The 54,060-nt window shown below is 35.5% G+C and carries 54 protein-coding genes and 2 riboswitches; of the genes, 32 read left to right on the forward strand and 22 right to left on the reverse strand.

Annotation, left to right across the window (positions count from 1 at the left end; translation table 11 throughout):
- On the reverse strand, window positions 1–823 hold an 823-nt coding region (locus K9V48_RS15985; protein ID WP_224140031.1), incomplete at its 3' end, for an MFS transporter.
- 300 nt (window positions 824–1,123) lie between these two features.
- Window positions 1,124–1,345: a hypothetical protein gene (locus K9V48_RS15990; RefSeq protein ID WP_224140032.1), complete on the reverse strand. Its 222-nt coding sequence runs from the start codon at window positions 1,343–1,345 to the stop codon at window positions 1,124–1,126.
- A gap of 225 nt (window positions 1,346–1,570) precedes the next feature.
- Here K9V48_RS15990 and K9V48_RS15995 point away from each other — a divergent pair, with 225 nt between their 5' ends.
- Window positions 1,571–2,617 carry a M42 family metallopeptidase gene (locus K9V48_RS15995; RefSeq protein ID WP_224140033.1) on the forward strand — a complete coding sequence of 349 codons (1,047 nt, stop codon included), beginning with the start codon at window positions 1,571–1,573 and terminating at the stop codon, window positions 2,615–2,617.
- Window positions 2,618–2,827: 210 nt separating this feature from the next.
- Here the strand turns inward: K9V48_RS15995 and K9V48_RS16000 are convergent, their stop codons facing one another.
- From K9V48_RS16000 to K9V48_RS16015, 4 genes are all read right to left on the reverse strand, one after another.
- Window positions 2,828–2,995: a hypothetical protein gene (locus K9V48_RS16000; RefSeq protein ID WP_224140034.1), complete on the reverse strand. Its 168-nt coding sequence runs from the start codon at window positions 2,993–2,995 to the stop codon at window positions 2,828–2,830.
- A gap of 59 nt (window positions 2,996–3,054) precedes the next feature.
- Window positions 3,055–3,345, reverse strand: coding sequence for a YxcD family protein (locus K9V48_RS16005; protein WP_224140035.1), 291 nt, complete (start codon window positions 3,343–3,345; stop codon window positions 3,055–3,057).
- On the reverse strand, window positions 3,333–3,782 hold the full coding sequence (locus tag K9V48_RS16010) for a hypothetical protein (RefSeq protein ID WP_224140036.1): 450 nt from the start codon (window positions 3,780–3,782) through the stop codon (window positions 3,333–3,335). The genes K9V48_RS16005 and K9V48_RS16010 overlap by 13 nt, the downstream gene beginning before the upstream one ends.
- A 391-nt stretch (window positions 3,783–4,173) precedes the next feature.
- A complete protein-coding gene (locus K9V48_RS16015; RefSeq protein WP_224140037.1) occupies window positions 4,174–5,655 on the reverse strand; it encodes a DHA2 family efflux MFS transporter permease subunit in 1,482 nt (493 codons plus the stop codon).
- Between the two features lie 169 nt (window positions 5,656–5,824).
- Here K9V48_RS16015 and K9V48_RS16020 point away from each other — a divergent pair, with 169 nt between their 5' ends.
- The 9 genes from K9V48_RS16020 to K9V48_RS16055 all read left to right on the forward strand — a co-directional run bounded on the left by K9V48_RS16020 (window position 5,825) and on the right by K9V48_RS16055 (window position 12,403).
- Window positions 5,825–6,745 carry a TetR/AcrR family transcriptional regulator gene (locus K9V48_RS16020; protein ID WP_224140038.1) on the forward strand — a complete coding sequence of 307 codons (921 nt, stop codon included), beginning with the start codon at window positions 5,825–5,827 and terminating at the stop codon, window positions 6,743–6,745.
- 139 nt (window positions 6,746–6,884) lie between these two features.
- Window positions 6,885–7,304 carry a YmaF family protein gene (locus K9V48_RS16025; protein ID WP_224140039.1) on the forward strand — a complete coding sequence of 140 codons (420 nt, stop codon included), beginning with the start codon at window positions 6,885–6,887 and terminating at the stop codon, window positions 7,302–7,304.
- 298 nt (window positions 7,305–7,602) lie between these two features.
- Window positions 7,603–9,249: a spore germination protein gene (locus K9V48_RS16030; protein WP_224140040.1), complete on the forward strand. Its 1,647-nt coding sequence runs from the start codon at window positions 7,603–7,605 to the stop codon at window positions 9,247–9,249.
- A complete protein-coding gene (locus K9V48_RS16035) occupies window positions 9,239–10,444 on the forward strand; it encodes a Ger(x)C family spore germination protein (RefSeq protein WP_224140041.1) in 1,206 nt (401 codons plus the stop codon). Before K9V48_RS16030 ends, K9V48_RS16035 begins: the two co-directional genes overlap by 11 nt.
- Before the next feature lie 38 nt (window positions 10,445–10,482).
- Window positions 10,483–10,608, forward strand: a complete 126-nt coding sequence (locus K9V48_RS29105; RefSeq protein ID WP_263432855.1) for a hypothetical protein — start codon at window positions 10,483–10,485, stop codon at window positions 10,606–10,608.
- A 20-nt stretch (window positions 10,609–10,628) separates the two neighbouring features.
- On the forward strand, window positions 10,629–11,585 hold the full coding sequence (locus tag K9V48_RS16040; RefSeq protein ID WP_263432856.1) for a GerAB/ArcD/ProY family transporter: 957 nt from the start codon (window positions 10,629–10,631) through the stop codon (window positions 11,583–11,585).
- 30 nt (window positions 11,586–11,615) lie between these two features.
- A complete protein-coding gene (locus K9V48_RS16045; RefSeq protein ID WP_224140042.1) occupies window positions 11,616–11,771 on the forward strand; it encodes a GerAB/ArcD/ProY family transporter in 156 nt (51 codons plus the stop codon).
- A 49-nt stretch (window positions 11,772–11,820) separates the two neighbouring features.
- The gene (locus tag K9V48_RS16050; RefSeq protein ID WP_224140082.1) at window positions 11,821–12,063 is read left to right on the forward strand and encodes a GerAB/ArcD/ProY family transporter; all 243 of its coding nucleotides are present in this window, start codon (window positions 11,821–11,823) and stop codon (window positions 12,061–12,063) included.
- Between the two features lie 16 nt (window positions 12,064–12,079).
- Entirely contained in the window at window positions 12,080–12,403 is a 324-nt protein-coding gene (locus K9V48_RS16055) for a GerAB/ArcD/ProY family transporter (protein WP_224140043.1), read from the forward strand.
- Between the two features lie 188 nt (window positions 12,404–12,591).
- On the opposite strand, the gene K9V48_RS16060 is transcribed toward K9V48_RS16055, so the two are convergent.
- Both K9V48_RS16060 and K9V48_RS16065 read right to left on the reverse strand, forming a co-directional pair.
- Window positions 12,592–12,825: a YczF family membrane protein gene (locus K9V48_RS16060; protein WP_224140044.1), complete on the reverse strand. Its 234-nt coding sequence runs from the start codon at window positions 12,823–12,825 to the stop codon at window positions 12,592–12,594.
- A gap of 801 nt (window positions 12,826–13,626) precedes the next feature.
- Window positions 13,627–13,965, reverse strand: a complete 339-nt coding sequence (locus K9V48_RS16065) for a MerR family transcriptional regulator (RefSeq protein WP_224140045.1) — start codon at window positions 13,963–13,965, stop codon at window positions 13,627–13,629.
- A 746-nt stretch (window positions 13,966–14,711) separates the two neighbouring features.
- Here K9V48_RS16065 and K9V48_RS16070 point away from each other — a divergent pair.
- Complete coding sequence (locus K9V48_RS16070) at window positions 14,712–14,897, forward strand: stress protein (protein ID WP_224140046.1); 186 nt, start codon at window positions 14,712–14,714, stop codon at window positions 14,895–14,897.
- Between the two features lie 158 nt (window positions 14,898–15,055).
- On the opposite strand, the gene K9V48_RS16075 is transcribed toward K9V48_RS16070, so the two are convergent.
- Window positions 15,056–15,820: a nucleotidyltransferase domain-containing protein gene (locus tag K9V48_RS16075; protein ID WP_224140047.1), complete on the reverse strand. Its 765-nt coding sequence runs from the start codon at window positions 15,818–15,820 to the stop codon at window positions 15,056–15,058.
- Window positions 15,821–16,000: 180 nt separating this feature from the next.
- On the opposite strand from K9V48_RS16075, the gene K9V48_RS16080 reads away from it, so the two are divergent.
- Window positions 16,001–16,459: a MarR family winged helix-turn-helix transcriptional regulator gene (locus tag K9V48_RS16080; RefSeq protein WP_224140048.1), complete on the forward strand. Its 459-nt coding sequence runs from the start codon at window positions 16,001–16,003 to the stop codon at window positions 16,457–16,459.
- A gap of 202 nt (window positions 16,460–16,661) precedes the next feature.
- Here the strand turns inward: K9V48_RS16080 and K9V48_RS16085 are convergent, their stop codons facing one another.
- Complete coding sequence (locus K9V48_RS16085; protein WP_224140049.1) at window positions 16,662–16,775, reverse strand: YjcZ family sporulation protein; 114 nt, start codon at window positions 16,773–16,775, stop codon at window positions 16,662–16,664.
- 236 nt (window positions 16,776–17,011) lie between these two features.
- On the opposite strand from K9V48_RS16085, the gene K9V48_RS16090 reads away from it, so the two are divergent.
- Window positions 17,012–17,332 (forward strand): hypothetical protein, encoded by a 321-nt coding sequence (locus tag K9V48_RS16090; RefSeq protein WP_224140050.1) that lies wholly within the window; start codon window positions 17,012–17,014, stop codon window positions 17,330–17,332.
- Between the two features lie 443 nt (window positions 17,333–17,775).
- Here the strand turns inward: K9V48_RS16090 and K9V48_RS16095 are convergent, their stop codons facing one another.
- Entirely contained in the window at window positions 17,776–18,555 is a 780-nt protein-coding gene (locus K9V48_RS16095; protein WP_224140051.1) for an undecaprenyl-diphosphate phosphatase, read from the reverse strand.
- Between the two features lie 444 nt (window positions 18,556–18,999).
- Between K9V48_RS16095 and K9V48_RS16100 the strand changes: the two genes are divergently transcribed.
- The 3 genes from K9V48_RS16100 to K9V48_RS16110 all read left to right on the forward strand — a co-directional run bounded on the left by K9V48_RS16100 (window position 19,000) and on the right by K9V48_RS16110 (window position 22,545).
- Complete coding sequence (locus tag K9V48_RS16100) at window positions 19,000–19,800, forward strand: TerC family protein (protein ID WP_224140052.1); 801 nt, start codon at window positions 19,000–19,002, stop codon at window positions 19,798–19,800.
- Window positions 19,801–20,473: 673 nt separating this feature from the next.
- On the forward strand, window positions 20,474–21,220 hold the full coding sequence (sigI, locus tag K9V48_RS16105) for an RNA polymerase sigma factor SigI (protein WP_224140053.1): 747 nt from the start codon (window positions 20,474–20,476) through the stop codon (window positions 21,218–21,220).
- Complete coding sequence (locus K9V48_RS16110; RefSeq protein WP_224140054.1) at window positions 21,217–22,545, forward strand: anti-sigma factor domain-containing protein; 1,329 nt, start codon at window positions 21,217–21,219, stop codon at window positions 22,543–22,545. Before sigI ends, K9V48_RS16110 begins: the two co-directional genes overlap by 4 nt.
- Window positions 22,546–22,616: 71 nt before the next feature.
- Here the strand turns inward: K9V48_RS16110 and K9V48_RS16115 are convergent, their stop codons facing one another.
- Complete coding sequence (locus K9V48_RS16115; RefSeq protein WP_224140055.1) at window positions 22,617–22,817, reverse strand: alpha/beta-type small acid-soluble spore protein; 201 nt, start codon at window positions 22,815–22,817, stop codon at window positions 22,617–22,619.
- Between the two features lie 526 nt (window positions 22,818–23,343).
- On the opposite strand from K9V48_RS16115, the gene htpX reads away from it, so the two are divergent.
- The 6 genes from htpX to ykzE all read left to right on the forward strand — a co-directional run bounded on the left by htpX (window position 23,344) and on the right by ykzE (window position 28,849).
- The gene (gene htpX / locus K9V48_RS16120) at window positions 23,344–24,222 is read left to right on the forward strand and encodes a protease HtpX (RefSeq protein WP_224140056.1); all 879 of its coding nucleotides are present in this window, start codon (window positions 23,344–23,346) and stop codon (window positions 24,220–24,222) included.
- A gap of 312 nt (window positions 24,223–24,534) precedes the next feature.
- On the forward strand, window positions 24,535–25,881 hold the full coding sequence (locus K9V48_RS16125) for a TrkH family potassium uptake protein (protein ID WP_224140057.1): 1,347 nt from the start codon (window positions 24,535–24,537) through the stop codon (window positions 25,879–25,881).
- Between the two features lie 130 nt (window positions 25,882–26,011).
- On the forward strand, window positions 26,012–28,027 hold the full coding sequence (locus tag K9V48_RS16130) for a penicillin-binding transpeptidase domain-containing protein (protein ID WP_224140058.1): 2,016 nt from the start codon (window positions 26,012–26,014) through the stop codon (window positions 28,025–28,027).
- Between the two features lie 263 nt (window positions 28,028–28,290).
- The gene (locus tag K9V48_RS16135) at window positions 28,291–28,428 is read left to right on the forward strand and encodes a hypothetical protein (RefSeq protein ID WP_224140059.1); all 138 of its coding nucleotides are present in this window, start codon (window positions 28,291–28,293) and stop codon (window positions 28,426–28,428) included.
- An 86-nt stretch (window positions 28,429–28,514) separates the two neighbouring features.
- Window positions 28,515–28,667, forward strand: coding sequence for a protein YkzP (gene ykzP / locus K9V48_RS16140; RefSeq protein WP_181455775.1), 153 nt, complete (start codon window positions 28,515–28,517; stop codon window positions 28,665–28,667).
- A 5-nt stretch (window positions 28,668–28,672) separates the two neighbouring features.
- The gene (ykzE, locus tag K9V48_RS16145) at window positions 28,673–28,849 is read left to right on the forward strand and encodes a protein YkzE (RefSeq protein WP_224140060.1); all 177 of its coding nucleotides are present in this window, start codon (window positions 28,673–28,675) and stop codon (window positions 28,847–28,849) included.
- A 122-nt stretch (window positions 28,850–28,971) separates the two neighbouring features.
- Here the strand turns inward: ykzE and K9V48_RS16150 are convergent, their stop codons facing one another.
- From K9V48_RS16150 to K9V48_RS16170, 5 genes are all read right to left on the reverse strand, one after another.
- The gene (locus tag K9V48_RS16150) at window positions 28,972–30,738 is read right to left on the reverse strand and encodes a B12-binding domain-containing radical SAM protein (protein WP_224140061.1); all 1,767 of its coding nucleotides are present in this window, start codon (window positions 30,736–30,738) and stop codon (window positions 28,972–28,974) included.
- A 177-nt stretch (window positions 30,739–30,915) separates the two neighbouring features.
- Window positions 30,916–31,932: an acyltransferase family protein gene (locus K9V48_RS16155; RefSeq protein WP_224140062.1), complete on the reverse strand. Its 1,017-nt coding sequence runs from the start codon at window positions 31,930–31,932 to the stop codon at window positions 30,916–30,918.
- A gap of 720 nt (window positions 31,933–32,652) precedes the next feature.
- Window positions 32,653–33,705, reverse strand: a complete 1,053-nt coding sequence (gene mtnA, locus K9V48_RS16160) for an S-methyl-5-thioribose-1-phosphate isomerase (protein WP_224140063.1) — start codon at window positions 33,703–33,705, stop codon at window positions 32,653–32,655.
- Between the two features lie 241 nt (window positions 33,706–33,946).
- Window positions 33,947–35,140, reverse strand: a complete 1,194-nt coding sequence (mtnK, locus tag K9V48_RS16165; protein ID WP_224140064.1) for an S-methyl-5-thioribose kinase — start codon at window positions 35,138–35,140, stop codon at window positions 33,947–33,949.
- A gap of 97 nt (window positions 35,141–35,237) precedes the next feature.
- Window positions 35,238–35,392: riboswitch (SAM riboswitch) on the reverse strand.
- Between the two features lie 183 nt (window positions 35,393–35,575).
- A complete protein-coding gene (locus K9V48_RS16170; protein WP_224140065.1) occupies window positions 35,576–36,364 on the reverse strand; it encodes a carbon-nitrogen family hydrolase in 789 nt (262 codons plus the stop codon).
- A gap of 105 nt (window positions 36,365–36,469) precedes the next feature.
- On the opposite strand from K9V48_RS16170, the gene K9V48_RS16175 reads away from it, so the two are divergent.
- The 5 genes from K9V48_RS16175 (at window position 36,470) to K9V48_RS16195 (ending at window position 41,440) form a co-directional block, all read left to right on the forward strand.
- A complete protein-coding gene (locus K9V48_RS16175) occupies window positions 36,470–37,645 on the forward strand; it encodes a pyridoxal phosphate-dependent aminotransferase (protein WP_224140066.1) in 1,176 nt (391 codons plus the stop codon).
- A 78-nt stretch (window positions 37,646–37,723) separates the two neighbouring features.
- Window positions 37,724–37,834, forward strand: a riboswitch (SAM riboswitch).
- Window positions 37,835–38,169: 335 nt separating this feature from the next.
- Window positions 38,170–39,411: a 2,3-diketo-5-methylthiopentyl-1-phosphate enolase gene (gene mtnW, locus K9V48_RS16180; RefSeq protein ID WP_224140067.1), complete on the forward strand. Its 1,242-nt coding sequence runs from the start codon at window positions 38,170–38,172 to the stop codon at window positions 39,409–39,411.
- Window positions 39,384–40,070: a 2-hydroxy-3-keto-5-methylthiopentenyl-1-phosphate phosphatase gene (locus K9V48_RS16185; protein ID WP_410429616.1), complete on the forward strand. Its 687-nt coding sequence runs from the start codon at window positions 39,384–39,386 to the stop codon at window positions 40,068–40,070. The genes mtnW and K9V48_RS16185 overlap by 28 nt, the downstream gene beginning before the upstream one ends.
- Window positions 40,067–40,714: a methylthioribulose 1-phosphate dehydratase gene (locus tag K9V48_RS16190; RefSeq protein ID WP_224140069.1), complete on the forward strand. Its 648-nt coding sequence runs from the start codon at window positions 40,067–40,069 to the stop codon at window positions 40,712–40,714. Before K9V48_RS16185 ends, K9V48_RS16190 begins: the two co-directional genes overlap by 4 nt.
- 183 nt (window positions 40,715–40,897) lie before the next feature.
- A complete protein-coding gene (locus K9V48_RS16195) occupies window positions 40,898–41,440 on the forward strand; it encodes a 1,2-dihydroxy-3-keto-5-methylthiopentene dioxygenase (protein ID WP_224140070.1) in 543 nt (180 codons plus the stop codon).
- A gap of 93 nt (window positions 41,441–41,533) precedes the next feature.
- Here the strand turns inward: K9V48_RS16195 and K9V48_RS16200 are convergent, their stop codons facing one another.
- Window positions 41,534–42,295: a divergent polysaccharide deacetylase family protein gene (locus K9V48_RS16200; protein WP_438803898.1), complete on the reverse strand. Its 762-nt coding sequence runs from the start codon at window positions 42,293–42,295 to the stop codon at window positions 41,534–41,536.
- A gap of 562 nt (window positions 42,296–42,857) precedes the next feature.
- Here K9V48_RS16200 and K9V48_RS16205 point away from each other — a divergent pair.
- On the forward strand, window positions 42,858–43,121 hold the full coding sequence (locus K9V48_RS16205; protein ID WP_224140072.1) for an aspartyl-phosphate phosphatase Spo0E family protein: 264 nt from the start codon (window positions 42,858–42,860) through the stop codon (window positions 43,119–43,121).
- A gap of 223 nt (window positions 43,122–43,344) precedes the next feature.
- On the opposite strand, the gene K9V48_RS16210 is transcribed toward K9V48_RS16205, so the two are convergent.
- Window positions 43,345–44,076 carry a ZIP family metal transporter gene (locus tag K9V48_RS16210; RefSeq protein ID WP_224140073.1) on the reverse strand — a complete coding sequence of 244 codons (732 nt, stop codon included), beginning with the start codon at window positions 44,074–44,076 and terminating at the stop codon, window positions 43,345–43,347.
- 468 nt (window positions 44,077–44,544) lie between these two features.
- Between K9V48_RS16210 and K9V48_RS16215 the strand changes: the two genes are divergently transcribed.
- The gene (locus tag K9V48_RS16215) at window positions 44,545–45,000 is read left to right on the forward strand and encodes a MarR family winged helix-turn-helix transcriptional regulator (RefSeq protein WP_224140074.1); all 456 of its coding nucleotides are present in this window, start codon (window positions 44,545–44,547) and stop codon (window positions 44,998–45,000) included.
- Window positions 45,001–45,072: 72 nt separating this feature from the next.
- On the opposite strand, the gene motB is transcribed toward K9V48_RS16215, so the two are convergent.
- The 3 genes from motB to K9V48_RS16230 form a co-directional block, all read right to left on the reverse strand.
- The gene (gene motB / locus K9V48_RS16220) at window positions 45,073–45,828 is read right to left on the reverse strand and encodes a flagellar motor protein MotB (protein ID WP_224140075.1); all 756 of its coding nucleotides are present in this window, start codon (window positions 45,826–45,828) and stop codon (window positions 45,073–45,075) included.
- Window positions 45,821–46,621: a flagellar motor stator protein MotA gene (gene motA / locus K9V48_RS16225; protein WP_224140076.1), complete on the reverse strand. Its 801-nt coding sequence runs from the start codon at window positions 46,619–46,621 to the stop codon at window positions 45,821–45,823. The genes motB and motA overlap by 8 nt, the downstream gene beginning before the upstream one ends.
- A 1,142-nt stretch (window positions 46,622–47,763) precedes the next feature.
- The gene (locus tag K9V48_RS16230) at window positions 47,764–49,872 is read right to left on the reverse strand and encodes an ATP-dependent Clp protease ATP-binding subunit (protein ID WP_224140077.1); all 2,109 of its coding nucleotides are present in this window, start codon (window positions 49,870–49,872) and stop codon (window positions 47,764–47,766) included.
- Between the two features lie 336 nt (window positions 49,873–50,208).
- Here K9V48_RS16230 and K9V48_RS16235 point away from each other — a divergent pair, with 336 nt between their 5' ends.
- The 3 genes from K9V48_RS16235 to K9V48_RS16245 all read left to right on the forward strand — a co-directional run bounded on the left by K9V48_RS16235 (window position 50,209) and on the right by K9V48_RS16245 (window position 53,913).
- Complete coding sequence (locus K9V48_RS16235; RefSeq protein WP_224140078.1) at window positions 50,209–51,240, forward strand: YkvI family membrane protein; 1,032 nt, start codon at window positions 50,209–50,211, stop codon at window positions 51,238–51,240.
- Between the two features lie 122 nt (window positions 51,241–51,362).
- Window positions 51,363–52,097, forward strand: coding sequence for a metallophosphoesterase family protein (locus tag K9V48_RS16240; RefSeq protein ID WP_224140079.1), 735 nt, complete (start codon window positions 51,363–51,365; stop codon window positions 52,095–52,097).
- A 466-nt stretch (window positions 52,098–52,563) separates the two neighbouring features.
- On the forward strand, window positions 52,564–53,913 hold the full coding sequence (locus K9V48_RS16245; protein WP_224140080.1) for a hemolysin family protein: 1,350 nt from the start codon (window positions 52,564–52,566) through the stop codon (window positions 53,911–53,913).
- The last annotated feature ends 147 nt before the right edge of the window (window positions 53,914–54,060 follow it).

Here is a 54,060-nt window from a genome sequence, read left to right on the forward strand (position 1 = left end):
CTAGCAAAATCCCAAACAACATAACCACTACGACTGGTTGGCGAAGCAGACTAGTCGCTAGCTTGTCCATAGATGCTGAAAGCGAAAGCATTTGCAATGGTCTATTTCCTTTGATTACTGGCCAATAATCTCGTAATTTTGTTTCAGTCGTTTCCTCTGCCAACCCATAAAATTCTTTTCGATCTTTCGCTGAAATACCAATGACAGCTAGAATTGCAAATACTCCAGAAAGAATAAGTCCAAAGCTATTTAATTCAGTAAATAAACCCATATTAAATTCACCGTGTTTTGCCATCAGATAAGATGAAATGAAAATTTGACCACCTGTAAACACACCTACATTATAAATTCCATCAAAAATTGCATAAAGCGGTCGTTGCTTTGGATTATTTGTCAAAGCACTTTGCGCTGCTTTTGTCACACTCGTTTGAAGTGAATAACCAATTTTGTTTATGATTAACATGGCAACAAAGAAAACTAATTGAAATGATTCTGGTAATAAATGGGTAATACTGTAAACAATTATGATCGTACCTGCTGAAATGATATTACCTAAAATAATCAACGGTCTGAATTTACCAAATTTAGACTCAGTTTTATCAATAATATACCCGATCGTTGGATCAATCAGTCCGTCAAATATGCGAGTCGCCATTAAAATTGTACTTATTAACATTACTGCGAGCCCAGCTATTCCTGTCGCATAATAAGTGACGAAGCCTAAAATAAACATATGAAGATTTGTTGATGTGTTATTTAATGTGAAAAAACCAACTTGCCATAACTTCGCTGAGTTATATTTAGGCTCAGTAGTACTTAACATAATATTTCCCCCTTTTTAGTACGTTTTTATTTATTACCCTTATCAAATACGAATCAGTCTTTTCTGTCCCCCTTTTAAGATTAATAGAAACTAATTATTTAGTTCGTTAAACTAATCAACTTCCTAAGTAAATAATAAATGTAAGCGCTTTAAAATGCAATCTATTTTTTAAAAAATTCTGAAAATAAATACAAACATAAAAATAGACTCCATATGCTAGTTGTAAGTGAAAGCATAGAGCCTATTCTACTTGAAAAATAAGAAGCCTTTTAGATTACTCGTTATAGTGATTTTCCCAATTCAAGATGTTTTTTTCTCATTCTCTATTTGGACTAACGAATTTCTTTTAATCCAATATTGAAAACTGTCTAACGGAAAGACACCTCTGCGCTTTGAATTATTCATTTGGATAACAACACTACCTCCTTCTGTAATTTCGATAATTTTTAATTTGTCCGAGTTGCTGATATTAGGGATAAAGCTTCCTTTCATGACAAATTCCATATTGTTAGATAATTTCATCCTATTAACCTCCTTGAAGAAAATAAATGATCTTTCACAGATTCATAAATAAGATCCCCTTTTTTGGATGAAATATCCATAAATGTTAATATCTTTATTTGTTCCTTGTGGTGAGGGATAAATTCACCATTACAGCACAATTTCAAAGAGGAGGATATTCGTAGTTGGATTCATTATTTGCTACAATAACGGTAGCGAATGGTTTATCAAGAGAGGAGTACATCGATGACAACAAAAGTAAGTGAAACAATCCAGCTAATTAAAGAACTTGTGGAAATACCAAGTCCATCAGGTAATACAAATCAAGTAATTACTTTTGTGGAAAAGTATTTAAGAGATGTTCAAGTTGAAATGAAACGAAATCATAAGGGTGGCTTACTTGTTACGATTCCAGGAGTTGATAATGAACACCATAGAATGCTAACAGCACATGTTGATACGTTAGGAGCAATCGTAAAAGAGATAAAATCAAGTGGAAGATTAACGATTGATTTAATTGGTGGTTTTACTTTTAACTCAATTGAAGGTGAGTATTGTCAAATTGAGACAATAAGCGGGAAGACCTACACTGGTACGATTCTTATGCATCAAACATCAGTTCATGTGTATAAAGAAGCGAGGAAACTGGAGCGTAATCAACAAAATATCGAAGTAAGAATTGATGAAAAGGTACATAATGCAGAGGATGTACGACAACTTGGAATTGAGGTGGGGGATTTTATTTCATTCAATCCGCGCGTTGAAATAACTCCAAGTGGATTTATAAAATCTCGTCATTTAGATGATAAAGCGAGTGTTGCGATCTTGCTGCAGCTTATTAAAAGAATTTCAAATGAAAAAATGGCACTACCATATACGACACATTTCCTTATTTCCAATAATGAAGAAATTGGTTATGGAGGTAACTCAAATATTCCTTCTCAAACAGTTGAGTATTTAGCTGTGGATATGGGAGCAATTGGAGATGGTCAATCAACAGACGAATTCACCGTTTCAATCTGTGCAAAAGATTCAAGTGGTCCTTATCATTATGGGTTAAGGAAAAAATTAGTAGAGATTGCCAGGCAAAATAATATTGACTATAAAGTGGATATATATCCATATTATGGATCTGACGCGTCAGCTGCCATTCGTGCGGGTCATGATATTGTTCACGGTTTAATAGGCCCTGGAATTGACGCTTCACATGCATTTGAAAGAACACATAGCTCGTCATTAGAGCATACAGCAAGCTTGCTGTATTATTATGTTCAATCGGAAATGACTTATTAAAAACAATACAATAATAAAAAGGCTAGCTCATTTTTTAAGATAAGCGTATAAATTTTTGACTAAGTTTTCGTGTCCAGCTCCAGCGCCTAGCCCCTCTTAGGTCATAAGCCACTCAGGAATTGAAGGCAAAGAACACCTTCTATTCCTGAGTGGCTTATTTGCCCAAGGCTGAACAAGGCGCTTGCGCTTTTCTTAGTTGGCCTTTTGTATTCAAACTCGATTCATTAACTTATAAGTCAGTAACGTACCTCCAAGAAGGAGAATTGATAATAATACTATCATACCATAACCAATTTCATCAGTTAATGTAAGTAGATAGATAATAAGGACAATATCCGTAAGAATCGATCCAATTAAGAGTACCTTAGGTGATCGCATCTTGTGCTCCTTTCTGATAACTATTTTCATATAAAAAAACGAGGGCAAAAGCCTCTCGTTTATTCTACGTATGCGATAATTCCTTCATCATCATCAAGGACCAATTCAAGTGCTGCTGAAAAGGGATCGATACTCATCTCGGTTTCAAGCCAATAACGTAAAGCTTCAATAATATTTGCAGTGATTAATACTTGCTTACGGTCATTGACATATGCCTCAGCGGAAAATCCATAATCATCATCATACATTAATTCAATTTCAACTTCCTGAGGTGTGATTTGACGTTTATGTGCGATGTGTAAACAAAGGGCGTTAATAATGTCTTGCTCGGAAACTTTTATTTTCCCCATAATGTATCTTCCTCATTTTTACGCTTCTTCTTGAAATAAGTAAATAGTTTACGAATGATAAAAATAATAGCGAAAATAGCAAGAACATTGACAAATAATCCAAGTATAGAGCCTAACATTCCTAGGTTACTAAGCAAACCACCAAATAATAATCCAGCTAGTCCACCTAATAATAGGCCCTTCATCAAGCCACCGCCCATACTTGGCTTGGCATTTGTGTTATTTTTTGTCGTTGTTGATGATTTTTGTTGTGTATCATCTTTTTTAATTAAGGAAGGGCTATTAGTGTTTGAATTGGTATTTGAATTAAAGGATTTTTTACCTGATTTATATCCTTTTGCACTAACCGTTGATACCTGATCACCGAGCATAAAGCCACCAACAGGTGTGGAGATTAGTGTAAGTACAAGCATTGCAGAAAATAGTTTTTTGAACATTGTGTGTTACCTCCTTATAATATGCATCATCAATTAGAGATGGCTCAATCTCCATCAATGACATTAGTAATACGGATTAAAATGAAAAAGGTTTCGTAAATATAAAAAATTTTATTATAAAAAATAGGTTATAGAGCACAAAAGTGGTAGAGCCAATAACAAGAGGCTTGAGATTTCTAAAACTCTACTAATTATAGAAGGTCTTCGATTTTATTGCAATCTAATTATCGTAGATGACACAGGTATGTTTTTTTAAAAGTATTGGCAAAAAGCTTAAAACGCTTGAGGGAATATTTTCCTCAAGCGTTTTGGTGAGTGTTACTATTATGCTATTTTCGATGTAATACTTGATGTCATTTAAATAAATCATCCTGAGAGAATTATCGTTATTTTAAGATGCTTTTGTTTGAGGTTTGTTAAAATCCTCTGCAGGTGTTGCACGCTTTGCAAAGAAAGTAAGGATGAGGGCAATGCAAATGATTCCGACTGAAACGAGGAATGCATCGTTTATACCTTCGATCATCGCTTTATTTTGCAATTCTGTTAACAGAGCTGTACTAGGCTGTTCGGTTAGTTTGCCCATTTCTGTTGCTGCCATTTCTTTTGCATATGTTGCTGTTCTTGTGGACATCACGGTAATGAGCAGAGCAGATCCAATCGCTCCAGAAACCTGTGACAATGTATTGTTCAATGCCGTTCCATGCGGATTGTATTTTGCTGGTAATTGGTTCAAGCCATTCGTCATAATCGGCATCATAACCATTGAAATTCCTAACGATCGAATCGCGTAGATGATAAGTAGCTCAGTGTATGACGTATCCATTGTTAAGTTGCTAAACAAATACGTTGTAAAAGCTGTCAGAGCAAAGCCGATAATCCCGAGGGATCGTGCACCATATTTATCGAATAACCGGCCAGTAACGGGAGACATAATCGCCATAATAATCGCACCAGGGAGTAAAAGAATTCCTGAATCTAATGGTGAGAAACCGCGAATGGTTTGAACATAAATTGGCATTAAAATCATTCCGGAAAACAAGGCGATGTTAAGCGCGATCGATATCACAGCAGATAACGTAAATAAAGGATATTTAAAAATCCTGAATTCAAGCATCGGTATTTCAAGTTTAAGTTGACGTAAAATAAATAAAACGAGACAAATTACTCCGAGCAAGATGGTACCGTACACCTGCAGACTTCCCCAACCTTGCTCTCCAGCGATACTAAAGCCATACAATAGTCCGCCAAAACCAATACTTGATAACAACACCGATAATGCATCAATTGCAATGGTTGATTTTTCTTTTTTATCTTTTAACAGAAAGAAACTAAGTACTAAAACAGTAAGAGCGATTGGTGTGACAATATGAAATAGCATTCTCCAGTCAAAATGTTCGACGATCCATCCCGATAAAGTCGGACCAATTGCTGGAGCAAAAGTCATGACTAATCCGAATATCCCCATGGCTCTACCGCGCTTTTCAACAGGAAAGCTTGTTAATAGTACATTCATTAGCAAAGGCATCATAATCGCTGATCCAATAGCCTGAATCATGCGAGCTACAAGTAAGATTGGAAAAATATGAGCGACGCCTCCAATAATCGTTCCAATTGTAAACAAAGAAATTGCCGTTAAAAACAGCTGGCGAACTGAATATTTTTGAATGAAAAATGCAGTAGTAGGGATGACGATTCCGTTGACTAACATATAGCCCGTCGTGAGCCACTGAACAGTAGTTGGGGTAACTTCAAGATCTACCATGATTGAGGGTAATGCAATAGTTAAAAAGGTTGAATTTAAAATCGCAACAAAGGCTCCTGCCATTAATACCGCCAATATTCCATAAGGCGGACGATTTATTGATGTTTCCATTTATTTCTCCTCCATAAACTTCCCGTTCAATTTTTATACCTTGATTATATTAAACCCAAAGTACAACTTTTGCAATAAAAAAGCATAAAGAGAATAAGGTTTGTAATAATGTAGTAAATAAGTTAGTATATTTTTAGACTATTTGTACAATATATATAAGGTGATGATTATGAATAAACGTAAGCAGCATGTAATCAAACATGCACACGAACTTTTTATCGAAAAAGGCTATCAATTGACCTCAATCCAGGATATTTTGGAATACAGTGGCATTTCTAAAGGTACATTTTATAATTATTTTTCTTCTAAAAGTGAACTTTTACTAGCTGTTTTTAAAATGATTCATGACAAGTTAAGGAAAGAACGCAACGAATTACTAATTGGGCAAAATCCATCAGATATAAGCATATTTATCAAACAGCTTGAGTTAGAAATGAGATTTAATAAACAAAATAAATTGTTTAGTTTATTTGAAGAGGTATTTGTATCCAATGATGCGGAATTAAAACAATATATCCAACGTTTCCGTTTAAACAACATACACTGGGTCTATCTTCGTTTTATTGACATTTTTGGTCAGGATAATAAACCTTATTTGCTCGATACCACTATTATTTTTTCAGGTATCCTTCATAGCATGATAAGAAGTAATTTTATGGAAGAAAATGCATCGGATAGAGTGAATGTATCTGAAATCATCCAGTACTGCGTGAATCGAATTATTACGATTGTTGAAACTGTATCAAAATCAGGAGAGCAAATTTTTCCACCTGAATGCTTAAATACATGGCTACCTGCTAGAGATGAAAATGAGCATGATTTGAAAAGTGAGTTGCTACATGCTGCTTTAGTATTAAAAAATATCATTAACAAAAAAATCAACGAAGAACATGAACAAACGATGTACTATGAATATCTGGAATTTATTGAAGATGAGTTGTTACAAACAAGAAAACCACGTAAATTTTTGATTCAAAGCACATTTGCTTCCTTTAAGGCAACAAGTCACCACGAAATCATTCAGGAAATTATCAACTTTGAAAAAATGGCAGAAGATTATTTACAACAGTTGGAAAATACATTGGATTAAAAGGAATTAAGATAAATGATATTTTAGCTGAATGATTGTGAATTTTGGTCCTTAGGGCCTTTTTTTATTTCTGCATGTGGACAACTTCCCGATTCTTTTACTCTTACATAAGAAGGAGTAGAAGCTAGGAGGGGATGTTATGAGTTTAATTATCGGTGCAATCAGACCACATCATGCCCATTTTTATTCTACAGAAACAACCGTTAGCAAGGATCATTTTCACAATCTTAAAGGTTTTACCAAGTCTGTAAACGGAAATAGCTTTGACCGACATTTTCATCTATTTCGCGGGATTACTTCCTTTGATAATAAACATTATCATCGCTATTACGGAAAAACAGGTCCAGCGATACCGTTATCAGATGGTGGACACTATCATGAGTTTGAGAACCGGACGTATTATAATTATAATGAACCACTTGAGGTGGAATTTGGCGGCATTTTATATGGAGAACAGAATCGTCCAAAGCACGAGCATTTTTTTATAGGGAGAACATATGAAACTGTAGGAACCGATCCTTTCTTCAGTAGTATACTTTATACAAATAAAAGCATTTAGGGAGATAAGCAAAAATTATTGCTATTGGGTTCTTTTTTGGAGTACCCGTATCTATTTATAAGACCTATATCCGTGGCCGAACTAACAGAGCAATTCACTCTGTTTTTTTTTTTTTTGCATTCTGAAAGTGAAAACTTTCATAGACCGGATAAAAGCCAATTTGAAGAATAAATGATGGAAGATTCTCTATAATCTAGATGGAATTGTTTAATGTATTAAAAATTGGAAAAAAGGCATGATAATAGAGGAAATCGTGAATGCTTCAATTTATAGCATCCAAAACATGGAGTGTTGAAAAATGAACAATTCGTGGAATCGGTTAGTAAAAAAACTGAAAAAAGGAAAGCAAACATTAATGTATGAAGATCTTGGGGACAAAACTAACAGTTACGATATCAGTAACCATTTAGATGAAAATCTTAAAAATATTAGAGAAGCCTTTGGCAACAGTAGTGATTTAGGTGTACGTGAGTTTAAAATGGGGAAACCTTCCTTGCATAACGTTGCGATTATTTTTATTAATGGGTTAGCAGATAAGGAGATCATTGGCGGTAATATCATAGAAAGACTAATGGGAAATGTGGACGATTCTGAAAAAGTTGATCCCTACTCACCTAGTCAATTATTTACATACATTAAAGAAAATATCTTAACAGTTGGAACAGCAGAGGTAGTAACAGAATTTAACAAGCTGTTAGGTACCCTTTTATCCGGTGAAACAATTCTTCTGATTGATGGCCAGAATCAAGCCATTGCCTGTTCTGCACAAGGTGGAGAGTTAAGATCCGTTACAGAACCTACGACAGAACCAGCTGTCCGGGGCCCAAAAGAGAGCTTCGTTGAATCTCTTGTTACGAATACAGCTATGGTTCGTCGTAAAATTAAAAGTCCGAATCTATGGGTTGAAACGAAAACACTAGGGAAGATCACTCAAACAGATGTGGCAATTATGTATGTAAAAGGACTTGTTAATGACAAGCTTCTTACTGAAGTAAAAGAGCGTTTAGGGAAAATTGAAGTAGATGAGATTATTGGTTCTAATACAATTGAAGAATGGATAAGTGATGATATTTGGACACCTTGGCCAACTATGCTCGCAACAGAGCGGCCAGATGTTGTGACAGGTGAATTATTAGAAGGGCGTGTCGTAATATTTATTGAAGGAACACCAAATCCTTTAATTTTACCTGCGACATGGATGCAATTTTTGCAAACGTCAGAAGATTACTACTTACGTTGGAGTATAGCAAGTTTTTTGAGATTACTAAGATTAGTTTCATTCATCATTACCCTTTTGGGTCCGTCTCTTTTTATTGCATTTCTATCGTTTCATCCAGAATTGATTCCAACCTCTTTATTGGTTAGCCTGGCTGCACAAAGGCAAGCAATACCTTTTCCAGTATTTATAGAGGCTTTGTTAATGGAACTGACATTTGAAGTGCTGAGGGAAGCTGGTGTTCGTATGCCTCGTCCAATTGGTCAGGCCGTTTCCATTGTTGGTGCACTTGTATTGGGACAGGCAGCTGTTGAGGCAGGTATTATTTCGAGTGCAATGGTAATTGTCGTGGCAGGAACGGCAATCGCCAGTTTTACCATCCCACATATTGCGATGACGGATGCAGTACGTTTACTTCGATTCGTAATGATGTTGCTTGCGGCTTCTTTCGGTCTTTATGGAATTGGACTTGGAGTTATTGTTTTAGTGGCACACACATGTAGCGTACGAACGTTTGGTATTCCGTATTTGGCTCCTTTTGCCCCACTCATTATCTCTGATTGGAAAGATACTTTTATACGGGTGCCAAAACCATATTTGTCAACACGTCCTCGGTTAATTAGCCAAAAGAAAACAAAGAGGGTAGGGAATAGTCAAACACGTGGACCGTCGCCAAGAGAAAATCAAACACAGGACAACGTATCAAAGAGGGATTCAAATGAAACATAGACCATTCATCATGTTATTAATGATTTTATCGATCGTATTGTTGTCGGGCTGTTGGGATCGCGCGGAGTTGCAAGATCTCGATATCGTAAGCGCTATCGGAATAGATGAAGGTAATGATGATGTAGAAAACAGATACCAGGTGACGGTTCAAATTGTAAATGAGGGGCAAATATCCGGTGCTACGCAAACGGGGCAAGCAGGGATGTCTCCTGTTACAACATATAGTGCTACAGGAAGCACCATTTCGGAGGCAATTCGGAAAATTGCACCAATGGCGCCTCAGGATCTTTTTTTTCCTCATGTTCAATTAATGGTCATTGGGGAGAAGATGGCAAGAAATGAAGGAATTCAAGATTTATTTGATTTGATTGAACGTGATTCCCAATTTCGGACGCTTTTTCCCATTTTAATTGTAAGAGATCATACTGCAAAGACTTTACTTCAAATCACAACCCCTTTAGAGAGCATTCCTTCAACCAAAATTGTTGGTGGCTTGGAATCCAGCAAGAAGGTTTGGGGAGAGTATGCAAGCACCCGTGCTGATCAAGTTATTCAACAATTAAACGGAGAGCAGGCCAATATAACAGGAGTTGTGATTAATGGAAACCCGGAAGAAGGTAATAATTTAACAAACATTCAACGAATCACTCCAGAGGCAGATGTAGAAATAAAAGGACTTGCTATTTTTAAGAAGGGTAAACTTAAAGAATGGTTAGAGGAAGATACTGCTCGAGGTGCTACCTGGATTAATAATGAGTTGACTGAAACCATTGTCAATCTAGATTGTGAAAAGGATAAAAAGGGGTTGGCGGTTGACATTATGCGCTCCAATGCAAAAATAAAATCGGAAATAAAAAACAAAAAGCCAGTTATTCATCTCACAATTCGAACAGAAGGTCACATCTCAGAGGTCCATTGTCCGGTAGATCTTAGTAAACATAAAACGATTGAAAAACTTGAAAAACAGTTGGAAAAGGAAATAAAAGAGGAAGTCATGCTTGCTATAGAAGCCGCTAAAGAACAAAAAGCTGATATTTTTCGTTTTGGCGAAACTATTAACCGTAAGGACCCAAAATTATGGAAGAAGATCGAGGGAAAATGGAGTGATGAAATATTTCCCGAGACTGAGGTAAACGTAAATATTAAAGCGTTCATCCGACGATCAGGCTTGCGAACAAAATCATATATAAAATAAGGGGAAAGTCTAATGTCAGAAAAGGGGGCTTATAGTCGATGGATAAAGCTAAATTGAGTGCCATTCAATTATTTGCCCTGATGTTTATATTTGAACTTGGTAGTGCGCTTGTTGTAAGTCTAGGTATTAGTGCAAAAAAGATGCTTGGCTTGCTATTCTTTTAGGGATGTGCGGTGGAATTGTCTTGTTTTCAATTTACTATTTATTATATCGCCAATATCCTACCCTTATGTTAACCGGATATACAAGGAAAATATTCGGTAAATATGTTGGGTGGGTTGTTGGTTTGTTATATGTCGTTTTATTTCTATATGGTGCATCCAGAAATGTACGTGACTTCGGTGATTTGTTACTTTCATCTACCATGAACGAAACACCGGTATTAGCGATAAATATCTTAATGGTTCTTGCGATTTGTTATGTGCTTTATTTAGGGATAGAAGTATTAGCAAGGACAGCTGAAGTATTGATTGTTAGTCTAGTCTTTTTTGGTTTAATAGGAAATCTTTTTATTTATTTTTCAGGGAATATCGATTTCCAAAATTTGCAACCTCTTCTTGAACATGGATGGGAACCAATAATAATGACAGCTTTTAAGCTAACGACTTTTTTTCCTTTCGGTGAATTAATAGCCTTTACGATGCTACTTCCATATTTAAATCAATCTAAACTAGTGAAAAGAGTTTGGTTAACAGCCTTAATTGCAAGTGGACTGATTTTAAGTTATACCTTAAGTTTAAATATCGCCGTTCTTGGTGTTGATCAAGTGGAGAGATCTACGTTTCCTTTGTTATCAACGATTGCCAAAGTCAACCTTTTGGATTTTATCCAAAGACTGGACGTCCTTGTCGTTTATACTTTTTTAATTACAATGTTTTTCAAGATATCTATCTTTTTATATTGTGCAGTGATTGGAATCGCTGATCTTTTTAAGGTGAAAAATCATCAACAAATTATTTTTCCTATTGGAGTTATTCTCACCATTTTATCTATGATGATTGCTTCAAATTTTGCCGAGCACGTTGAAGAAGGATTTAATATCGTACCCTACACTCTTTATATTCCTTTTTTTGTCATCGTACCTTTACTTATGCTAGTTGTTTCTTTAATTCGTAATCATATTAACAAGCAAGCGAGCTAGAATCCAAGTAACGAAGGGGAATGTTGGACGATGGAAAAAGCCAAAATTAGTGTCATTCAATTTTTCGCTCTGATGTTATTGTTTGAGCTTGGAAGTGCGCTTGTTATAAGTCATGGAATGGATGCGAAAAAAGACGATTGGCTAGTGATTCTATTAGAATGTGTGAGGGAATCGTTTTATTTTTAATTTACTCCCGTCAATATCCGAACCTGCCATTTACCGCTTATGCGAGGAAATACTCGGCAAATATTTAGGGTGGATGATTGGGGTGTTATACGTCATTTCCTTAATTTATATTGCTGCTCGGACTTTGCGTAGCTACGGTGACTTGTTACTTTCATCGACTATGCCGAAAACACCATTGTTGGCTCTCAATACTAAGAACGACAATTTTCAAACTTGCTGTATAGCGCTTAAAAGCAGTCCGCTTGTAATTAAGGCCGACAGCCAAACTTTTTTCGTTAATTCTGGTCGATAAAAAAAGAAGAATCATAGTGAAGACGAGTGCCTCTCCGAAAGGAAAAGAAATAACGACTGGAAAGGCCGACTTCACTATGATTCTTCCTTATTTAAATCGATCTGAATCTGTAAAAAAAGATTGGTTGTCAGCTTTAATATCAAGCGGGATTGCTTTAAGCTATACAACGGCTTTAAATATCGCTGTTCTTGGTGTCGAAGCAGTGGAGAGATCTACGTTTCCTTTATTAACAACCATTGGAATGGTAAATCTGTTGGAGTTCATTCAACGACTTGATGCGATTGTAGTTTTTCCTTTGTTAATTACGGTGTTTTTCAAAGTCGCGATTTATTTAAGTTGAAAAATTATCAAAGTATTCTTTTACCAACTGGGATGGCGCTCATTTTTTTTCAATGATGATTTCCTCTAATTTTGCGGAACAAACGGAAGAAGGTACCGCCGGAGACTACCTAGCTGTCCCTCTTCTTTTAATTCTTCCTTTAATCATGATATTTGTTGCCATTATTCGAAAACTCTTCAAGAAGAAAGCTAACTAGATCCATTTTTTTTTGCTTTATTTTTTTTGATGATCATAATTTGTTGTCCAATTGTTAGCAAAAAAACAAATATTATCATCACATACTCTCCGGCTTCAATTACCCAAAATGGGCTAAATAAATGGGTAATTGAGTGAGATAGGCTAAAGCCTAAAAGTACGTCCATTAACACACTAAGTGCAGAGCTTAATATCAAAATGAATACAAAGATGCCTAAGACTTTCATAGGTTGATTTCTCCTTATTTTTCATGAAGTAAAGATAGTATTTGTCATAAGGGGAAAAAATAATAAAAAATCATTATGGACAAAGGTGCTACAAAATGAAAAAAGGGAAAATCAAGAGAGTTGCCGAGATTTTTGAATAGGTATCCTTCCATTCGGTCACTAGCATTTATGTTTTATTGGTAATTTTTTGTTAATTAAGGTGATTCCAGTGCTCATTTTTCATTATTGCCGAGATAAATTGAAAAACGAATTTAATTTAGTGTACATAGTCATCTATGATTGAGGATTCAAAAAGTAAGAAGTTCGAAGTATGAAGATTAGAGGAACAGAGAAGTCAAGAATTTTTAATGAATTGTAAAGAGAAACCACAACTTTTGCTTTACAAGGTGAAAAAGCACTGGCAATTCTATTGTTGGATAATTTCACCTGTTATAAAGTATTTGGAGTTATTTTTATATATTGTAATAAGAAAAACCACAAAAATTTGAAAGGGTATTGTGGTGAATAATACAAATTTTTGTGGGGAAAATATCTAAAAAAGAATAGGAATCATATTAGTTTAGTCGTACAAGAAGCTTTGTTTGAAGAAACGCACTAGGAAAAGAATGAGGAGCTGTGCATGAGTCAGATTAACATGAGGGTACCCCCTAATTCAATACTTGGAGAAGACAAGGAAGGATAGGGGGGATAAACCGACCGTAGAAGTTAATGTAAGTAATACTAAAATTAGTAGAAAATGAATAAACCCACCCTTTGAGTTAGTCTCCTTTATTTAACGGTAAACTACAGTATTTTCCGATTCTAAATTTTTCCACGACCATATCTAAATTGTGCATTCAGTTGACCTTGAAGCATCTTTTTCTTAACTGCTGCTTCACTTTCACGCTTCTTTTCTTTTAATCTCATTTCTTTTAAAATTTCAGTTGTTTGAACACCGTCCTCTCTTTTATCTGCGATATCCATTAAAATCTCGATATCATTGAACGAGTATTTTCTTGTCCCTCGTTCGTTTCGATAAGGTGCGATTAATTTCCTTTCCTCATAATAGCGAATTTGTCTTAAGGTTAGTCCGGTTAATTCACTTACTGTGCCAATTGTGATAACCTTCTTATCCTTATAAGAGCGGTCTTGCTGTTCCATTCCCCCACCCCTTAAAAGAAACATTCTGTAAACAATTATAACATGACATGTGATGTAATTCCTTATAATTGTAATAAAATCTAACAACAAAAATCACATGTTATATTATATCACATTGTAAATGTAACGAATTGTTAAATAAATTACAATAAGGTAAAGGAATTATTTTTAAAATATTACGGATTTACTGGGGGTGAGCCTCTCGAAAAGGTCCTGTTATCAACTAAACTTAATCTTAATCTATTAAATTAATGGGCTACATGTTTTATGTTCTCATGATAATGGGGAACGTTTGTAGTGGGAAGGTATTGCAATAAATGTGAGGGTTAATAGTATAAAGCACTAGCTTGATCATTACTCAAAAGATGTTTAGAAAGCTGTAGTGAAAGATTGTCTCAGAAGGCTAGTTGAAATAGTGCAGTAATGTCTTCAAATTAATCTGTTTTGAATTGTAAACTGTCAAGGTATTCATCGAGATTCCGTCAAAAATTCCCTTAAATTATTGTTGTTGTTTGGCTTATAGTGATTTAGATGAAACGTTCGTTCGGTTATCAATAACCTCTTTGGCTAATACTTTAATCGTCATAGTTTCAACCCTTTCATTTGTTGAAACTATTCTTTACATTTTTACGACACTTTAAATAAATTTTACAACTAGAAAATAAATCTTAACACTTTATTAACCGTCAGATAACAATTCTAAGGTAAGTTAAAGATAGAAAAAATTTTTTAGGGAGTTGAGTGCCATGGGCAAGAGGATACAATTTGCACTTGAAGAACAGAGAACTTATTATTCCCAAAAACTGCTGGTGATTGGTGTGTATAATACACAAGTATTAAATAATATGACCCTTTCCGAGCTTAAAAATGAATATAATTACTTTTACCGTAATGACCCACAAGTTAAACGAAAAGGTTCAGCGTCAGTATAGTAATGAGAAATGACAATTGAGGCTCCGATCTTTTAGAGGACGGGGCTCTTTGGCTATTTGATGTAAAGATAAATAAAAAAGTGGAGTCATTTTAAGGTTTTAGATTTCGTTTTGGTAACTAGATCCATTGTCTAATCATTCGGTTGTTCAAAAGTCGGTTAAGATTCTTCTCCGTTTGTTACTATTTCAATGAAAAATTGATTGAACGTATTTGTTAGATATGTGTGTTTGTGTTGGACGTTTTTTACCTTTTCTTCAATTATAGGGATGATATCTTCAATATAAATATCCAGTTGCTGTGATTTGAAATATCGATACCCTCCTTTTTTTGCTTGAATTAATAACTCGAATTGATTTATCATAACAGGATCATTTAAGTAATGATGGAATAGTGATGTTATATTAGATATAGGCATCTTCCCATATTCTACTATCCATAAACAATTCACTATTGGTCGCAAAATATTTAGATATCTTTTAGTAGAATCCTTCTCTTCCTTTCGTAAAGATTGAAGATTTTTCTTAGCCATATTTACATAATGATAAATTGTTGAGGATGAAGAGAATGCTAAATCTGCAAATTCCTTAAGCTTTGTTGTGAATACTTCATCACACAGATAGACAATGGGTGAATGAATCCATTCAAGAATGGTAGTGTTTGATTTTTGTAAAAGCTTTAGAGATTTTTTTAAGTCCCATCCAATGATTTCAATCCTTGCATTCAGCGTTTCTTCAATCGTTTCTGACCCTTCATAAAGTTGTAAGTACCAATTTATCTTACGAATATAGATAAAACGAACATCGTAATCACTTTTGTCTGAATGGGTCCCCCAAGCACGGCTCCCTGATTCACATGCAAAGAGAATTTTAATATTTTCTCGTTCTTCCAGCTTTTTTAACGCTTTAATAATGGTAAGATTCATTGAAAACCTCCATACTCAACTACTTCATATTGCTTCAGGTTCTGACTATTTAATATAATTCTGTGAAAGCCCTTCAAATTTTATGTAAAGCATAGTAAAATAATAAATACATAAAAATTGAATTTTTAGAAAATAGTGAAGCTTATCTATGGTTAATTTTGAAAACAAGAGGGCGATGGGATGAAATCATACACAGAAGAAGAATTAAAGGGTGCATTAGACTTATTTCGAATTTTTGCAAGAGCGTTTAAAAGCGTTTCAGAACATTCAATCCGAGATAGCAAAGAACATGGGTTTAATCCTACTGAATTTGCCGTTTTGGAATTGCTTTTTACGAGAGGACCACAAAGACTTCAACAAATTGGATCAAGATTACTTTTGGTTAGTGGTAATGTTACATATGTCATTGATAAGCTTGAGAAAAACGAATTTATTTATCGACAACCAGATGCTAAAGATAAACGTTCTGTTTTTGCTATGTTAACGGATAAGGGGCAGAAATATATGGATGAAATTTATCCGATCCATGCAATTCGTATAGCTAGGGCATTTTCTGGTCTTTCTAGCGAAGAACAGCAGGAATTGAAAGCGCTGTTAAAAAAGGCTGGTGTTCATAGTCAGCATTTGTTATTTAGATAGGTATGAATGGTAAATGGACAACTAATCGTGTAAAGAGTTTTAAAATGTCGACGATGGTAAGATATTCAATCGTAGATAGGACTGTTAACCATCGATTCTGCATCATGTGAAAATGTGAAAAAAATCCCCATATACCTAGCGAAGTTAAGCTAGGTATATGGGGATTTTCAAATCCTCTTATTTTATCTAAATATCTGTTTAATTAATAGCCACCATAACCGCCAACGAAAGCAGTACCTACAATGATAAGTAGGATAAACAATACAACAATTAACGCAAAACTTGAACTATGTCTACGATCATATCCATCGGACATTCTAACACCTCCTTCAAATATGCTCATGATAAACTATTCAAAAATAGAGAATACGGAAGAGTTTTTGAAATAAATGGAAAATCTACCTAACAATATGGGATGATGTCTGATTATATGTATTTCGTTTTCTTTTTTAGATTGCTTTTTATCCATCAAAATTCCGCTTTCTTTAAACGATCTCATACGTTCCTTTACAAGATGGACGGAATACTATGGGAAAGAAAGGAGAGGGGAAAATGGAAAAGAAAAAAAACGTCAAAACTGATTTTCTTAGTAATGCGCATAAACTAATAGGTGAAGAAGTTGAAGTAATCACATCTGAAGGGACATATACAGGTACACTTTTATCTGTTGGTAGCGATGTAATTATTTTACGTACAAGAATTAGAGGGCGAATCGTACGATTATTAATCCGACTTGCATTAATCGTTGCTTTATTCCGTTTAATCGTCACAGAAAGAAGAAATCCATTTGGGTTTAGATCATCTCACCATGAAGAAGATACCTTCTCACACCATGAAAGAGATGAAGACGAAGATGAATTTGAACGACGATAAAATGCAAAATTGTTTAATATTATTTAGATAATAATCGAAAATATGTAAAATTAATGTAAATGAAGAAGTTATATAGGTTAATTTTCATTTTAGAAACAGTAAAGAGGTCAAGCGAATGAACATGAAATATTGACTCAAATTCTTCATAAAAAGTCTAAACTCATATAATTTTGAGGTTAGACTTTTTATGAATGTCTGCAGCCTTTATCTTGTGGTGAAGAAAAAATATTCTTTCATTAGTATTTATAGTTCTTACACGACCTAAAAGATGATCAATGAATCCAGTTATCAAGCTTTTTTTGGAGAGGTTGTCAATTGACTTATGTCGAGTTTTTCCAGCAATCAGGATATGTATTGTTGTTGAGTGAAGATGTGCAGTAAACCGTAGTTACAAAATAGGGTTGATTCCAAAACGATAAAAGGTTAAAGGAATATGATCTTCATTAAAAAAGTTTTAGTTGTTGCAGGACAATAATAACACCACCAAGAACCCACACATAAACTGCGAAGATTTTTAGGGACTGTCGTTTTACAAATGAAATCATGAATCTAACGGCAAGATAGCCAAAAAACGCTGACGCTAACGTTGCAACTAGCATAGAAAAAAGACTTAGTTGTGGCACATCACCTGTTAATACATCTTTCAACTGAAAAATAACTCCACCACAAATGGCTGGAATTGAAAGTAAAAATGAAAAATAGGCAGCAGCTTCTTTATCCATTTTTCGAATTAGTGCACCGACGATTGTCATACCTGATCTAGAAATTGCAGGGAAAATAGCGAAAGCTTGAAAGCTCCCAATAAAGAATGAATCAAAAAGGGAGAGGTCGTCTATCTTTTTTGCACCATTCTTTATTGAATCTGCAAACCATAAAAATAGTCCAGTAACAAGAAATTCCCAACCAATTGTCATACCTGTTTTTGAGATTTCATCAAAAAAATCACTAAATAATACACCAGCGAATACTGCCGGAATCGTTCCGACTACTAGTAAAGCTGTCATTCGACTAAGCGGTTTTTTGACTAAATTTATAATAATGTCTTTGTAAAAAACGAGTAATGCAATAAGAGTACCGATATGAAGCATTGTATCTAAAAAGAGGCCTGCTTCTTCTAATCCGAAAAGTTTTCTCCCAAGATAAAGATGTCCAGTACTACTTATTGGAATAAACTCCGTTAATCCTTGTATGATCCCTAGTATTAAAGCCTGGAGCCAATCCATTTATTCATTCCTCCCTTATAGATATAGCTATGGTTGTCTATATCTATGAATATGTGTCCTACATAGGATGGTAGAACTTGAGAGTGAAATTGATGAATAATTATCGAAGGGATTATGGATTTAGATTATTGTGCAGGAAAAAGTCCACCGATGCAAATGGAGTTAAATAATTCAAAAAGTGGTAAAAATCTATTGACAGATAACTTAGACTACACTTATGATAGTAGTAAGTTAATATTCTTCTTCAAAGGGGAGTAGCGTTCAGGGGAAATCCCTGAAAACAAGGTCGTCATTTCGTGGATTTTATCCTCCGGCTTTGTTAGCATGTTCGGTTCTATTACACATGTTCAGCAAGACCTTTGCCTTAGGTGGCAAAGGTCTTTTTGTGTTGTCCTATAGCTACTTAAGGTTTAAGGAGAAAAAAGAGCTATAGGGGGAGAAAAAATGGATGTATCTTTATTGTTAGAGTATGGTTGGGTTTTACTTATTCTTGTCGCTCTTGAAGGAATTTTAGCAGCTGACAATGCCCTTGTTATGGCAGTTATGGTCAAACATTTACCAGAAGAGCAGAGGAAAAAAGCTTTATTTTATGGGTTAGCGGGTGCGTTGATCTTACGATTAGGTTCATTATTTTTAATTTCATTCTTAGTTAATGTATGGCAGGTACAGGCAATCGGTGCTATTTACTTACTATACATTTCGATTAATCATATCATTAAGAAGCATGTGCTTAAAAAGAATGAACATGAGAAAAAGGTGAAAAAGCAATCTGGTTTCTGGGGGACTGTTTTGAAAGTAGAACTTGCAGACATTGCATTTGCTGTGGATTCAATCTTGGCTGCAGTTGCGTTAGCCGTTACGTTACCAGCAACTAATCTTCCTGCAATCGGTGGATTAGATGGCGGACAATTTCTTGTCATCTTGGCTGGTGGGCTAATCGGGGTTGTGATTATGCGATTTGCGGCTACTTATTTTGTTAAACTCCTTAAGAAAAGACCAAATCTTGAAACAGCTGCTTTTCTCATTGTTGGCTGGGTAGGTGTAAAACTTGCGCTATACACGTTATCACACCCACAAATTGACATCGTGTCAAAACACTTTATTGAATCGGCAACGTGGAAAGCTATTTTCTGGATTGTTCTTGCTGGAATTGCCGTTGGGGGTTGGTTCTTCTCAAAGAATAAAAACGATGATGAAGATTCAGATGAAAATCAGCAATCAATGAAAAAAGTAGAATACCGCTAATTTAGCGGATTGATTAGAAGACGTTTGGTAATCAATTTCCAAACGTCTTTTTGTCGATAAGAAAACATAAATCTTTGTGCTGTGAATTAGTTAGTGCATGACATCCAGTTCCAGTTCTTTTGTTCTTGTTTAGGATGATGGTTAAGAAGGCTTAGAAGTGTTACTAAATCATCTCGTTTCAAGATTGTTGGATATTCATGTAAACTAATCAAAAAATCAGTTAATTCCATTTCAAATGTGTAACATATTTAAGGTCTATATACCTATGTTTTGGTATTTGATAAAATTATTCATTCAACACCCCTAATATGGATAGAAGGTTCGTAACAATGTAGTGAATGAAGATAAAATACTTAAAAAGATAAAAAAGGGGGGAGTATGTGTAGTTATGATTTTTAAAGCGAGGATAAGGATTTAGTGCTGTGAAGGGAACTGTATAAAAATTCCTACCTTGTTAAATCATTGTTTTAATTGTCAAAACACTATTTCATTTATTTACTTGAATATGTAAATCGACTTTAATTTAAAGTAGGTATATAGTCTGTAATTTTGTAATATTTGTCTTAGTTTTGTTGAAAACAGGAAAGATAGTTTCATAATTCTTCCTTTGCGAACCCTATTTAATTTAGCTATGATAGACGAAGTAATATAGGGGAAACAGAGGTGAACACAGGTGCTTAGCCTTTTGTTTAAAGGAGATAAGAAAAAACGAACGCTAGAAGAAACGGTTCTCTTAATTCAAAAAGGTGATAAAGAATTACAAAACCAATTAATTGAACAATATAAACCGTTCGTTGCGAAAACAGTATCATCTGTTTGTAAACGATATATAACTGAAAATGATGATGAATTTAGTATTGGTCTAATTGCATTTAATGATGCAATCGAAAAATATTCAACTGATAAGGGAAGTTCATTATTTGCTTTTGCTGAATTAGTTATTAAGCGAAAAGTAATTGACTATATTCGCAAGGAAGCACGTCAACCTTATACAATAAATTTCGAACTTCAGGAGCATGAAGAAGGAGAATTCTCTCAAAGTAAAATTGAGTCGGATTTATCGATTGATGAATATACGAAAATGATTGAACAAGAACATCGCAAAGAGGAGATTACTTTTTTTCAACATTGTTTACAAGATTTCAAATTAACATTTGCTGAAATTGTTGAACAATCTCCAAAACATTATGATGCGAGACAAAATGCGATAAGAGTCGCAACAAAATTGGTTGAAGATGACGAATTAAGGGAGTTCCTTTTCAATAAGAAGCAGCTTCCTGTAAAACAGCTTGAAGCAAAAGTTGCAGTAAGTCGTAAGACAATTGAGAGAAATAGAAAATATATTATTGCAATGGCCATCATTCTGTCCGGGGATTTCGTCTATTTAAAAGATTATATAAAAGGGGTGCTACACTCATGAAAATAGGGGTCGTCGTAGAATATAATGATGACTTTGTAACACTACTTACCCCAGATGGGCAATTTTTAAAAGCTAATAATAAAGAGGGTAATTATGAATTAGGGGAAGAAATTTCTTTTTTTCCTTTAATGGATGAACGTGAAGACGCAGCAACAAGAACAACTAGAGCAAAGAACAGAAGCATTTCTGATTATTTCAAACTTCGCAAAGCTAGAGTAGGTGTTTTATCTGTACTTGCAATCATGGTTTTTATGATATCTTTCCTACCTTTTTTTAACAGTGATAAAGTGTACGCCTATATGTCTATCGATATTAATCCTAGCTTCGAAATTGGGATAGATGATCAATTAAAAGTCATTTCTCTTGAGCCTTTGAATGAAGAAGCAGAAAAGCTTTTAGAAATGCTTCCTGAATGGGAAAATAAACAGTTTGATGAAATCGTTACTGCGATTGTTGCTGCTTCTAAATCAGAGGGCTACGTTTATCCAGGTAAGGAAATTGTGATTACAACAGTAATTAACGAAAAAGATAAAAACGTACAAACAGAGCTAGAAGAAAATATTGATGAGATTCGTACCTCATATGAAAATGAGGAAATGCTCGTTAACACGATTGAATCTGATACAGAAACAAGAGAAAAGGCTCAAAAACTAGGAGTATCTACAGGTAAGTACTTAAGGCTTCAAGAGAAAGCAAAAGCTACTGATGATTCGAAAGAAGATGAAATAAAGCCTGTTGAAAAGGAAAATCAATCTGAAGATAACTCTACAACAAACAAAGCAAATAATAGTTCTTCCTCTCCTAATTCTGCAAATGATAATAGTCAACCTGTTAAGGAAACAATAAATTCTGACACAAAAGAAAAGCTTCAAGAAGCAACGAACAAGTTACAAGAGAACTCAAAAAATAATAACAATGAAAAAAATCAGGAAGAAAATAAGCAAAAACAACAAAATCAACAAAATCAACAAAATCAACAAAATCAACAAAATCAACAAAATCAACAAAATCAACAAAATCAACAAAATCAATATATAAAAGAAGAAAAGGAAAAGAAGAAAGAGGAAAAAAACAGCAAAGACTATAGAAACAATAAAGATGACCGAGACGATTGGGATGATCGAGACAATCGAAACAAACCGAGTGACCGAGATGATTGGGATAATCGAGACAAACGGAATGCTCGAGATGATCGAGAAGATTGGGATAATCGAGACAAACGGAATGACCGAGATGATCGAGAAGATTGGGATAATCGAGACAAATGGAATGACCGAGATGATCGAAACAAGCGAGATAACCGAGAAGACGAAGATGATGATTGATTTTCTATAAGGGAAAATCATTAGAATAAAATTTTGAAAAGGCTGATCAAGCGATCAGCCTTTTTGCCATTCTATTCAGTTTTCTGTCCGTTTAATTGCGATTGTGCTTGAGCGACTAATCGTTTTGTAATTTCTCCGCCAACAGATCCGTTTGACCGAGCTACAGTATCTGATCCTAAGTTAACACCAAATTCCGCCGCGATTTCATATTTAATTTGATCCAGAGCTTGTTCAATCCCTGGTACAAGTAACTTATTACTACTTCTAACCATGTAGACACCCCTTAAAATGAATTTGAAAAAACTGACAGCAAAGACGTAAGTCATAAAATCGTGAAAAGCTTGCCTCATGTCTTAAATGAATTGGTCAGCCTTACACATAAGATTTCATTCAAAAGGATTTTCTATACTGGTAATGTTTAGAATAAGGGGAATAATAATTTCGTCATCTGAGTGCGTGTTAATTGGATTGACAATATGACACCTCTGTTTGGTATACCTTAAATGAATAGAATGACCGACATATTATGAAACCTACGTCATATGCTTCTATTGGAAAGTAGACAAATTAAAGGTTTTTTCGTTGTAAATTGAAAGTTAATTTTATCTCATATTAACCGATCTCCCATACCTCAAGATTTAAGAAAAGCATGGGAGATCGGTACGGGATAACTGTAATGAACTGATAAGTCTCGCTCTATCTATAATAAGTACTCTCTCCTTGCAAATTCGCAAAAATAGTACTTATAATTTATTTATTACAATACAAGTTCAAATGAGATTAAATGTGGAGGTAAATATGGCCAAGCGTATTTTTCTTTTTCTTTTGTCAAATATACTTGTTATAACAACGATTGGAATTGTTCTATCTCTGTTAAATATCTCTCCATATCAATCGCTAAATGGTAATCTTGATTTAGTAAACTTACTTATTTTCAGTGCTGTTATTGGGTTTACAGGGTCGTTTATCTCACTTGCGATGTCTCGGTGGATGGCAAAAATGATGATGGGGGTACAAGTATTAAATCCTTCAGCGTCTCTTTCGCCAATTGAGCGGGAGTTAGTTGAAAGAGTGCATCGTTTATCTAGAGCAGCAGGATTAACGAAAATGCCTCAGGTTGGAATTTATCAGTCTTCTGAAGTAAATGCCTTTGCGACAGGCCCATCTAAACGTCGCTCACTTGTCGCTGTTTCTACAGGTCTATTACATGAAATGGATGACGATGCAATTGAAGGAGTAGTTGCACATGAGATTGCGCATATCTCAAATGGCGATATGGTAACAATGACCTTATTACAAGGAATCGTTAATACGTTCGTGGTGTTTTTGGCTCGGATTGCAGCGTGGCTAGTTTCTCGCTTCGTAAGGGAAGATTTAGCACCAATCGTTCATTTTGTTGCCGTGATTATTTTTCAGTTGGTCTTTTCCATTTTAGGAAGCCTTGTCGTCTTCGCCTTCTCTAGATATCGTGAATTTCATGCAGATAGAGGTGGTGCGGATTTAGCAGGTAAGGACAAAATGATTCACGCGCTTCGCTCATTAAAACATTATACTGGGCGCATAAGGGATGATCAAACATCATTAGCATCGTTGAAAATTACTAGTAAAAAAGGTATGTCTTTATTTTCAACGCATCCGGATTTAGATGATCGGATCAGTCGGTTAGAAGCAAAATAATAGAAAAGGGATGGCTCTTAGGTGTTAAAGACTTATGAGTCATCCCTTTTTTCTTTGAAGAAATTTATAGGTAAATACTACCTTCTACTCATTTGCGCCTTATGCCATGCCTGAGGCTGATCAAGGTCCTTGCGCTTTTCATATACATAAGTCTAAAACTTAAGAGTGAATGATCATATATTTCTAATTTCGATGATTTATGCAAATGCCCTTTAATTTTGCTTTGGTTTTCTTTATTATATAGGACATGGATTATTTATCCTGGCGTGAATACGCCACCATAGAGTTTTGTAAGATTGGAATGAAAATGAAATGAATAAATGGAAACTTCGTTTGCAATCATTAACACCGGTACAATTAATCGTTTCTTATTACTTTTTAGCTGTGACAGTCTCTGTTATATTGTTGAGCTTGCCTGTGGCCCATAAGCCGGGGGTTAAGTGGACGTTTATTGATGGCTTGTTTACAGCAGTGAGTGCAGTTAGTGTGACAGGTCTTACTTCTATTTCTATTGCAGATACATTCAGTGTGCCTGGAATCTTTATTTTAGCTTTTGTTCTTCAATTTGGAGGGATAGGAGTGATGACCCTTGCTACATTTGTATGGCTTTTAACTGGGAAGAAAATTGGTTTGAGAGAGCGGCAATTGATTATGAGAGATCAAAACCAGACAAGCTTATCTGGAGTCGTTCACATGATTAAACAAATAATCATATTGATTCTTCTGATTGAGTTATTAGGTGGAATAATATTAGGACTATACTTCCTAAATTATTATGATACATGGCAGGAAGCATTTTTGAATGGCTTTTTTACATCTATTAGTGCAACGACTAACGGCGGATTTGATCTTACTGGACAATCATTGATTCCTTTTGCTGACGATTATTTTATCCAATTTATCGTCATGATCTTAATTATTCTCGGAGCAATCGGATTTCCAGTACTAATCGAAGTGAAAAATTTCTTATTTACGAAAAATAAAAAATACCGATTTTCCCTCTTTACAAAAATTACGACAATCACCTTTTTTTCATTAGTTATCGGTGGTGCAATCCTAATTGCAAGTATTGAATATTCTTATTTTTATAAAGGAATGGCATGGCACGAAACATTCTTTTATTCGCTGTTTCAATCGACAGCAACGAGAAGTGGTGGATATGCAACGATGGACGTTAGTCTGTATACAGAAACGACGATCATCATTATGTGTGCATTAATGTTTATCGGAGCTTCACCGAGTTCGGTAGGTGGAGGGATTCGAACAACAACTTTTGCATTAAACCTTTTATTTCTTTTTCATTTTGCTAGGGGAAATAAATCAATTAAGATCTTTAAACGAGAGCTACATGAGGAAGATTTAATGAAGTCAGTGATGGTAACAATGATGGCAGTGATCATTTGTTTTTTTGCAGTCCTTATTTTATCGATTTCAGAACCATTTTCATTAATTGAAATCCTATTTGAAGTTTGTTCGGCATTCGGAACGACCGGCCTTTCTATGGGGATTACTCCCCACCTAAGTATACTAGGAAAAGTTGTTATCATGATCAATATGTTTATTGGTAGAATAGGTATCCTTACGTTTCTTTATTTATTAGGTACAAAGGAACGAAAGGATAATTTCCATTATCCAAAGGAAAGAGTCATAATCGGATAAATGTCGAGGGTTGTTGTTTTTCTACTATTACGTAGAAAGCGACAACCCTTTTATCTATATGCAAATATACGGTTAATTCAACTTCACTATGATATACTTTTTGGGACAATATGTAAGAGGAGGGATAGAAATGAAAAAGATTGTTATGCTCGTATTATTCATACTTTCGATGTTGGTTCTAAGCGCTTGTTCAGAAAAGCCGACAGCAAGTGACCGTTTTTCTCAATACATAGATTTATGGAATGATCAAAAGTTCTCAGAAATGTATGAAATGCTGACAACAAGTACGAAGGAAACTATATCAAAAGAGGATTTTATTAGTCGCTATACGGATATTTATGATGGGATTTCAGCAAAAGACGTTAACGTAACATTTGAGAAACCAACGGAGGAAGAGCAGAAGGGTGAAACAGAAGTAATTGTTTACCCATTTTCATTAACAATGGATACTCTCGCTGGGGAGATTTCATTCGAGCATGATGTTCGATTAACAAAAGAAGAAAGAGAGGATGGCGAAAACTGGTTTATTACCTGGTTACCGGCGATGATTTTTCCGCAACTTGAAGATGGGGAAGAAGTGAAAATTTCTAGTCAACCACCAGCTAGAGGACAGATCTTTGACCAAAATCAAAATGGACTTGCAGTAAATGGTGTAGCACATGAAATTGGGATTGTACCAGGAAACCTTCCTGAAAATCATGATGAGGTATTAACAGAACTTGCAGCATTACTCGAATTAGATCGTGCGGAAATTGATGCGAAAATAAATCAATCGTGGGTACGACCAGAAGACTTTGTCCCAATTAAAAAGATCGATTCAACTAATACAAAGCTTTTAGAGCAGCTTGTCGCGCTTCCATCTGTATTAAAAAGGGATTCAGCATCAAGAGTCTATCCATTAGGTGAATCAGCAGCACATTTAACTGGTTACATTGGCAGCATCACAGCTGAGGAGTTTGAAAAATTAAAGGATAAAGGCTACAGCAGTAGTTCAATCGTTGGTAAAGCTGGACTTGAAGAAGTTTATGAAGATCGTCTAAAAGGAGAAACCGGTTATAAAATCTATGTGGGTGGAACCGATAAGATAATTGCTGAGAAAGAGCCAGTTAACGGCGAGGATATTAGGATTACGATTAATAGTGAACTTCAGAAGTCACTATATGAGCAGTTAAACGGTGAACCTGGAACAGCGGTAGCATTACACCCAATCACAGGTGAGACACTAGCGATGGTAAGTAGTCCATCCTATAATCCAAATGAATTTATATATGGGATGTCAAAGGAGAAATATAGCTCATTAGCAGATAACCCATTAAAACCGTTAATGGCAAGATTCAATAAAACGTATGCACCAGGATCTTCAATAAAACCAATAACTGCTACGATTGGATTGGAATCAGGAAAACTCCAACCGAACGATGAGAAGGTTATTAAAGGGAAATCATGGCAGCAAGATAGTAGCTGGGGAAAATACTTTATTACCCGTGTTTCAACTAAAATTGAACATGTGAATTTGGAAAATGCGCTCATTTATTCTGATAATATTTATTTCGCCCAATTAGCATTAGAGATTGGAGCAGAGACATTTTCAAATGGACTTAAGAAATTTGGATTTGAGGAAGAAATTGATTTCCCATTCCCAATTAATAAGTCCACAATTGCGACTAATGGACTTACAAATGAGCAGCTGCTAGCGGATTCAGGCTATGGCCAAGGTCAGCTCCAAATGAGTCCGTTCCATTTTGCAGCCACATACACAACGTTCGTGAATAATGGAAATATGATAAAACCTTATTTAGAAAAACAAACTGAGGAGAAAGCAACTATTTGGAAGGAACAAATTGTCACCTCTGACCATGCTCAGCTCCTTTTACAGGATTTAGAACAGGTTGTTCAAAATCCGAATGGTACAGCCTATGAGCCGCAAGTTGAAGGACAGAAATTAGCAGGGAAAACAGGTACAGCAGAGCTGAAACAGTCACAAGAAGATAAAGAAGGCAAAGAAAATGGCTGGTTTGTAGCGGTGAATACTAATGATCCAAAGCTACTAATAGCAATGATGGTTGAGGATGTAAAAGGAAAAGGTGGAAGCCACCATGTAGTACCGAAAGTGAAGCAAGTATTTAAAGAGTTTACCTCGAATTAAAGAAGTAAAGGGCTGGCAAATGAGTTTTGTCAGCCTTTTATTTTTGTATCAGAATTTATAAGTTTAGGCTTCGAGAATTGTCCAGCGCAAGCGTCCGGCCCCCCTTGGGTCTAAGCCACTCAGGAATTGAAGGCAAAGAACACCTTCTATTCCTGAGCGTCTTATTTACCCGAGGCTGAACAAGGCGCTTGCGCTTTTCTTAGTATTCCCGCACATAAATTGATTATGAAAGTGAAAAAGTAAAGGAGAAGAGAGGTGAGATTGTGGAAAAACATCGGGATTTTCCAGTTGCAAATTTAACCGAAACACAAATAGATGCACTTCTTCAAATGGAGTCTAAGCTACGTCAAGAAACAGGAGAGGAAATCGTCCTTATCGCTTATGAACATCAAGCAGATTAACTTTTCCTTATACTACCTATGATAGGGAACTGAGAATTAGGTAAAAGTATTTATGTATCATCGAAAATAAATTCGAGGTGATTTTAATGAAAAGAAAAGCGACACGAAATCAAGCAATAAAAAATAATTTCACACCAACTGAAAGCCTTCCTGATGCTGAATTTGCTGAAATAAATGATGATCATGATCCGATGAAGGGCGCTAACCGTAATTCGAAAAAAGGGAAACAAGGGAAGTAATCACTATGACAAAAAAACATATAAAGAGCAAAAATCTAGAAAATCATAAAAAACCGACACATAAAAATCTTCTAAAAGAAGAATTTGGGCAAGAGCTCGGAGATATGAATGCTGCGCAAATTTATGGAGTACTCGAAGGGAATAAGAATAAAGGGAATAAAGAAGGGAAAAACCGAAAGTAATTCTAAGTTTGGCTTTGTCCATCGCCCGTTTTGGTTTGTAAGTTAACTGGCAGTAAACCATGGCCACTAAGAGTTTTGATTTCGCTATACAAAAAAAGTGAGAGTAGATGATCTCTCACTTTTTAACTTACTTTTGAGTCAAGCTCATTAGACACTGCTGAGTAAACAGATGTTGCTGATTGAATCGGATCATAGTGGACGAGAACAATTGAATCCTCTTCAATCATTTTTCCAGTTTGTAAATAATGGTTTACATTAAAAGGTATTGTTTCAAGAACGGTATGTTTAAATAAATCTTTTTCTGATAATTGTTTACTTGCAAATTCCTTGCCTAAGATGAGCGGGTTATCTAGGATCGAACGGTAAATTTTACTTCTTTCCTGTTTTGTTAATGCATCGTTCCACCAAGGTTTACGAGGTTTATATTTTTGATTACGTAAATAGTCGTATCTCATCAATCCACTTACAATGTCTAAATCATCATTTTTAGCATTCTCAAGGAAGTCATGAAGGTGTTTGTACAGGTCTTCTAATTGATGACCAATTCTTGTCCAACCTTTTTCGTCCCAAAACGTTCCAAACTCTTGGAAGAAATCGAATGGGGATGAAAAAACGTTTGAAACTAAATATTCAATTGTCTCATCCATCCGATGATCATTCCAATACTTTTCTAAAACATCCTCCACCTGCTTGATGCTAATGATATCTTCAAATGAGAGAACATTGTTCTTTAATATTTCATAAGGGGAATGATCCATATATACATAATCATGGTCAGCAGCACGAAGGCGAAGACCAGTACCTCGCAACATTTTTAGGAAACCTAGTTGTAGTTCCTCAGGTCGTAATTTAAACACATCATTAAAGGTTTTCTTGAAGGAATTGTAATCTTCCTCTGGTAGCCCAGCAATTAAATCCAAATGCTGATCTATTTTTTGCCCTTCTTTTACCATTGTCACAGTTCTTGTCAGCTTATTAAAGTTTTGCCTTCTCATCACTAGCTCATTTGTCTGATCATTTGTTGACTGTACACCGATTTCAAAACGGAATAAGCCCTTTGGCGCGTTGTCATTCAAAAATTGAATTACCTCAGGTCTCATAATATCCGCCGTTATTTCAAATTGGAAGACTGTTCCTGGCTTGTGTTCGTCAATTAGAAATTGGAACATTTCCATTGCATAGCTGCGACTAATATTAAACGTACGGTCAACGAATTTAATCGTTTTTGCACCATTGTTCATCAAATAGCGAATATCATCTTTTATTTTTTCACGATCAAAGTATCTAACACCCACTTCGATAGATGATAAACAAAACTGGCAACTAAACGGACAGCCACGACTTGTTTCGATATACGTAACACGCTTCGAGAGCTGTGATATATCTTCTTCAAAACGATAAGGAGATGGTAACTCCTTTAAATCGACTTTGTTTCGTTGAGGCTTAAATTGGACCGAGTTGTTTTCACGAAAAGCAATTCCACTTACGTTTGTGAAGTTTCGTTCACCATGTAACTCATCTAATAATTGCTTAAACGACTGTTCACCTTCACCCATAATGATACAATCAACTTCTGGAATCCTTTCCATCCACTCTTTTGTATCATAGGTTACTTCTGGTCCACCTAGTACAATAAACAACGATGGGTTAATTTTTTTCATCATTTTAATGACTTTAATCGTTTCTTCAATGTTCCAAATATAACAACTAAACCCGAGGATTTCAGGTTTTTTCCTATGCAGGTCTGTCACGATGTTCATCGACGGATCTTTAATTGTATATTCGGCAAGTTCAACTTCGTATTCGGGCTCTGCATATGCTTTTAAATAACGAATTGATAAGCTTGTATGAATGTATTTAGCATTTAATGTTGATAAAACAATTTTCATTTATAAAAACACCACTTTTAACAAAATTTTGTAAATGCCTATGCATGAATTGCATGCGATCAATTTCTAATTGTATCATAATTTTTCAGAAAAACGTACTTGTGTTACTGGTCTCTTACCCATAGTATGGAAAACTTTGAAGAGGTACATTCAACAGACATAAAAAAAGAAGAGTGATTATCTCACACTCTTCTCAGTAAAGTTCCTTATATAATATCTGAAAGTAGATGCTTGTAGTTCAATAAATGGTTGCGTAACTGCTTTTACGAAGTTCGTTGATAGGGTCGATGTTAAAAGGATAGATAATACGATCATGAATGTAAGGCTTTGATAATCCTTCATCCAATCTAATAGCTCACTATTCCTTATATATTGAATAATAAACCCGTGTAGTAAATAAACGTAAAAGGTTCGTGTGCCCCATTCCGTATAAAATGAATAGTTTCTCGGAATTAAGGATAAAAAACTAATCGATGTAATAATTGTTAAACTATAAAACCCGAGTCGAGTGATGGCACTCATGATGGAAGGTTCACCAAAATGGGAATAGGATTTAGAACCGAAAAGCCATTCATAGTCAAACTCGAGATAGAAGTACGAAATAAATGTGACGATTAATAAAAAGATTGAAATCCCTCTTACAGGCGCCTTTGTAAATATGACAAAATGCTCCTTTTTTAAATAATAGCCTATTAAAAACAACGGGAAAAAGACAAATGTTCTAGATAGGCTTAAATAATTACTGATGAAATCAATATAACCAACCGTTAAGCCGACTGAAAACGCCAGAAATAGTGCCCATCTAGTTGGAAGCTTTGTGACAACAAAAAGAAGTACGTTCCAGCAAAATAAGCTAACTAAAAACCATAGTGACCAATGTGGGTCCAGAGGATTAAGGACCATTGAACTTTGATTCTCAATGAAAAAATAATAAACAGAGTAAATTCCTTGGAAAATAAGATATGGTAGTATTAATTTTTTTGCTATTTTCAACACATACCCTTTTTTTCTAAAGCTTTTCGCAAAATATCCAGAGATTAGAATAAAAGCAGGCATATGAAATGTATAAAGGAATTTATATATATTCATAAAGATTTGACTGTCGTCGATAAATGATCGGATGATATGACCGAAGACAACTAACAAAATTAAAAAGACTTTAGCATTATCAAAATAACTATCACGGTTATTCATGTTCTCACCTTTTTTCTAGAAAAGTATTAACCTAGTAAAACCCATTATTAACTGGCAATAAAACCTCTACATTAAGATTATAGAGAAGCAATGAGGTTAGGTTGGAGTAAGAACCCCACTGTCGGAGGTCTCACTTTATCAGTTACTATAAACTATCTTACGCACAAATCAATCATTTTATAAGGTTTGTTACGGAAGTGTAATCCGATTGTAAGATTTGCTATGAATCATTCTCTATATTCCAACATCTATAATAGTTTTTTTATAGAGAAAATCAAACTAATTTTTTTCCCAATTTGTAAATGGAATAGGGGGGATAATTGAACTTGTAGAATGATTGAGTCGTTCGGACTGGTCAAAAGGGTGTAGAAAAACAAAATCATTTCAATGGAAGCAATTGTCGTAGAGCTCAAAAAATAGGTAGGAGCACTTGTCACAAACATAGCCATCCAACATATTATTTGAGTAAGGGAAAAAAGTTGTGCTAGGTAAAGAAAGGGGCAAGTTATATGTTAAAGCAAAGACGAACGAAAAAAGTGTATTTCTATGTTTCATTATTCTCAAAGCTCAATATCATCAGTGAAGAGGAAAAGAACAGCTTGTTAGGGAAATTGAACGAGTAGTGGGGACATTGATTGTTAGAATCGGAACCATTAATCTAAAAACCCCTTAGTTCAATTGAAAAATTGAACTAAGGGGTTTTTAAGTGGTAATGAATCGTCAGACAGGAAATAAAGTAGAAATTGCTTCCTTGTAATTACCAGATAAAATTCCTTTTTCCGTAATAATTCCAGCGATTAATTCGCTAGGTGTAATGTCAAATGCAGGATTAAATACCTTTACACCTTCAGGAGCAACGCGAACTCCGTTAAGCTCTGTTACTTCTTCTGGATTTCGTTCTTCAATTGGAATTTCATTTCCATTCGATACAGTAGGATCAAACGTTGACAATGGTGCTGCAACATAGAAAGGAATATGAAAAGCAGATGCTAATAAAGCTAAATTATAAGTTCCGATTTTGTTTGCTGTATCACCATTTGCAGCAATACGATCAGCGCCGACAATGATAGCTGAGATATTTTTTGATTTAATGGTGTGTGCTGCCATGTTATCAGTAATTAAGGTAACATCCACGCCAGCCTGCATAAGCTCCCAGGTTGTTAAGCGGGCACCTTGAAGAACTGGACGTGTTTCACATGCATAAACGCTGATATTAATGTCTTTTTCTTTCGCTAAATAAAATGGTGCTAATGCTGTTCCGTATTTTGCAGTTGCAATAGAACCGGCATTACAAATTGTCATAACGCGATCACCATTTTTAAAAACAGATAGCGCATGTTCTCCGATTAATCGACAAACTTCTTCGTCTTCAACTTGAATTTGGATAGCTTCATGTAAAATGGTTGTTTTCGCCTCATTAATTGATTGAACGTTTGAAATACTACGAATTAATCGGTCGAGTGCCCAAACTAAATTAATCGCTGTTGGCCTTGAGCTTGCTAAATAATCCCGCTTTTCCTTTATGCTTCTTTGAAATTCAGCTACGGTAGTAGATGAATCTTTGTGAGCAGCTATTACTAAACCGAATGCTGCTGCAATTCCAATCGCCGGAGCCCCCCTTACTTTCAAGGTTTGAATAGCCTCCCAAACGTCTTCTACTGATTTTAACTCAATGTATTCTGTTACATGTGGAAGTTTTTGTTGATTCAATAATGAAATAAAATCATCTTTCCAAATAACAGAACGAGGAATTGTAAAGTTTGTTGTCGTCATGATGTTATATCTCCTTTGCCTACTTTAGTCGATTAACTATTAGAAGTTAACTAGATTATGCTGAATGATTGTGTTGTAATATGGTGCCACGGATTAAGAATATCCGCTAAATAGTGACGTCAAGCTAAGTGAATTAAAATCCACATTTAGGCTAGCAAAATAGTGAATTTGCCAAAAAATAAGCTAAACCACATGTACTTAGATTTATCCTAGTAATACCTTTACTTATGGAAGTCTCGCTTTATAGAGTAACAGCTTGCTTGACGTATTCCTTAAATTGTTCGGGCTTCGTAATGTTTTTTTGATTTTTAATTAGTTCGCTACCTAATGACAGTGCTATCTGCTTCGTTACAATTCTTTTTTCATACGGTTGGATCGAATCGAGGTCAGCTACATGTGCGAGACCGATTGTGCGACGAATGATTTCACAGCCTGCAAAACCGATCGCTTCTTCAAATATTTCAGATAATACATGTTCTAAATAGCCGTCGACTTTTGTGAAAATCTCAAGAGCATCCTTTTTCCAAGCAGTTGTAAATTCTTTGGCAAATACATTCCATGTTGTTTCAATGTGGGTGTATAGCACTTCTTGGTTTTCAGTGTCACGAGAAATCGCATTTAAAAGGAGATTTGCGATAAATTGGCCTATATCGAAACCAATTGGTCCGAAGTATGCAAACTCTGGATCAATGACCTTCGTTTCCTTATCGTCTGCAAAGATACTGCCTGTATGCAAATCACCGTGTAAAAGTGCTTCTGCTTTCGTTAGGAATTTTTGTTTAAGCTTTGCAACTTCTAACTTTAATGCTTGATCCTGCCAAATCCGTTCAACATCCGGGCCAAGTTCTGGTTCGTAATCATTTGAATCGTGATTAAAGAATGGATCTGTGAAAACAAGATCTTCAGTAATTTTGCATAGATCAGGATTAATGAATTGTTTTACTAACGATTTTTTACTATGCTGATTTAAGCCATAATCTGATGTGTAAAACAATGTTTTTGCAAGGAATTCTCCGATATGTTTTGAAAGAAGAGGTAAATCTTTTCCTTCAATTAGTGCTGTACGTGCTATTTGAAGACGTGATAGATCTTCCATTATCGTAATGGCCAATTGGTCGTCAGTATATAAAATCTTTGGTACATACTGAGGAACAAATTCACCTTGTTTTAAAAGTGCAGTTGCTTCAATGCGTGAACGATCTAATGTTAATGGATAGCTTTCACCAATTACTTTTGCGTAAGGAAGTGCTTGTTTAATGATGATGCCTTCCCCAGTTTCTATGTCATTTAGTTTAAAAACTAAATTTAAGTTTCCATCGCCAATTTCATTACATGTTAAGTTACTATTTTCTTCAAAAAGTTGGAGACGCTTTGCAAGAGCAATCGCACCACTTTCAGTTAATGATTCATATAAAGATGATTTTTTTGCGGACATAATAATACCTCCAGTAATAGTTTTGGGGAGGCTTTTCTTTGAAAATAAGAAAAGCCTCTTTCGCGAATGAAAGAGGCTTGAAGACGAATCTTCGCACCTCTCATCTGTCAGAAAGAATGTCTTTCTGATGGAATTAGCACCGTGCCCTATTGAAACCTGAGGTGAATGTTTCATTCCCCATGTTTCAATGGTTATATGGTCGGTTGCTGCGGCGTCATTGGGCCAAGTCCCTCTGCCAACTCTTGATAAGAGATAAATATGATTATATTATGAAATTAATCGTTGATATATTAAGTATGTTCAGAAAAGTAGAACACTTGATTAGAATGGTATCAATTATTAATTGGATTTGTCAACAATTAATAAAAAAAACTTAGATTTTATTTTTGAAGTAGGTTTGTGTCTAATTCGAGCTTTGCGAGTCGCTTCAATGTTTTATTTATAAAATTCCGGAAGACGGTCATCGAAAACAGGGATTTGACTTCGAACTTGTTTTACAGTTTCAACGTCGATTGTGGCAGAAATCGAGCCTGCTTGTTCATCAGCTTCTGCGATAATTGTACCCCAAGGATCAATGATCATTGAATGACCTGCAAATACATTGTTAAGATCAGAGCCCGCACGATTACATGCTACGACATAGCATTGATTTTCAATTGCTCTACTTGTAAGTAATGTTCTCCAGTGGTTTAGGCGAGGTAATGGCCACTCGGCAACGACAAATAATACCTCTGCTCCTTGTGTAGTATGGGCACGAATCCATTCTGGAAAACGAATGTCGTAGCAAATAACTCCTGCACTTTTTATTCCTTCAATTTCAAAAAGTCCTTTTTCAGTTCCTGCTGTTAAGTAATGATGTTCATCCATCAATTTGAATAAATGGAGCTTGCTATACTCATGGACAAATTCGCCTTGTGTATTAAAGATGTACATTGTGTTTGTTACGTTATCCGCGGTTTTCTTAGCGATGGAACCACCGACGATATTAATCTGATATTTCTTTGCTAGACGACTTAGAAATTGCTTTGTTTCCTCACCTTTTTCATCGGCAATTTCATCTAGTCGAGTGAGGTCATACCCAGTTGTCCAAAGTTCTGGTAAAACGATTATGGTTGATTTTTTATTTTCAACAGTTTGTGCAATTTTTTCCTCTACTTGTTGATAATTGAATTGCGGATCACCAAATTTAATATCAAGTTGTATGCAAGTAATGACGGGTTGCATAGAAATTCACACCTTCATTTTATAATTTTTACTTTACAAGTTGATTCTAACAATATATGATTTGTGACTAGAATTTCAAGAATTTTTTGAGAAGGTGCTGAAAAAATGAAAATCTTTGAGCAATCACAATTATTAAATACATTACCGAAGCAGTTTTTTGCGAATTTAGTTACCAAGGTAAATAAAATTGTTGAACAAGGTCATGATGTAATCAACTTAGGACAAGGCAATCCAGATCAGCCTACTCCAAGTCATATCGTAGAGGCGATGCAAAAGGCAGTTGAAAACCCGAAGTTTCATAAATATTCACCATTCCGTGGCCAGCAGTTCCTAAAAGAAGCGATAGCAACTTTTTATGAAAGAGAATATGGCGTCAAAATTGATGCAAATACAGAAGTGGCGATTTTATTTGGTGGGAAGGCAGGACTGGTTGAAGTTCCTCAATGTATGTTAAACCCAGGTGATGTTGTCCTCGTTCCCGACCCTGGGTACCCAGATTACTGGTCAGGTGTTGAGCTCGCACGTGCAAAAATGGAAATGATGCCACTTTTAAGTGAAAATCAATTTTTACCTGACTATAAGAGCTTATCAAAGGACGCTGTCGAAAAAGCTAAGCTAATGTTTATAAACTATCCAAATAATCCAACTGGTGCGACGGCAACAAAGGAATTCTTCGAGGAGACAGTGGACTTTGCTCAAGAAAATGACATTTGTGTTGTTCATGATTTTGCTTATGGAGCAATTGGCTTTGATGGAAAACGCCCAATGAGCTTTTTACAAACAGAAGGTGCGAAAGAAATAGGAATCGAAATTTATACCTTCTCGAAAACGTATAACATGGCAGGCTGGAGAATTGGATTTGCAATTGGCAATCCATCTGTGATTGAATCTTTAAATCTTTTGCAAGATCATTTGTATGTAAGTGTATTTAGTGCCATTCAAGCAGCCGCTGCACATGCATTATTAAGTCCGCAAACATGTGTAGATGAGCTTGTTTCTCTTTACGAATCGCGTCGCAATGTGTTAATTGATGCATTCCGTGACATAGGTTGGGATGTAAAAGCACCATCCGGATCATTTTTTGCTTGGCTACCTGTACCGAGCCAGTTTAAATCATCTGAAGATTTTTCAGATTATTTATTAGAGAAAGCACATGTTGTTGTTGCACCTGGCAATGGATTTGGTGAATTTGGTGAGGGCTATGTCCGTGTTGGTTTATTAACTTCTGAAGAACGACTACAGGAAGCAGCAAAACGTATTAAAACATTAAAATTATTTTGAAATAATTTTAAAAGTTGACAGTGAAAAAGGTATCTGTCATAATTTCAACTAATTAAATCATTCATTATGAACGTTTCGTTCTTATCAAGAGCAGGTGGAGGGACTAGCCCTATGAAGCCCGGCAACCGACTTAACCTATTGCGTTTAAGCACGGTGCTAATTCTTGCAGCATTCGCTGATAGATAAGGAGTTATGCTTGTTTTTTTTTTGCATGGTATGCCCCTTCGATCTATTTGTGTCGGAGGGGCTTTTTGTTTACTTAGGAAATTATAAAATTCTTGTACTGTGGAGAAGCGCACGCCATCTAGTGCTTGCGCTTTTGTTCTTACTAAAAAGGATTTGTGGCAAGAAAGTGTAGTGAATTGGTATGTGAATTTGTCAATGGCGGATCACATTCTGATTTTTGGAAAATTCACGAAAAAGTAACAGAATATTAGGCATAATTCGACAATAATGATAGAATTAGATGATAAATAAAAAGATTCAGAAAATCTGAAATGTTTTAAGAGAAAGTAGGGTATTACGTGAGTGAGGTTATTGCAACATATCTTGTACATGATGCAAAAGGTGATCTTAATAAAAAGGCTGAAGGTATTGCCTTAGGGCTAACAGTTGGTTCATGGACGGATTTACCGCTGCTTGAGCAAGAACAGTTAAAGGCCCATAAAGGCAGAGTAGTTGAAGTCAGTCAACTAGAAGATAATGAAAAAACAAATCATTATTTAGGTAAATCGGTTAAAATTGGAAAAATAAAAATCGCTTATCCGAGCATAAATTTTAGTCAGGATCTTCCTGCTATTTTAACAACTGTCTTTGGAAAGCTATCACTAGATGGTGAAGTAAAACTAATTGATATAGAACTTTCAGAGGAAGTGCAGTCCTTTTTCTCAGGACCTTCATTTGGAGTTTTAGGAATTCGTGAATCAGTAGGAGTATTTGACAGACCTTTATTAATGAGCATTTTTAAAGGTGTGATCGGCAGGGATTTAGCCTACTTAAAAGACCAGTTAAAGCAACAGGTTTTAGGTGGTGTAGATTTAGTCAAGGACGATGAAATCCTGTTTGAGAATCCGTTAACACCTTTTGAAGACCGTATTTTAGCAGGTAAAGACGTATTGAAAAATGTGTATGAAGAAACTGGGCATAGAGCATTATATGCTGTCAACTTATCTGGAAAAACATTTGAATTAAAGGATAAGGCAAAACGAGCAACAGAGCTCGGAGCGAATGTTTTATTATTCAATGTATTTGCTTATGGCCTAGATGTACTTCAAAGTTTAGCTGAAGATTCGGAGATTTCTGTTCCAATTATGGCACATCCAGCAGTTAGTGGTGCATCTACGGCTTCAAGCTTATATGGTTTTTCTAGCTCACTTTTATTAGGCAAGCTCTTACGTTTATCTGGGGCGGATTTTTCATTATTTCCGTCACCATATGGAAGTGTAGCGTTAGATCGTAATGAAGCGATTGGAATTGCAAAAAATTGTCTTAAGAAAGATTCACTGAAGCAATCATTCCCAGTTCCTTCAGCAGGCATTCATCCAGGGCTTGTGCCATTGCTTATTCAAGACTTTGGCATTGATTCGGTTATTAATGCAGGGGGCGGAGTTCATGGCCACCCAAATGGAGCCATCGGTGGGGGCAGAGCATTCCGGGCTGCTATTGATGCCACATTGGCTGGAATCAGTTTAAAACAAGCGGCAGCTTCAGAAGAAAACTTAAAGCTTGCAATTGATTTATGGGGTGCAAAGGAGGTATACAAGTGAAAAACAAAGCAATCATCTGTGATTTTGATGGAACAATCACTGAGACGGATAATATCATCGCGATCATGAAGAGGTTTGCTCCACCAGAGTGGGATGCGCTAAAAAATGGCGTATTATCTCAGGGGATTTCGATACAAGAAGGTGTAGGTAAAATGTTTGAATTATTACCTTCGTCATCAAAAAACGAAATTGTCGATTATATACTTGATCATGCGCAAATTCGGGCTGGCTTCAAAGATTTTGTTCAATATACAAAAGATAAACAAATACCTCTGTACATAGTTAGTGGGGGCATCGATTTTTTTGTATACCCACTTCTTGAAGGATTAATTGATGAGGAGCAAATTTATTGTAACAAAGCAGACTTCTCAAATGAGATGATCAAAATTGAATGGCCTCATAGCTGTGATGAAAATTGTGATAATCATTGTGGCTGCTGTAAGCCATCTTTAATTAGACAATTGACAACAGAAGACCAGGCTAAAATTGTGATAGGTGATTCGATTACAGATTTACAAGCAGCAAAACTTGCAGACTTCGTCATTGCAAGAGACTTACTTTTAGAAAAAAGTAAAGAATTACATCTGCCACATAAACCATTTACAACTTTTTACGACGTAATTGAAGTGTTGGATCGTTTAGAGGAGGTGCGTGCATGAGCTTAAAGGATACGAGATGGGAAGAGCTTGCAGATATTAAACGAGTGTTAGCAAGAAGAGACTGGTTTCCAGGCACGAGTGGAAACTTGGCGATAAAAGTTGATGATCAGCCCCTGAGTTTTCTTGTAACCGCGAGTGGGAAGGATAAAACGAAGGAAACAAATGAGGATTTTTTACTCGTTGACGGTCAAGGTAAGCCAGTTGGAGACACTCACTTAAAGCCTTCGGATGAAACCCTTCTTCACAAAGAAATTTATAATAAAACAAATGCAGGATGCAGCTTACACGTTCATACCGTTGATAATAATGTGATTTCTGAATTATATGGGGACAAAGGTAGTATTACCTTCAAAGGTCAAGAAATCATTAAAGCGTGTGGATTATGGGAAGAAGATGCTGAATTAACCATTCCGATTATTTATAATCATGCACATATTCCTACATTAGCAACTGAATTCGGTGAGTTTGTGAAAGAAGATGCAGGTGCAGTTTTGATAAGAAACCACGGAATCACAGTGTGGGGAAGAACTGCATTAGAAGCAAAAAAATACTTAGAAGCATGTGAATTTTTATTTTCATATCATTTAAAGCTTTTATCTTTTAAGGCGATAAAAAACAATCTATCCCGCATTAACGGGCAGTAATCCCCCTACCTCTCACCTTGAGGTAATCAAAGAAGCGAGGGTGAGGGATAACTGCCCGTAAAAGCCCGATAAGTCTCGCTAACCAACAGTGCACTGTTGGAAGTCTTGCTTTATAATATCAGATGAACATACTTCAATCTGATTCATTTAAATAAAAATTATTTATATGGAGGAGAAGATAAAATGGCAGTAATTAAAGTTAGAAATACGAAAGAAGTCATTGAAGGTCATGATAATGTGCTAAGTTTTTTAGAAAAACAAGGTGTTCTTTATGAGCATTGGGATATGAGTAAACTTCCTGAAGGTTTGAGAGAAAAGTTTGACCTAAATGATCAAGAAAAAGAAGAAATTTTGTCTACTTTTAAAGAAGACATTGAGGAATTAGCGGGAAGAAGAGGCTATAAAACATGGGATGTCATCACGTTATCAGATGCTACGCCCAATCTTGATGAACTACTTAAGAAGTTCGAGAATGTTCACGTTCATACGGAAGATGAAGTACGTGCAATCGCTGCTGGTCATGGTATTTTTATCATCAAGGGCGATGAGCAAACAGGCTATTTTGATGTTGAACTTGAAGCTGGTGATGTGATTTCTGTACCAGAAGGCAACCCGCATTTCTTCACGTTGATGGAAGATCGTAAAGTTGTAGCTGTTCGTTTATTTATTGAAACAGAAGGATGGGTTGCACATCCTTATCAAGAAAAAGATGAAGTAAATCAATAAAGGGAAAAGCGTAGAAATTCTATTTGATTTCTACGCTGTTCTTTTGGAATCGAAGTAAGTAGAAAAGCACAATACTAACTTGCGTATGATGGACTATTGTAAATCGGTTACATCTTTTGAAATAAATAATTCGGATAATGTGACAGTTTTGGCTTTTTGTATAACCAATGGTACATATTGTTTTAATACAGAGGCAGTTTTTTCTCCAGCAACGCCTACATGTCCAATGGCAATAATCTCATTATCAACTTCAATTTTATTCATTAGTAAATTTGCCTGCTTAATAATATGCTTTGTAGTATATTGTTCGTCAAAGAAAAGCTCGTTTTCTAAATAAGGAACTTGTAATTCTTTTGCAAGAGTGGCTACAACACTTTTGCTCGTCGTTTTACTGTCTAAATAGTACAAGCCTCTTTCTTTACACACTTCTAAAATAATTCTCATCACTCGTTCGTCTGCTGTTATTTTCGAGCCCATATGATTATTCATTCCTACAGCATGTGGAACAGCATCGATGGCTTCATTTACACGCTTTCTCACTTCATCATCCGTTAAATCAGAAGTGATTGCACCTGGTCCTAACCAGCTCTTCTTTCCATGTAACGGTTCCATAGGGAGGTGAACAATGATCTCATGGCCTTTCTTGTGGGCAAGTGTTGCATCTTTTTCCGTGGTCGGGAGAAATGGCATCACAGCAATTGTAAGTTGAAGGGGCAACGATAAAATTTCTTCTGTTCCTTTCATACCGTTACCAAAATCATCAATAACGATAGCAACCTGTTTTTGTTTGGTGTTTGTTCCATGAGCAGTATATGGAACAAAAGCTAAAAGAACGACGCTGAACAATAGGAGCATTCTCATCTATATTTCCTCCCTTATCTTTATTGTGAATACGAGCTGAACAATTCTCCATTTTACCATTCAGTAATTGCTTAAATTCTAATATGTGGATTGGAAAAAATCTTAGTGAATGAAGGAATGAACGGTAATTGTTTAATAAGTCTAGCTGTCAGTAACAAGTCGCGACTCCTTACTATTAGAAGTTGAACTATATTTTAACCAACAAATGAAAAATCATGTGTTGAACTATTACTATCACAAGTGGGCAATGATATTCCGAACGCTATTGTTAGTAGGGAAGCAAAGTAATGAAGGTGGTGGATGGTTCGTTTTTTCTTACTAGTAGTTAGAACGAGGGCTCGCATGTGAATGAAAATAGATAGGTAGAATCTTTGGAGTGCCAAAAGTAATTTATCAATTGCATTCTGTTCTAAAAAATGTCAAATTTAGCTTTGAGAAGTTTGTCTAAAATTGCGAAACTATTTACAAACATAGAAAAATCTGTAATACTTCACAAGTAAGTTGATAATTTGTTTAGTTGACGAACGATTTGCCGAATAACTAGGAGGGGGACTCGATGAACCGCGATCGATTAAAAGCTAAGCTTCTTGAAAAGATTAATAACAGAAGAGAAGAAATGATTATAACAGCTAACAGAGAAGGTTATACAAGTGAAAGTGTTATAAAGTGTAGTCAGGAATTAGATATCCTTTTAAATAAATATCAACAATTATTGTTAGAAGAGGAACAGCAGGCAGGACGATTTCATGGTTTAGTCTTTTCGATAAATATGTGGGCGCATACAGACAGTTATTTCGAACAAATATTAGAGAAGCAATGACGAATGATCCACCATAGTGCACAATTATTTGAAGGAAATAGCCACACCTTTTAACTTGCTTATTTTACTAAAAAATTCTTTTCTTGTGGATAAGCGTTCGTTAACAAGCTTCAGTACCTTTCCAAAAAGTCATAAGACGCTCAATAATTGGAGAAGAACGATTCCTTCAATTATTGAGCGTCTTATGAACAGCCTATGTTTGATCCGCTTCCACCATTGTTCTTTAAAAACTATTAATTAAAATAACCATAAATAGAATGCCAATAATAAAAGAATACGTAGCATTTCCTTCATTACCATCACCATGGCTCTCGGGTATAAGCTCCTTGTAGATGATAAAGAGCATCGCACCTGCAGCAAATGACAATCCGTACGGTATAAGAAAATCGATAAAACTTGTTAAATAATAACCAAGCAAGGATGCAACAATTTCTACTGCACCTGTTGCTGTTGCAATTAAAAATGCTTTACCTTTGCCAATGTTCTGGTTGATTAAAAATAATGCAACTAAGAAACCTTCCGGCGCATTTTGTAATCCAATTGCAAATGCAATTAAATTTCCAGTATCATTTACAGTTGATGCATAGCTTACACCAACTGATAATCCCTCAGGAATATTATGTAGTGTAATGGCTGCAATAATTAGCATCGCTTTTTCGTCAAATTGTATTCCACTTATTGAATGTTCTAAATCGATGTGTGGGATGACCTTTTCTAACGATGTTAAGGTGAGAACACCTAATATTAAGCCAACTGAAACTTCAATTATTCCCCCGTAATTTAATGCTTCAGGAATTAGCCCCAACATAGCGGCAGTCATCATAATCCCAGCCGTAAAGGCTAAAAGAATATCGCGCCATCTGTGAGTAATTGATCCCTGTAATAATAGGATCGGAAGCGCTCCTAGTCCTGTTGCCAACGCAGATAAAATACTACCTAATAAAACTCCAGACATGTTAGCTTACTCCTTTAAAATGAAGATATCTCTCGGATGAAATTTAGAAATTTTGAACGGAAAAATTTACACATAATAATAAATATTATAACGTAAATAGTCTAAAAAGAAACTAAAGGACTAAGTTCTATACAATATTTTTCATACAAAAGTGAAGAAAGCGATTCATACATGTTATTTTAAAATAGATTGCCTGACTGCATTTCTGTATAATTCAAGTGTGGATGCTACTTAACTTTAGATAAACGTCACCAATAATAGAATAATATCTCACGCATAGCCAAACATGGAGTACGGCATACCAATAATGATGAAACTGTCTTTATTTTCATGAGAGTAAAATCCTCTTAGGAAGAAGTTTGACGATATTCCATCCTGTAGAAGGTTGACTTTTTGATAGTCTTGTTCTAATATAAGTTTAATAAAATTATTTTGAATTCGAGACAATATTAAAGGGATTGAATGAAAATGGAAAAATCAAAACAAACAGAAGAATCACTTAAGCTTTTTATTATACTATCACGTGCCCATCGTGCACTTAACGATGTAGTTAATAATTATATAGCAACATTTAAATTAAACCCTACAGAGTTTGCTGTACTAGAGCTCCTTTACCATAAAGGAGATCAACCTTTGCAGCAAATTGGCGGGAAAATTTTACTTGCTAGTGGAAGTATTACTTACGTAGTAGATAAATTGGAGCAAAAGGGATTATTGGCACGTAGAGCTTGTCCAAATGATCGAAGAGTAACACATGCACAAATTACCGAAAAAGGTAAACAATTAATCGAAGAGATATTCCCATCACATCAAGAACAAATTAATGAAATTGCGAGTGTTCTTTCAGATGAAGAAAAAAGTCATGTTACGGAACTTCTTAAAAAGCTAGGACTTCACGCGAAAGATATTTTGAATAAGAAATAATGCAAAAGGACCAGAGCATTGCTCTGGTCCTTTTGATACATAATGTTTAGTTGGACTCGTTATACATTATTTTTACTCATATGGTAAAATTAGAACTTCTACACGTCTATTTTTTTGTCTTCCTTCGTTTGAATCGTTTGAAGCTACTGGGCTGTATTCTCCTAAGCCTTTTGCACTAAATGCCCTTGGGTCTAGTTTTTCGTTCTCAAGTAAAGTTTTCATAAAATTAACTGCTCGTATCACGCTTAAATGCCAGTTAGAATCATATTTTGAGTTACTGATCGGAACGTTGTCTGTATGACCACTAATTGTAATATTACGAGGTGGATTCATTACTAGAAGTTCTGATATTTCTTTCGCAAGGTTTTTATCTTTGTTGCGAACATCCGCACTGCCAGAATCAAAGAAGATATCATCTAAGATCGTAATGAGTAATCCTTCATCTGTCATTGTTGTTTTTAATTTGTTCTCTAAAGATTTATCAGTAATGTACGTATTGACTTTTTGTTGTATTTCTTTTAGGTTTTTTTGCTCAAGTTGTTTTTGAGCCTCTTCTGAAACTTCCATGGATTTTTTTTCATTAGGCAATGTAGGTTGTTCCATCTCAATATTAGGAGTGGGACTTGGGTATTCTAAAACACCTGTACCACCCGTAAAAGTAGAGCTAAATGCGCTTGCGAGCTTTTGGAATTTCTGTGCATCAACTGAACTCGCCGCGAATAAAACGATAAAAAGCGCAAGTACAAGTGTCAATAAATCAGCATAGGGAACTAGCCAAGATTCATCGATATGTTCATCCTCATGTTTGTGCTTTTTCCTTCTAGCCATTTACGCTCTCTCCCTCAGTTAACGAAGCGTATAATTTGTTTCTTTCATGAACAGGTAAATATGTCGCAAGCTTTTGTTCAATTGCTTTAGGGGCCTGTCCTTCTAATACAGAAAGAACTCCTTCAATCATGACTTCCTTTACCTTCACTTCTTGCTTTGATTTGCGTTTTAATTTATTTGCAAAAGGATGCCATAGAACATAACCGGTGAAGATCCCCATCATTGTTGCGATAAAAGCGGCTGCGATTGCTTCCCCTAGTGCTACTGTATCCTCCATATGAGATAAGGCTGCAATTAAACCAATAACGGCTCCAAGTACTCCAAGCGATGGTGCATATGTCCCTGCTTGGGAAAAAATAGTTGCTGATGCTTGGTGACGTTCTTCCATCGCCTCAATTTCTTCGGTCATTACATCGCGAATAAATTCAGCATTTTGTCCATCTACAGCCATAAGTAAGCCGTTTTTCAAAAAGGGATCATCGATGTCAGAGAGCTTTGCTTCAAGTGCAAGTAAGCCTTCTTTACGTGCTACCTGTGCCCATTCAGAGAACAAAGGGATTAATTCTTGAATGGAAGAACCCTTTTCTTCTTTGAAAATGATTCCAAATAATTTTGGAACCTTTTTAATTTCACTAGTTGGAAAGGCGATGGTAACAGCTCCAATTGTCCCTAATATAATGATGAGTATAGCAGGTGCATTTAGTAGAGCAGCTGGGCTTACACCTTTTAAAATCATTCCAACACCAACAGCAATAATGGCAAGGATTATTCCAAATATTGACGTTTTATCCATTATAAATCACCATATTCCTAATTATTTTACTATCAAAATGTAGCCCATTCTTAACAGGAAGTAAAATCCCTGATTGATGGAAGCTCCATGAATGATAGTACAAGAAAAACTAAGGCTCCACTACTAGAACTTGGTAGAACCATGTTTTTCTAAGCTTACCTATTATATCGACGAGTTTATAAAAACTTTAAGGGATTCAAAAAGAAGTTATCGAAATATATATAAACTGTATGTTTTTCGTCACAATTTAACGTTCAAAATGAAAAGAACAAAAGCGGAAGCGCCTTGGTCAGACTAAGGCAGGCATAAGACGCTTTTGAATAGAAGGTGTTTTTTACCTTCAATTCAAAAGTGGCTTATGACCCCGAGGGGCTAGGCGCTTCCGCTGGATGTCGTGCGTTTATCCACAGTACAAGAATTTTATAGTACGCTATAACAAAATTAAAAGCACGATTCATTTTGTACCGTGCTTTTAATGACTAGTTTAGATTGAAAATAACAATCTTGAAATACCCCAATAATACAATGGGAGAAAAGTGACAACAAGATTGCAATAGAATAAGAGTTTTGCATAGAATGTTGCTTTCTTTTCAGAAGCAAAAAATGAACAGAGTGCTCCAAGTAGACTTGTACCACAAAATAAAATGAGTCCAAATGAATCTCCGAGACGTTCTAGGTAGAAAATAAACCCAAATGCAGATCCATTAAATAGTAGAAAAATGAAGGATATAAAGAGGAATAGGTTAGAATAATTTATCACTGACAACACCTCATAGCATGTATATGTATGATGGATTGAATCAATGACAAGAACCAAAAGCGCAAGCGCCTTGATCAGCCTCAGGCGTGGCCCTATGACCCGAGGGGTTGGACGCTTGCGCTGGGTGTTGTGCGCTTATCCACAGTACAAGAATTTTAGAGTTTCCTATAACACAAGGAAAAAGGGTTGACACAATGAAAGTGTCAACCCTTAGATTATTAAATAAATGAGAGAGTATAAGTTTTTTGACTTAGTTTTGGTGTCTAGCTCCAGCGCCTAGCTCCTCGGGGTCATAAGTCACACATGAATAGAAGGCAAAGAGCACCTTCTATTCATGTGCGTCTTATGCCTGTCGGAGCTGAACAAGGCGCTTGCGCTTTTCTTAATTTACGATAATTTCATCGTTTTGCACATCTACTAAAATCGTATTTACTTGTTCTCTATCTAATAACAGATCAGTTATTTTATCTTCAACATATTCTTGAATGACCCGGCGAAGTGGCCTTGCACCAAAAGCTGGATGATAGCCTAGATCAGCTAATTTTTCTTTTGCTTTATCAGTGACTGTTAAAGATACTTCTTGCTCTAAAAGAATGGTAGTTAGTTCTTTAAGCATAATTGAAACGATTTTAAGAAGTTCTTCTTTTTTAAGTGAAGAAAATTCGATAATGTTATCAAATCGGTTTAAAAATTCAGGTTTAAAGAAAGAGCCTAATGATTGCAATAGCTGACTTTCTTCCATGGCTGTATTTGTTTGTGTTTCAAACCCTACTGTGATTCGTTTTTCCTGAACACCTGCATTACTAGTCATAATGATTACTGTGTCCTTGAAGCTTACGGTACGACCTTGACTGTCCGTTAGTCGACCATCTTCAAGAATTTGGAGAAAGATGTGTTGTACGTCAGGATGAGCTTTTTCAATTTCATCCAATAAGACAATGCTATATGGATTTCGTCGAATTTGTTCAGTAAGCTGACCTGCTTCATCGTGTCCAATATATCCAGGTGGTGAACCGATAATTTTAGAGACGGCATGTTTCTCCATATATTCACTCATATCAAGGCGAATGAGCGCATCCTTCGACCCGAATAATTCTTCGGCTAGTGATTTCGTTAATTCTGTTTTTCCAACACCTGTTGGGCCAACGAAGAGGAAGGACCCGATCGGTCTAGATTTTGATTTTAACCCTGCTCGGCTTCTTCTAATTGCCTTCGATACTTTCTTAACTGCGTCCACTTGGCCAATTACTTTTTCTGATAAATTTTTCTCTAAATCTTTCATTTTAGACTGTTCATTTTCATGTAGTCTTCCAACCCGGATACCTGTTTTCTTCTCGATAAGCGCTTGAATATCTGCCACATCGACAATCAGTTTTTCATGCTTCGTCTCATTATTTAATTGAAGCTCAAGACGGGCTTCTTCATCCCTTAATTGAGCCGCTAATTCATAGTTTTCGTTGTGCGTCGCTTCTTGTTTTTGTTTTGCCAGATGTTCTAGGTGTTCTTTTAGTTGATCTTCGTTTACGGGCGTCATCGTTAAGTTCATTTTAGAACCAGCTTCGTCTAGCAGATCAATTGCTTTATCAGGTAAAAATCTGTCTTGAATATACCGGTGAGAAAGTGTTACACAAGCATCAATTGCCTCATCAGTATATGTGACATGATGGTAGTTTTCATATTTATTTTGGATTCCTTTAAGTATGCTAATCGCTTTGTCAATCGTAGGTTCTTGAACCATAACAGGCTGAAAGCGGCGTTCAAGTGCTGCGTCTTTTTCAATTGAACGGTATTCCTTCAATGTTGTGGCACCGACAACCTGAAGTTCACCACGAGCTAATGCTGGTTTTAAGATGTTACCTGCATCCATTGAGCCTTCAGCAGAACCCGCTCCGACAAGTTGATGAATTTCATCAATGAATAGAATAATATTTTTACGTTGTTGAAGTTCATGAATGATTTTTTTCATCCTCTCCTCAAATTGACCTCTTATTCCAGTGTTTGCAACAAGTGAAGCAACATCTAATAGATACACTTCTTTATTTGCAAGTTTAGCTGGAACAGTGCCATTCGCAATCTTTAGTGCAAGACCTTCGACCACTGCAGTTTTACCGACACCAGGTTCTCCAATTAAGACGGGATTATTTTTATTGCGACGATTTAAAATTTCAATCATATGGTCTACTTCATCATCACGACCAATGACAGGATCAATGAGTCCAGCACGTGCAATATGAGTTAGATTTCGACCAAGCTGATCAAGGATTCCATCACCGTTTTGTGCATTTCGATCGGGAATCGCTTGATTGGTTTGTTGGTTTGATTGCATTCCCTTTAATAAATCTTCAAATGGAAATGGAGAAAATCCAGTGGGAATCAATTGTTTATAGTGCGCATAACAATCGTTACATAATGTGACTTGTTTTTGTTGCTTATTTATTTGAATGCTTAGATGTACAGTTGCTTGTTTTGTTTGACAATTTTCACACATCATTGTTCATTACCCCTTTTTGTGTAAGTTTGAAAGAAGGAGGAGCTTTGTCCTTTTCATTAATGAGCGGCCAGACAAGGAACATCCGCCCAATAATATCTATCTCTTTTCCTTTTTATTGAATTTGATCTTATTTGACCAATGAGATGAAAAAATAAGGTCTATTGTTTGACCTTTATTGACCATATTATACTTTGACCTTTATTGACTTTCAAGTTTTTTGCCTTAAAATCGGTTAGTGAAATTATTACCAATTTTTAGTTTTAAAGTGTAAAGAATCTTCCGAGATTTTCCTCATATAATGAAACAAGCTTTGTTAACTAGAGTGGGGTGTGTAGAATGAGGCAATCTTGGATTTCTTCCTTTCAGGTTGCGGCTGTTTATGTCGGGACAGTTGTTGGGGCTGGGTTTGCAACAGGGCGAGAAATCGTTGAATTTTTCACGAAATACGGTGTTTTTGGACTAGCTGGAATTCTTTTAGCAGGTTTCCTTTTTATTTCAATAGGTACGAAAATGCTCATTTTATCAAAACGAATAAAAGCAAGATCATATCAGGACTTGATGACCTTTTTGTTTGGAGGGAAAATTGGAGGATTTGTGAATGTTTTTATGCTCGTTGTTCTATTAGGCTTAACATCAATCATGCTTTCTGGTGCTGGTGCAGTTTTTAAAGAGCAGCTTAACCTTCCAATAAAGCTCGGAGTTATCATTACAATTTTGCTCACAATTGCTGTTATGATTTTTGGAGTGAAGGGTTTATTTAGTGTGAATATCATTGTTGTGCCGATGTTAATTTTGTTTTGTACTATTTTAGGAGTCCAATCTTTTTCTTTAGAGCCCTTGTCCAAGCTACCTGAGGAAACAACAGGATCATTTAGGTGGGTCATATCAGCATTTTCATATGCTGCGTTTAATTTGACGATGGCATCGGCTGTACTTGTTCCTTTGGCAAGTGAAATTAATGATGAAAAAGTACTAAGAAGGGGGGGAATGATCGGAGGAATATTATTAACAATCATATTAATTAGCAGTCATTTTGCTCTTTCTACACTATCAAACATAATGCAATATGATATTCCTATGGCTCAAGTAATGAAAACAACGATTTTATCATTATACTTTATTTATATTGCCGTCATTTACGGTGAAATTTTCACATCAGTTATTGGAAATCTCTATGGACTTGAAAAGCAAATAACGTCATTCCTGAAAATTCCACGAATGGTTATCATCTGTGCAATTTTGTGTATTGCAGCCTTTATTAGTAAGATTGGTTACAGTTCACTTATCTCATCGTTATATCCAATTTTTGGATATATTTGTTTAGGGATGTTAGCTTTATTAATTATAAAAAAAGTTCCAAGAAAGTAGAAATTCATGTCGTAATATCACTGTTTTTCCTTCAGTGTGAATAGCAATCAGTATACGTGATATTCTTTTTGTATGTTAAAATAAAAAAATCTATTAAGTTATTTTCAAAACGGAGGGATATTTTGGATAAAATTGCGATCATATCAGATATACATGGTAACATCCCCGCTCTTGATGCAGTACTAGAAGATATTTATTCTAGGCAGATTGAACGTGTGTTTTGTTTAGGTGACTTAGTAGGGAAAGGTCCTGATTCAGGAATTGCAATTGAACGCATTCGTGAGGTATGTGAGGTTGTTGTTAAGGGGAACTGGGACGATTTTATAACGAATGATACGGAATTCGAAACATTAAAATGGCATCAAAAGCAACTACATAAAGAGCAAAATGATTATCTTAAACAATTACCATTTTCAATTACTTTTTATATGAGCGGTAAACTGATTCGCTTATTTCATGCATCTCCGTTTAGTGTATATAAACGAATTCAACCATGGGACTCAATTGAAAAAAGATTAAGCATGTTTGAAAATACAGCTGAAACGGGTAATGACTATAAAATGCCCGATATTGTAGGTTATGGTGATGTCCATCAAGCGTTTATTCAGCATTTTCATGGAAAGACTTTATTTAACGTTGGAAGTGTTGGAAATCCACTTGATCTCACTCAAGCCTCATATACGATACTTGAAGGGATCTATGGATCAGAAGAGAATTCAAGTTTCTCTGCTCAATTTGTACGAGTACCATATGATATTGAACATGCAATTCAATTGGCTAAACAGGTGAATATGCCGGATTTAGAACCCTATATACAGGAACTAACAACTGCTAGTTATCGTGGAAAGAAAAATTAGAAATGTTGATCCCGCATTAACAGGCAGAAATTCCCTTACCCTAGAGTTTTTCGTAAATCAAAGAAGTAAAGATGGGGATAAAAGATACCTATTAGTAGAAGTCTCTTCATATAAAATAAATTAGAAAAATCATCATTGTCGCTGTTTTCCTCATTTACGTTCATAATACGTTATTTTTCATTGGAAAAGGTATTATTAAAACGTTTATCACATATTTATTTAAGAAATCGGCAATGGGTGTCGTTTGACTGTACGGTTTCTTTCGTATTATGATAAACATAATATTAATTTGTGGGGTGATAATATGGGGCAGTGTTAAAAATAAATAGTCAAATAGCATCCCTTATTGTACTCCAAGCGGACGCTAGTAAAAATAAGATTCATAGAAAACTTCATAATCTTTCGTAAGATATAACTCTCAGGAGGTGACTCCTTATCCGTTAGTTGACGGAGTAAGGAAGCTTATTTGGACATAGTGAATTTGTTGCTTGTTGCAATTTTAATCGCTCTTACGGGCTTTTTCGTTGCTTCTGAATTTGCAATAATAAGAATTAGAAGCTCTCGTATTGACCAATTAATTGCAGAAGGAAACAAAAAGGCAAGTGCTGTAAAAAAGGTCATCGGTAATTTAGATGAATATTTGTCTGCTTGCCAGTTGGGAATTACCATTACGGCATTAGGTTTAGGGTGGCTTGGAGAACCAACAATTGAACATCTTCTCGCACCATTGTTTGCACAGTATGATATACCAACCTCTGTTGCAACAATATTATCATTTGTGATTGCGTTTGCTACGATAACGTTTTTGCATGTTGTAGTAGGAGAAATGGCACCAAAAACAGTTGCCATTCAGAAAGCGGAACAAATAAGTATGTGGTTTGCCGGCCCTTTAATGCTCTTCTACCGTATAATGTACCCGTTTATTTGGATTTTAAACGGATCGGCGCGATTTATTACAGGTCTTTTTGGATTAAAGCCTGTCTCAGAACATGAAGAGGCGCATAGTGAGGAAGAACTAAGGATTATTGTTTCAGAAAGCTATAAAAGCGGTGAGATTAATCAATCAGAGTTTAAATATGTAAATAAAATTTTTGAATTTGATAATCGAATAGCTAAAGAAATCATGGTACCTCGAACGGAAATTACCTCACTAGCAATTGATGCAACTTTTCAGGAACAATTAGAGATTATCAAAGGTGAAAAATATACTCGTTATCCAATTGTGGATGGAGATAAAGACCATATCGTTGGAATGATTAATATTAAGGAAATATTCACAGATCTCATTCATATTGAAGAACCGCATTTATTCTCAATTGAAAAGTATATTCGACCAATTATACAAGTACTTGATTCTGTTCCAATTCATGAATTGCTTGTGAGAATGCAAAAGGACAGAATTCATATGGCGATTTTAATTGATGAATATGGCGGAACTGCTGGTCTTGTAACAGTTGAAGATATATTAGAAGAAATTGTTGGAGAGATTCGTGATGAATTTGATACAGATGAAATGCCACTAATCCAAAAAATTAACGATTCTAAATATACGATTGATGGAAAAGTACTTGTTAGTGAAATAAACGAACTATTTGGTCTAGATATTGGTGACGATGATGTTGATACAATTGGTGGTTGGGTATTAACAGAGCAATATGATATCCAAATGGGAGGGCTCATTGAAATTGGCTCTTATACCTTTATGGTAAAAGAAATGGAAAACCATCATATCCGTACTCTAGAAGTCACGAAAAAGCAACAAGAAGAAGCAATCCGAAATCCAGCTATACTTGAAAAAAAAATAGCTACATTATAAAGGACTTACATTAGTAAGTTCCAGACTGTAGACAAACTCGATGAAAATTGAGTTTGCCTACGGTCTTTTTTGTTTTAAACTAGAAGTAAGAAAAACCTTGAGGTGATGACGATGCTTTCGAAACATAATTCTATTCAACGAGATCAA

The sequence above is a fragment of the Metabacillus rhizolycopersici genome, assembly GCF_020075705.1.

What these genes read in the sequence shown, in the direction of transcription:
- K9V48_RS16205 (WP_224140072.1), top strand. Translation starts at nt 42,858, where the DNA reads ATGAACCGCGATCGATTAAAAGCTAAGCTTCTTGAAAAGATTAATAAC.
- K9V48_RS16065 (WP_224140045.1), bottom strand. Translation starts at nt 13,965, where the DNA reads ATGGAACAGCAAGACCGCTCTTATAAGGATAAGAAGGTTATCACAATT.
- K9V48_RS16060 (WP_224140044.1), bottom strand. Translation starts at nt 12,825, where the DNA reads ATGAAAGTCTTAGGCATCTTTGTATTCATTTTGATATTAAGCTCTGCA.
- K9V48_RS29105 (WP_263432855.1), top strand. Translation starts at nt 10,483, where the DNA reads ATGGATAAAGCTAAATTGAGTGCCATTCAATTATTTGCCCTGATGTTT.
- K9V48_RS16190 (WP_224140069.1), top strand. Translation starts at nt 40,067, where the DNA reads ATGAGCTTAAAGGATACGAGATGGGAAGAGCTTGCAGATATTAAACGA.
- K9V48_RS16175 (WP_224140066.1), top strand. Translation starts at nt 36,470, where the DNA reads ATGAAAATCTTTGAGCAATCACAATTATTAAATACATTACCGAAGCAG.
- ykzP (WP_181455775.1), top strand. Translation starts at nt 28,515, where the DNA reads ATGAAAAGAAAAGCGACACGAAATCAAGCAATAAAAAATAATTTCACA.
- K9V48_RS16230 (WP_224140077.1), bottom strand. Translation starts at nt 49,872, where the DNA reads ATGATGTGTGAAAATTGTCAAACAAAACAAGCAACTGTACATCTAAGC.
- K9V48_RS16080 (WP_224140048.1), top strand. Translation starts at nt 16,001, where the DNA reads ATGAAATCATACACAGAAGAAGAATTAAAGGGTGCATTAGACTTATTT.
- K9V48_RS16025 (WP_224140039.1), top strand. Translation starts at nt 6,885, where the DNA reads ATGAGTTTAATTATCGGTGCAATCAGACCACATCATGCCCATTTTTAT.
- K9V48_RS16020 (WP_224140038.1), top strand. Translation starts at nt 5,825, where the DNA reads ATGAATAAACGTAAGCAGCATGTAATCAAACATGCACACGAACTTTTT.
- K9V48_RS16010 (WP_224140036.1), bottom strand. Translation starts at nt 3,782, where the DNA reads ATGTTCAAAAAACTATTTTCTGCAATGCTTGTACTTACACTAATCTCC.
- K9V48_RS16150 (WP_224140061.1), bottom strand. Translation starts at nt 30,738, where the DNA reads ATGAAAATTGTTTTATCAACATTAAATGCTAAATACATTCATACAAGC.
- K9V48_RS16210 (WP_224140073.1), bottom strand. Translation starts at nt 44,076, where the DNA reads ATGTCTGGAGTTTTATTAGGTAGTATTTTATCTGCGTTGGCAACAGGA.
- K9V48_RS16030 (WP_224140040.1), top strand. Translation starts at nt 7,603, where the DNA reads ATGAACAATTCGTGGAATCGGTTAGTAAAAAAACTGAAAAAAGGAAAG.
- K9V48_RS16000 (WP_224140034.1), bottom strand. Translation starts at nt 2,995, where the DNA reads ATGCGATCACCTAAGGTACTCTTAATTGGATCGATTCTTACGGATATT.
- mtnA (WP_224140063.1), bottom strand. Translation starts at nt 33,705, where the DNA reads ATGACGACAACAAACTTTACAATTCCTCGTTCTGTTATTTGGAAAGAT.
- K9V48_RS16090 (WP_224140050.1), top strand. Translation starts at nt 17,012, where the DNA reads ATGGAAAAGAAAAAAAACGTCAAAACTGATTTTCTTAGTAATGCGCAT.
- htpX (WP_224140056.1), top strand. Translation starts at nt 23,344, where the DNA reads ATGGCCAAGCGTATTTTTCTTTTTCTTTTGTCAAATATACTTGTTATA.
- K9V48_RS16015 (WP_224140037.1), bottom strand. Translation starts at nt 5,655, where the DNA reads ATGGAAACATCAATAAATCGTCCGCCTTATGGAATATTGGCGGTATTA.
- K9V48_RS16200 (WP_438803898.1), bottom strand. Translation starts at nt 42,295, where the DNA reads ATGCTCCTATTGTTCAGCGTCGTTCTTTTAGCTTTTGTTCCATATACT.
- K9V48_RS16125 (WP_224140057.1), top strand. Translation starts at nt 24,535, where the DNA reads ATGAATAAATGGAAACTTCGTTTGCAATCATTAACACCGGTACAATTA.
- K9V48_RS16085 (WP_224140049.1), bottom strand. Translation starts at nt 16,775, where the DNA reads ATGTCCGATGGATATGATCGTAGACATAGTTCAAGTTTTGCGTTAATT.
- K9V48_RS16130 (WP_224140058.1), top strand. Translation starts at nt 26,012, where the DNA reads ATGAAAAAGATTGTTATGCTCGTATTATTCATACTTTCGATGTTGGTT.
- K9V48_RS16075 (WP_224140047.1), bottom strand. Translation starts at nt 15,820, where the DNA reads ATGAATCTTACCATTATTAAAGCGTTAAAAAAGCTGGAAGAACGAGAA.
- K9V48_RS16185 (WP_410429616.1), top strand. Translation starts at nt 39,384, where the DNA reads ATGGGGTGCAAAGGAGGTATACAAGTGAAAAACAAAGCAATCATCTGT.
- motA (WP_224140076.1), bottom strand. Translation starts at nt 46,621, where the DNA reads ATGGATAAAACGTCAATATTTGGAATAATCCTTGCCATTATTGCTGTT.
- K9V48_RS16115 (WP_224140055.1), bottom strand. Translation starts at nt 22,817, where the DNA reads ATGGTTAGAAGTAGTAATAAGTTACTTGTACCAGGGATTGAACAAGCT.
- K9V48_RS16095 (WP_224140051.1), bottom strand. Translation starts at nt 18,555, where the DNA reads ATGGATTGGCTCCAGGCTTTAATACTAGGGATCATACAAGGATTAACG.
- K9V48_RS16170 (WP_224140065.1), bottom strand. Translation starts at nt 36,364, where the DNA reads ATGCAACCCGTCATTACTTGCATACAACTTGATATTAAATTTGGTGAT.
- K9V48_RS16100 (WP_224140052.1), top strand. Translation starts at nt 19,000, where the DNA reads ATGGATGTATCTTTATTGTTAGAGTATGGTTGGGTTTTACTTATTCTT.
- K9V48_RS16045 (WP_224140042.1), top strand. Translation starts at nt 11,616, where the DNA reads ATGGAAAAAGCCAAAATTAGTGTCATTCAATTTTTCGCTCTGATGTTA.
- K9V48_RS16195 (WP_224140070.1), top strand. Translation starts at nt 40,898, where the DNA reads ATGGCAGTAATTAAAGTTAGAAATACGAAAGAAGTCATTGAAGGTCAT.
- K9V48_RS16005 (WP_224140035.1), bottom strand. Translation starts at nt 3,345, where the DNA reads ATGGGGAAAATAAAAGTTTCCGAGCAAGACATTATTAACGCCCTTTGT.
- K9V48_RS16035 (WP_224140041.1), top strand. Translation starts at nt 9,239, where the DNA reads ATGAAACATAGACCATTCATCATGTTATTAATGATTTTATCGATCGTA.
- K9V48_RS15995 (WP_224140033.1), top strand. Translation starts at nt 1,571, where the DNA reads ATGACAACAAAAGTAAGTGAAACAATCCAGCTAATTAAAGAACTTGTG.
- motB (WP_224140075.1), bottom strand. Translation starts at nt 45,828, where the DNA reads ATGGCTAGAAGGAAAAAGCACAAACATGAGGATGAACATATCGATGAA.
- mtnK (WP_224140064.1), bottom strand. Translation starts at nt 35,140, where the DNA reads ATGTCCGCAAAAAAATCATCTTTATATGAATCATTAACTGAAAGTGGT.
- K9V48_RS15990 (WP_224140032.1), bottom strand. Translation starts at nt 1,345, where the DNA reads ATGAAATTATCTAACAATATGGAATTTGTCATGAAAGGAAGCTTTATC.
- K9V48_RS16235 (WP_224140078.1), top strand. Translation starts at nt 50,209, where the DNA reads ATGAGGCAATCTTGGATTTCTTCCTTTCAGGTTGCGGCTGTTTATGTC.
- K9V48_RS16155 (WP_224140062.1), bottom strand. Translation starts at nt 31,932, where the DNA reads ATGAATAACCGTGATAGTTATTTTGATAATGCTAAAGTCTTTTTAATT.
- ykzE (WP_224140060.1), top strand. Translation starts at nt 28,673, where the DNA reads ATGACAAAAAAACATATAAAGAGCAAAAATCTAGAAAATCATAAAAAA.
- K9V48_RS16110 (WP_224140054.1), top strand. Translation starts at nt 21,217, where the DNA reads ATGAAAATAGGGGTCGTCGTAGAATATAATGATGACTTTGTAACACTA.
- K9V48_RS16070 (WP_224140046.1), top strand. Translation starts at nt 14,712, where the DNA reads ATGGGCAAGAGGATACAATTTGCACTTGAAGAACAGAGAACTTATTAT.
- K9V48_RS16215 (WP_224140074.1), top strand. Translation starts at nt 44,545, where the DNA reads ATGGAAAAATCAAAACAAACAGAAGAATCACTTAAGCTTTTTATTATA.